The sequence below is a fragment of the Rhizobium sp. CB3090 genome, from assembly GCF_029714285.1.
Lineage (GTDB): Bacteria > Pseudomonadota > Alphaproteobacteria > Rhizobiales > Rhizobiaceae > Rhizobium.
In genome coordinates, this window is the sequence record NZ_CP121662.1 from 2101799 (window position 1) to 2157496 (window position 55698).

At 58.9% G+C, this 55698-nt stretch carries 59 protein-coding genes and 1 pseudogene (2 of these 60 only partly in view); 35 read left to right on the forward strand and 25 right to left on the reverse strand.

What is annotated here, in order from left to right; genetic code table 11:
- The 3 genes from carB to QA646_RS10200 form a co-directional block, all read left to right on the forward strand.
- Positions 1-680 carry the 3' portion of a carbamoyl-phosphate synthase large subunit gene (gene carB, locus QA646_RS10190; protein ID WP_283055352.1) on the forward strand. 2806 nt of this gene lie to the left of the window's left edge, so the window shows 680 of its 3486 coding nt (coding positions 2807-3486); the start codon falls outside the window, past its left edge; its stop codon occupies positions 678-680.
- Positions 681-1097: 417 nt separating this feature from the next.
- Complete coding sequence (gene greA, locus QA646_RS10195; RefSeq protein ID WP_107108622.1) at positions 1098-1574, forward strand: transcription elongation factor GreA; 477 nt, start codon at positions 1098-1100, stop codon at positions 1572-1574.
- Between the two features lie 6 nt (positions 1575-1580).
- Entirely contained in the window at positions 1581-2660 is a 1080-nt protein-coding gene (locus tag QA646_RS10200) for a glycosyltransferase family 4 protein (protein ID WP_283055353.1), read from the forward strand.
- Between the two features lie 9 nt (positions 2661-2669).
- On the opposite strand, the gene QA646_RS10205 is transcribed toward QA646_RS10200, so the two are convergent.
- The 3 genes from QA646_RS10205 to QA646_RS10215 are packed head-to-tail and all read right to left on the reverse strand — an operon-like array spanning position 2670 to position 4982.
- On the reverse strand, positions 2670-3584 hold the full coding sequence (locus QA646_RS10205) for a glycosyltransferase family 92 protein (protein ID WP_283055354.1): 915 nt from the start codon (positions 3582-3584) through the stop codon (positions 2670-2672).
- 18 nt (positions 3585-3602) lie between these two features.
- Positions 3603-4511 carry a glycosyl transferase gene (locus tag QA646_RS10210; protein ID WP_283055355.1) on the reverse strand — a complete coding sequence of 303 codons (909 nt, stop codon included), beginning with the start codon at positions 4509-4511 and terminating at the stop codon, positions 3603-3605.
- A 3-nt stretch (positions 4512-4514) separates the two neighbouring features.
- Positions 4515-4982, reverse strand: coding sequence for an Lrp/AsnC family transcriptional regulator (locus tag QA646_RS10215; protein ID WP_283055356.1), 468 nt, complete (start codon positions 4980-4982; stop codon positions 4515-4517).
- Positions 4983-5222: 240 nt separating this feature from the next.
- Here QA646_RS10215 and trxB point away from each other — a divergent pair, with 240 nt between their 5' ends.
- Positions 5223-6197, forward strand: a complete 975-nt coding sequence (gene trxB / locus QA646_RS10220; protein WP_283058829.1) for a thioredoxin-disulfide reductase — start codon at positions 5223-5225, stop codon at positions 6195-6197.
- A 23-nt stretch (positions 6198-6220) separates the two neighbouring features.
- A complete protein-coding gene (locus QA646_RS10225; RefSeq protein ID WP_283055357.1) occupies positions 6221-7117 on the forward strand; it encodes a LysR family transcriptional regulator VtlR in 897 nt (298 codons plus the stop codon).
- Between the two features lie 217 nt (positions 7118-7334).
- Here QA646_RS10225 and QA646_RS10230 read toward each other — a convergent pair whose 3' ends face one another.
- Positions 7335-7682 carry a hypothetical protein gene (locus tag QA646_RS10230; RefSeq protein WP_283055358.1) on the reverse strand — a complete coding sequence of 116 codons (348 nt, stop codon included), beginning with the start codon at positions 7680-7682 and terminating at the stop codon, positions 7335-7337.
- Between QA646_RS10230 and QA646_RS10235 the strand changes: the two genes are divergently transcribed.
- The 3 genes from QA646_RS10235 to QA646_RS10245 all read left to right on the forward strand — a co-directional run bounded on the left by QA646_RS10235 (position 7681) and on the right by QA646_RS10245 (position 10202).
- A complete protein-coding gene (locus QA646_RS10235; protein ID WP_107108841.1) occupies positions 7681-7974 on the forward strand; it encodes a metalloregulator ArsR/SmtB family transcription factor in 294 nt (97 codons plus the stop codon). The genes QA646_RS10230 and QA646_RS10235 overlap by 2 nt on opposite strands.
- A gap of 136 nt (positions 7975-8110) precedes the next feature.
- Positions 8111-9220 (forward strand): alkene reductase, encoded by a 1110-nt coding sequence (locus tag QA646_RS10240; RefSeq protein ID WP_283055359.1) that lies wholly within the window; start codon positions 8111-8113, stop codon positions 9218-9220.
- A 181-nt stretch (positions 9221-9401) separates the two neighbouring features.
- Entirely contained in the window at positions 9402-10202 is an 801-nt protein-coding gene (locus tag QA646_RS10245) for an aminoglycoside phosphotransferase family protein (RefSeq protein WP_283055360.1), read from the forward strand.
- Positions 10203-10211: 9 nt separating this feature from the next.
- On the opposite strand, the gene QA646_RS10250 is transcribed toward QA646_RS10245, so the two are convergent.
- On the reverse strand, positions 10212-11186 hold the full coding sequence (locus QA646_RS10250; protein WP_283055361.1) for an SDR family oxidoreductase: 975 nt from the start codon (positions 11184-11186) through the stop codon (positions 10212-10214).
- A 96-nt stretch (positions 11187-11282) separates the two neighbouring features.
- Between QA646_RS10250 and QA646_RS10255 the strand changes: the two genes are divergently transcribed.
- A complete protein-coding gene (locus QA646_RS10255; RefSeq protein WP_283058831.1) occupies positions 11283-12176 on the forward strand; it encodes a LysR family transcriptional regulator in 894 nt (297 codons plus the stop codon).
- A 65-nt stretch (positions 12177-12241) separates the two neighbouring features.
- Here the strand turns inward: QA646_RS10255 and QA646_RS10260 are convergent, their stop codons facing one another.
- The gene (locus tag QA646_RS10260; protein WP_028751637.1) at positions 12242-12523 is read right to left on the reverse strand and encodes a DUF2188 domain-containing protein; all 282 of its coding nucleotides are present in this window, start codon (positions 12521-12523) and stop codon (positions 12242-12244) included.
- A 231-nt stretch (positions 12524-12754) separates the two neighbouring features.
- Between QA646_RS10260 and QA646_RS10265 the strand changes: the two genes are divergently transcribed.
- Positions 12755-13852: a calcium:proton antiporter gene (locus QA646_RS10265; protein ID WP_283055362.1), complete on the forward strand. Its 1098-nt coding sequence runs from the start codon at positions 12755-12757 to the stop codon at positions 13850-13852.
- A gap of 80 nt (positions 13853-13932) precedes the next feature.
- Here the strand turns inward: QA646_RS10265 and QA646_RS10270 are convergent.
- The 3 genes and pseudogenes from QA646_RS10270 to QA646_RS10280 form a co-directional block, all read right to left on the reverse strand.
- Positions 13933-14270 (reverse strand): annotated as a pseudogene (locus QA646_RS10270) (type II toxin-antitoxin system VapC family toxin).
- A gap of 2 nt (positions 14271-14272) precedes the next feature.
- Positions 14273-14533, reverse strand: coding sequence for a type II toxin-antitoxin system prevent-host-death family antitoxin (locus QA646_RS10275; protein WP_283055363.1), 261 nt, complete (start codon positions 14531-14533; stop codon positions 14273-14275).
- 86 nt (positions 14534-14619) lie between these two features.
- A complete protein-coding gene (locus tag QA646_RS10280; protein WP_283055364.1) occupies positions 14620-15822 on the reverse strand; it encodes a pyridoxal phosphate-dependent aminotransferase in 1203 nt (400 codons plus the stop codon).
- A 318-nt stretch (positions 15823-16140) separates the two neighbouring features.
- Between QA646_RS10280 and QA646_RS10285 the strand changes: the two genes are divergently transcribed.
- From QA646_RS10285 to QA646_RS10300, 4 genes are all read left to right on the forward strand, one after another.
- Entirely contained in the window at positions 16141-17271 is a 1131-nt protein-coding gene (locus QA646_RS10285) for a PQQ-dependent sugar dehydrogenase (protein WP_283058833.1), read from the forward strand.
- 86 nt (positions 17272-17357) lie between these two features.
- Complete coding sequence (locus QA646_RS10290; protein ID WP_283055365.1) at positions 17358-18248, forward strand: DMT family transporter; 891 nt, start codon at positions 17358-17360, stop codon at positions 18246-18248.
- A gap of 499 nt (positions 18249-18747) precedes the next feature.
- On the forward strand, positions 18748-18963 hold the full coding sequence (locus QA646_RS10295) for a cold-shock protein (RefSeq protein ID WP_004116423.1): 216 nt from the start codon (positions 18748-18750) through the stop codon (positions 18961-18963).
- A 148-nt stretch (positions 18964-19111) separates the two neighbouring features.
- A complete protein-coding gene (locus QA646_RS10300) occupies positions 19112-19543 on the forward strand; it encodes a BA14K family protein (protein ID WP_283055366.1) in 432 nt (143 codons plus the stop codon).
- 163 nt (positions 19544-19706) lie between these two features.
- Here QA646_RS10300 and QA646_RS10305 read toward each other — a convergent pair whose 3' ends face one another.
- Complete coding sequence (locus QA646_RS10305; RefSeq protein WP_283058834.1) at positions 19707-20345, reverse strand: MBL fold metallo-hydrolase; 639 nt, start codon at positions 20343-20345, stop codon at positions 19707-19709.
- Between the two features lie 173 nt (positions 20346-20518).
- Here QA646_RS10305 and QA646_RS10310 point away from each other — a divergent pair, with 173 nt between their 5' ends.
- Positions 20519-21136, forward strand: a complete 618-nt coding sequence (locus tag QA646_RS10310) for a DUF1236 domain-containing protein (protein ID WP_283055367.1) — start codon at positions 20519-20521, stop codon at positions 21134-21136.
- 153 nt (positions 21137-21289) lie between these two features.
- Here QA646_RS10310 and QA646_RS10315 read toward each other — a convergent pair whose 3' ends face one another.
- Positions 21290-22180: a branched-chain amino acid aminotransferase gene (locus tag QA646_RS10315; RefSeq protein WP_283055368.1), complete on the reverse strand. Its 891-nt coding sequence runs from the start codon at positions 22178-22180 to the stop codon at positions 21290-21292.
- Positions 22181-22435: 255 nt separating this feature from the next.
- Here QA646_RS10315 and QA646_RS10320 point away from each other — a divergent pair, with 255 nt between their 5' ends.
- The 4 genes from QA646_RS10320 to QA646_RS10335 all read left to right on the forward strand — a co-directional run bounded on the left by QA646_RS10320 (position 22436) and on the right by QA646_RS10335 (position 25702).
- A complete protein-coding gene (locus tag QA646_RS10320) occupies positions 22436-22912 on the forward strand; it encodes a MarR family transcriptional regulator (protein WP_107108641.1) in 477 nt (158 codons plus the stop codon).
- 88 nt (positions 22913-23000) lie between these two features.
- The gene (locus tag QA646_RS10325; RefSeq protein ID WP_283055369.1) at positions 23001-23702 is read left to right on the forward strand and encodes a response regulator; all 702 of its coding nucleotides are present in this window, start codon (positions 23001-23003) and stop codon (positions 23700-23702) included.
- A gap of 25 nt (positions 23703-23727) precedes the next feature.
- Positions 23728-25107 carry an ATP-binding protein gene (locus QA646_RS10330; RefSeq protein ID WP_283055370.1) on the forward strand — a complete coding sequence of 460 codons (1380 nt, stop codon included), beginning with the start codon at positions 23728-23730 and terminating at the stop codon, positions 25105-25107.
- 13 nt (positions 25108-25120) lie between these two features.
- On the forward strand, positions 25121-25702 hold the full coding sequence (locus QA646_RS10335) for a DUF1349 domain-containing protein (RefSeq protein WP_283055371.1): 582 nt from the start codon (positions 25121-25123) through the stop codon (positions 25700-25702).
- A 191-nt stretch (positions 25703-25893) separates the two neighbouring features.
- Here QA646_RS10335 and QA646_RS10340 read toward each other — a convergent pair whose 3' ends face one another.
- From QA646_RS10340 to QA646_RS10355, 4 genes are all read right to left on the reverse strand, one after another.
- Positions 25894-26235 carry a tRNA-binding protein gene (locus QA646_RS10340; RefSeq protein WP_283055372.1) on the reverse strand — a complete coding sequence of 114 codons (342 nt, stop codon included), beginning with the start codon at positions 26233-26235 and terminating at the stop codon, positions 25894-25896.
- A gap of 26 nt (positions 26236-26261) precedes the next feature.
- Positions 26262-27101, reverse strand: a complete 840-nt coding sequence (gene proC, locus QA646_RS10345; RefSeq protein ID WP_283055373.1) for a pyrroline-5-carboxylate reductase — start codon at positions 27099-27101, stop codon at positions 26262-26264.
- A 1-nt stretch (position 27102) separates the two neighbouring features.
- Positions 27103-27603 (reverse strand): YbjN domain-containing protein, encoded by a 501-nt coding sequence (locus tag QA646_RS10350; protein WP_028751652.1) that lies wholly within the window; start codon positions 27601-27603, stop codon positions 27103-27105.
- Positions 27604-27993: 390 nt separating this feature from the next.
- A complete protein-coding gene (locus QA646_RS10355; protein ID WP_283055374.1) occupies positions 27994-28254 on the reverse strand; it encodes an accessory factor UbiK family protein in 261 nt (86 codons plus the stop codon).
- A gap of 264 nt (positions 28255-28518) precedes the next feature.
- Here QA646_RS10355 and lgt point away from each other — a divergent pair, with 264 nt between their 5' ends.
- From lgt to QA646_RS10385, 6 genes are all read left to right on the forward strand, one after another.
- The gene (gene lgt, locus QA646_RS10360) at positions 28519-29406 is read left to right on the forward strand and encodes a prolipoprotein diacylglyceryl transferase (protein ID WP_283055375.1); all 888 of its coding nucleotides are present in this window, start codon (positions 28519-28521) and stop codon (positions 29404-29406) included.
- A 78-nt stretch (positions 29407-29484) separates the two neighbouring features.
- On the forward strand, positions 29485-30582 hold the full coding sequence (locus QA646_RS10365) for a class I SAM-dependent methyltransferase (RefSeq protein WP_283055376.1): 1098 nt from the start codon (positions 29485-29487) through the stop codon (positions 30580-30582).
- Between the two features lie 127 nt (positions 30583-30709).
- On the forward strand, positions 30710-31492 hold the full coding sequence (pgeF, locus tag QA646_RS10370) for a peptidoglycan editing factor PgeF (protein ID WP_283055377.1): 783 nt from the start codon (positions 30710-30712) through the stop codon (positions 31490-31492).
- Position 31493: 1 nt separating this feature from the next.
- Complete coding sequence (locus QA646_RS10375) at positions 31494-32645, forward strand: Xaa-Pro peptidase family protein (protein ID WP_283055378.1); 1152 nt, start codon at positions 31494-31496, stop codon at positions 32643-32645.
- Positions 32646-32700: 55 nt separating this feature from the next.
- Positions 32701-33606, forward strand: a complete 906-nt coding sequence (locus QA646_RS10380; protein WP_283055379.1) for a hypothetical protein — start codon at positions 32701-32703, stop codon at positions 33604-33606.
- A gap of 105 nt (positions 33607-33711) precedes the next feature.
- Positions 33712-34644, forward strand: a complete 933-nt coding sequence (locus tag QA646_RS10385; protein ID WP_283055380.1) for a ribose-phosphate pyrophosphokinase — start codon at positions 33712-33714, stop codon at positions 34642-34644.
- Between the two features lie 17 nt (positions 34645-34661).
- Here the strand turns inward: QA646_RS10385 and QA646_RS10390 are convergent, their stop codons facing one another.
- The 3 genes from QA646_RS10390 to QA646_RS10400 form a co-directional block, all read right to left on the reverse strand.
- Positions 34662-35897 (reverse strand): MFS transporter, encoded by a 1236-nt coding sequence (locus QA646_RS10390; RefSeq protein WP_283055381.1) that lies wholly within the window; start codon positions 35895-35897, stop codon positions 34662-34664.
- Between the two features lie 25 nt (positions 35898-35922).
- Positions 35923-37377, reverse strand: a complete 1455-nt coding sequence (locus QA646_RS10395) for a hypothetical protein (protein WP_283055382.1) — start codon at positions 37375-37377, stop codon at positions 35923-35925.
- A 112-nt stretch (positions 37378-37489) separates the two neighbouring features.
- A complete protein-coding gene (locus tag QA646_RS10400) occupies positions 37490-38932 on the reverse strand; it encodes a hypothetical protein (protein ID WP_283055383.1) in 1443 nt (480 codons plus the stop codon).
- 294 nt (positions 38933-39226) lie between these two features.
- On the opposite strand from QA646_RS10400, the gene QA646_RS10405 reads away from it, so the two are divergent.
- The 5 genes from QA646_RS10405 (at position 39227) to QA646_RS10425 (ending at position 44473) form a co-directional block, all read left to right on the forward strand.
- Complete coding sequence (locus tag QA646_RS10405) at positions 39227-39841, forward strand: 50S ribosomal protein L25/general stress protein Ctc (protein WP_283055384.1); 615 nt, start codon at positions 39227-39229, stop codon at positions 39839-39841.
- 244 nt (positions 39842-40085) lie between these two features.
- Positions 40086-42452 (forward strand): EAL domain-containing protein, encoded by a 2367-nt coding sequence (locus tag QA646_RS10410; RefSeq protein ID WP_283055385.1) that lies wholly within the window; start codon positions 40086-40088, stop codon positions 42450-42452.
- A gap of 16 nt (positions 42453-42468) precedes the next feature.
- Positions 42469-43200 carry a transporter substrate-binding domain-containing protein gene (locus QA646_RS10415; protein WP_283055386.1) on the forward strand — a complete coding sequence of 244 codons (732 nt, stop codon included), beginning with the start codon at positions 42469-42471 and terminating at the stop codon, positions 43198-43200.
- A gap of 75 nt (positions 43201-43275) precedes the next feature.
- Positions 43276-43992, forward strand: coding sequence for an aminoacyl-tRNA hydrolase (gene pth / locus QA646_RS10420; RefSeq protein WP_283055387.1), 717 nt, complete (start codon positions 43276-43278; stop codon positions 43990-43992).
- 1 nt (position 43993) lies between these two features.
- Positions 43994-44473 carry a GNAT family N-acetyltransferase gene (locus tag QA646_RS10425; protein ID WP_283055388.1) on the forward strand — a complete coding sequence of 160 codons (480 nt, stop codon included), beginning with the start codon at positions 43994-43996 and terminating at the stop codon, positions 44471-44473.
- Positions 44474-44488: 15 nt separating this feature from the next.
- Here QA646_RS10425 and clpS read toward each other — a convergent pair whose 3' ends face one another.
- The gene (clpS, locus tag QA646_RS10430; RefSeq protein WP_283055389.1) at positions 44489-44800 is read right to left on the reverse strand and encodes an ATP-dependent Clp protease adapter ClpS; all 312 of its coding nucleotides are present in this window, start codon (positions 44798-44800) and stop codon (positions 44489-44491) included.
- 259 nt (positions 44801-45059) lie between these two features.
- Here clpS and ychF point away from each other — a divergent pair, with 259 nt between their 5' ends.
- Entirely contained in the window at positions 45060-46163 is a 1104-nt protein-coding gene (ychF, locus tag QA646_RS10435; protein WP_283055390.1) for a redox-regulated ATPase YchF, read from the forward strand.
- A gap of 114 nt (positions 46164-46277) precedes the next feature.
- On the opposite strand, the gene QA646_RS10440 is transcribed toward ychF, so the two are convergent.
- A complete protein-coding gene (locus QA646_RS10440; protein ID WP_283055391.1) occupies positions 46278-47390 on the reverse strand; it encodes a hypothetical protein in 1113 nt (370 codons plus the stop codon).
- A 183-nt stretch (positions 47391-47573) separates the two neighbouring features.
- Here QA646_RS10440 and QA646_RS10445 point away from each other — a divergent pair, with 183 nt between their 5' ends.
- Together QA646_RS10445 and QA646_RS10450 are read left to right on the forward strand one after the other, a co-directional pair.
- The gene (locus QA646_RS10445) at positions 47574-48038 is read left to right on the forward strand and encodes a MaoC family dehydratase (RefSeq protein WP_283055392.1); all 465 of its coding nucleotides are present in this window, start codon (positions 47574-47576) and stop codon (positions 48036-48038) included.
- Entirely contained in the window at positions 48035-48502 is a 468-nt protein-coding gene (locus QA646_RS10450) for a MaoC family dehydratase (protein ID WP_283055393.1), read from the forward strand. Before QA646_RS10445 ends, QA646_RS10450 begins: the two co-directional genes overlap by 4 nt.
- Before the next feature lie 36 nt (positions 48503-48538).
- On the opposite strand, the gene QA646_RS10455 is transcribed toward QA646_RS10450, so the two are convergent.
- From QA646_RS10455 to petA, 4 genes are all read right to left on the reverse strand, one after another.
- Positions 48539-49081, reverse strand: a complete 543-nt coding sequence (locus QA646_RS10455) for an adenine phosphoribosyltransferase (protein WP_283055394.1) — start codon at positions 49079-49081, stop codon at positions 48539-48541.
- A 120-nt stretch (positions 49082-49201) separates the two neighbouring features.
- Entirely contained in the window at positions 49202-50068 is an 867-nt protein-coding gene (locus tag QA646_RS10460; protein WP_283055395.1) for a cytochrome c1, read from the reverse strand.
- 25 nt (positions 50069-50093) lie between these two features.
- Complete coding sequence (locus QA646_RS10465; protein WP_283055396.1) at positions 50094-51368, reverse strand: cytochrome b N-terminal domain-containing protein; 1275 nt, start codon at positions 51366-51368, stop codon at positions 50094-50096.
- 13 nt (positions 51369-51381) lie between these two features.
- Complete coding sequence (gene petA, locus QA646_RS10470) at positions 51382-51960, reverse strand: ubiquinol-cytochrome c reductase iron-sulfur subunit (RefSeq protein ID WP_283055397.1); 579 nt, start codon at positions 51958-51960, stop codon at positions 51382-51384.
- A 468-nt stretch (positions 51961-52428) separates the two neighbouring features.
- On the opposite strand from petA, the gene QA646_RS10475 reads away from it, so the two are divergent.
- Positions 52429-53376: an endonuclease/exonuclease/phosphatase family protein gene (locus tag QA646_RS10475; RefSeq protein ID WP_283055398.1), complete on the forward strand. Its 948-nt coding sequence runs from the start codon at positions 52429-52431 to the stop codon at positions 53374-53376.
- Positions 53377-53429: 53 nt separating this feature from the next.
- On the opposite strand, the gene QA646_RS10480 is transcribed toward QA646_RS10475, so the two are convergent.
- A complete protein-coding gene (locus QA646_RS10480; RefSeq protein WP_283055399.1) occupies positions 53430-55292 on the reverse strand; it encodes an ABC transporter ATP-binding protein in 1863 nt (620 codons plus the stop codon).
- A gap of 70 nt (positions 55293-55362) precedes the next feature.
- On the opposite strand from QA646_RS10480, the gene QA646_RS10485 reads away from it, so the two are divergent.
- Positions 55363-55698: the 5' portion of a type II toxin-antitoxin system RelE/ParE family toxin gene (locus QA646_RS10485; protein ID WP_349254250.1), read on the forward strand. It continues 75 nt past the right edge of the window; the window shows 336 of its 411 coding nt (coding positions 1-336); its start codon is at positions 55363-55365; the stop codon falls past the right edge of the window.

Below are 55698 nucleotides of genomic sequence, written 5' to 3' on the forward strand. Positions count from 1 at the left end.
CCTTCGTCGCCAAGACCATTGGTGCGCCGATCGCCAAGATCGCCGCCCGCGTCATGGCCGGCGAAAAGCTGGACGCGACCTTCGCCGCCTACGGCGAAAAGCCCGATCCGCGCAAGCTGAAGCACATCGCCGTCAAGGAAGCCGTTTTCCCCTTCGCCCGTTTCCCCGGTGTCGACACCCTGCTCGGACCGGAAATGCGCTCGACCGGCGAAGTCATTGGCCTAGATACGGATTTCGCGCTGGCCTTCGCCAAGTCACAGCTCGGCGCCGGTGTCGAGCTGCCGCGTGACGGAACCGTCTTCGTCTCCGTGCGCGACGACGACAAGCCGCGCGTTCTGCCCGCCATCCGCATGTTGACCGAACAGGGCTTCAAGGTGCTCGCAACCGGCGGCACTCAGCGTTTCCTCGCCGAAAACGGCATCGAGGCAACGAAGATCAACAAGGTGCTGGAAGGCCGTCCGCATATCGAGGACGCGATCCGCAACCGCCAGGTCCAGCTCGTCATCAACACGACGGACAGCAACAAGGCGATCTCGGACTCGAAATCGCTGCGCCGCGCGACGCTGATGCAGAAGGTGCCCTACTACACCACCATGGCCGGCGCCGAAGCCGCCGCCATGGCGATCAAGGCATTGAGGGCCGGCAATCTCGAAGTCCAGCCTCTGCAGAGCTACTTCTGAGAGCTGTTTCAGAACGACGGAGCCTACTCGGGGCTTCGTCATCATCTGCGCCGATGTTCCGCTTCGCTCGTCTGAGCGGACGGGCATGCCACGACTATACCGGCAAGAAGGATTGCCGCGCCGACCCAGACGTTGGGGCAACCGCCTATTCTTCCAAACGATGCAGGGCAAATCCGCGGCGGCTGATATCGTCCGTCGCCGCCAACCTGCCGGTCGATGTGTGTATGGAAACACGCGTCAGAGAGGATCGGCCAAGATCAGCACGGTCATAAGTCACCGAATTTTCTGGAAATCGGCTGTCGCAATCTGCTATAGATGACAGAATAATGGCTCTGTATGGTTCCGAAGTACCGCTTCGGGACCTGTTTTCTTTTTGTGTCTGCGACAGAGCAACGCAGGGAGTGAAGGACAAGAAAAATGGTTGAAAAGGTACCGATGACGCAGAACGGGTTCGTCAAGCTGCAGGAAGAACTGCGCTGGCGTCAGCAGGAAGAGCGCCCGCGAATCATCGAGGCAATTTCGGAAGCACGTGCCCATGGCGATCTCTCCGAAAACGCCGAGTACCACGCCGCCAAGGAAGCCCAGAGCCACAATGAAGGCCGCATCACCGAGCTTGAAGATCTGACGGCGCGCGCCGAAGTCATCGACCTCTCGAAGATGTCCGGTTCGAAGATCAAGTTCGGCGCCAAGGTGAAGCTCGTCGACGAGGACACCGAGGAAGAGAAGATCTACCAGATCGTCGGCGACCAGGAAGCCGACGTGAAGGCAGGCCGCATCTCCATCTCTTCGCCGATCGCACGCGCTCTGATCGGCAAGGAAGTGGGCGATTCCATCGAGGTCAACGCGCCCGGCGGCGCGAAGGCCTATGAAATCCTCTCCGTCTCCTGGGGCTGATCGCCCGTGCGCGATCGTGACGTATCGCATGCAAGCGACCTCAGCGAAATCGAGGTCATCGCGACGAACTTCAAACGCCGGCTTTCCGGCGTTACGTCAACGATCGTGCAATTGATCCCGAAACAGCTCGAACTCGGCTGCCATATCGCCACGCTCGGTCCGGGCTTGCCGGAAGACCTGCCGAAGCTCGGCTGGGCGCGGCTGCCCGGTCTCTGGACGAAGCCACGCCGCCACCGTGTTCGTGTCTGGCATGCCCGCCGCAACAATGAAATGCTGGTCGGGCTGTTGCTGCGCTCCGTGCTGCGTATGCCGCTGAAGCTGGTCTTCACATCGGCTGCCCAGCGCCGCCACACCGCCTATACGCGTTGGCTGATCCGCCGCATGGACGCGGTGATCGCCACGAGCACGCGCTCCGGCAGCTTCCTGCAGGTGCCGCACACTGTCATCCAGCACGGCATCGACCTCAACATGTTTCATCCGCCGGAAGTGCCCAGCGATCGCATGGCCTCAACAGGCCTGCCCGGCACCTATCTGATCGGCTGCTTCGGCCGCGTCCGCCATCAGAAGGGGACGGATCTCTTCGTCAAGGCGATGATCGAGCTTCTGCCGCGCTATCCGGACTGGACCGCCGTCATCTGCGGCCGGGTAACCGCCGAGCATCGCGGCTTCGCGGACGAATTGGTAAAGATGGCGGCCGCGGCCGGCCTCACGGACCGCATCCGCTTTCTTGGAGAAGTCGACGATATCCGGCCTTGGTATCGTCGAGCGACCCTTTATGTCGCCCCTTCCCGCAATGAAGGTTTCGGACTGACGCCGCTGGAAGCCATGGCCTCGCGCACCGCCGTTGTCGCCTCCGACGCCGGCGCCTATGCCGAGCTGATTGTGCCTGGAGAAACCGGCGCGGTCGTACCCGCCGGCGATGGCGAGGCGCTGACGAAAGCGATTGCCTTCTATCTCGCCAATCCCGAAGAGGCGCTTAGCCAAGGTGAAAATGCGGTGCGACACGTACGCAGCGAATTCGCTTTGGAAAAAGAGGCGGCTGCGATCGGCGACATCTACCGGCAATTGCTCGGCGGCACCCGCTGAAACGACGGATTACTGACCAAGATCGATCCCGTTGCGCTCGATGAAATCGATCATCGCCCGATCCTCGACCAGATCCTCCTCGATGCTTTTGACGATCGACAGAACCTTGTCGCGGTACTTGGTCGGCGAGGCGTCGTAGGACCATCCGCGCGTCAGCTTGGTCATCAGCTCTTCGCGGGATTTGGTGTAGTAGTGATTGAGCTGCAAGAATCGGTTCGAATAAAAATCCGCCGATTTCCGCGCGCGACGCGTGAAACGCTTTCCGGCATCGTTCGCAGTCAGATCGCCAAATGCGCGCGTCTGAAACTGATGCACGGTGACCTCCGTCACTTCGCAGGGGTCAACGATGCATTTGAAATTGCTTACATTTTCCTTGCGCGTCATCGGATCGGCACCGCGCATCGTATAGTTTAGCGTCAATGGCCCATCGGGGCGCTTCTCGTGACCGCTTGTCGCGAACATGTGCCACGGCAGCGAGACATTTGGAAAATCGCCAACCGCCTCCAGCGCCTGTTCGACCGTTCTCCCCTGCTTCGGCAGCAGGAACTCGTCCACGTCGATGAAGGCCATCCAGCGATATGCGCCGCCGAAATTGAGGATGGCATGGGCGAAGACAATGACTTGACCGTTGAGCGTCGCCTCAGTGGCAGCGTCTTTCATCCGGCCGGCCCAGGGAATGATCGTCAGCGTGTCGGCATCGAGGAAATCCCGCAGGATGGCGAGGGTTTCGTCCGTCGAGCCATTGTCATAGATATAGAAGTGACGAATACCGACGGCCCGGTGAAACCGCACCCATTCCTCGATATAAGGCGCCTCATCCTTGACGCAGGCGGCGATCGCGATGCCGTGCCGGCCCTCCTGCGGCTTCGGCGGCTCGATCGCAAGCCGCTTCGCATCAGATACCTTGGGCTTCAGCCAACCCATGCGTCCATTCCCCGCAACTCAGATCATCGATACGGCGGCAAACCGCGCATCATAACCAAATCCATGCTTCAACAGCGCCGAAACCGGCGAATAATTGACGAACGTCACGCCTCGCTCCGAGGCGATTTCCTTTGCCAGAACGAAGTGTTCGAGGATGCGACCCTCGGCCTGAGCGATGCCGGAAAAGGCGGTCTCATCGCTGGTTTCGTAAAAGCGGGGCTCACCGGCGTTGGAAATGTCGATGCCCAGGAAGCCGATCGTTTTAGGCGAGCAATAAAGCGCGAACTGCAGTGCCGAGACCGCGACCGAGCCACCCTGGAAAACACCGCGATCCGGCGCGAAGGAAAAGCCGGCGGAACCCGTTGCATTGAGCCGTACGAAATCGAGCTTCCTGATATCATCCATGGAGCGTCGGCGCGCGCCGTAAGGCTTGCGGATATCGTCGATCAGAATGACGGTCTTGTCCGCCAGCCAGCGGCTGTCGAGTTCCGAGATCGCTCGGAGCACGGCGACCGAAAACAGGCAAATCGTATCGGACTTGATCCTGCGCCGCATCATCTCGGAATGCCGCCAGACGAAACGTTCGTCCTCCACGGCGATGGCAAGCGGTTCGGCAATCTGCTCGCCGATCAACCCGATAGCACCGTTCAGCAGGATGGCGCTGCCTTTCTCAAGCCCGGTCAGATCGCAGTCACGGATCGATGGGCCCGAGCCGACGATATGGATGACTTGGCCGGACTTTTCACGCAAACGATCGATGGAAGAAAGGGCCGTGACCTTAGTGCGATGGTGATATACCTCGCCTACGCCGTTCGCCCGCACGATGTTAAGTCCCGGAAACCAATCCTGCGCATGGGCCCGCGAACCGCCGAGCAGCAGGCGTGCGCCCGTTTTGATTAGAGATCGGTGCCAGGGGCGGTCCGCCATACCCTAGAGCTCCACCAGCCCGAGTTTCTTTACCTGCCGGATGGTCAGCATGGTGCGCACCGTATCGACATGCTCATTCGCAGTCAGCACCTCGATGACGAAATCCTGGAACCGGGTGAGGTTTTCAGCAACACAATGCAGCAGGAAATCGCTGTCGCCGGAAACCATCCATGCCTGGCGTACCAGCGGCCACTCCGCTGTTACGGCGGCGAAAGCTTTGAGATTGGCTTCCGACTGATGCTTGAGGCCGACCATGCAGAAAGCGACAAGATCGAAGCCGAGCTTCGGGCTGTTCAGCATCGCATGATAGCCCTCGATGACGCCGGCCTCCTCCAGCTTGCGCACCCGGCGCAGGCAGGGCGGCGCGGAGATGCCGACACGATCTGCGAGTTCGACATTGGTCATGCGCCCGTCGCGCTGGAGTTCCCGCAAGATCTTGATATCGATGGCGTCGAGGTCAGCCCGCAGCACTTTTCTTGCCTTTCTTTAATTCCCAACCGGCAGCTTCTATATAAAGCGGGAAAATACGCAAGAAAGTTTCCCACGCGTAACCGAATCTTACACAAAGCAGATTTGCTCTGTTAGTAATGCAAGGCTGCCCTTGAATAAATGCATGCGGCAATCATAAATGAGGCGGCGGATCGTGAAATCGCCTGCTTTTAACCGTTTGAAGCCGCGACTTCCGAAGCGCTTAGATTGAAAGGACTTCTTATGCCTGCCCGCCATACCAAGGTGCTCATCATCGGTTCCGGTCCTGCCGGCTATACGGCCGCCGTCTATGCCGCGCGCGCTATGCTGAAGCCGGTTCTGATCGCCGGCCTTGAACAGGGCGGCCAGCTCATGATCACCACGGATGTCGAAAACTATCCAGGCTTCGCCGATCCGATCCAGGGCCCTTGGCTGATGGAGCAGATGCTGCTGCAGGCCCAGCATGTCGGCGCGGAGATCGTCAACGACCTCGTGACTGAGGTTGATACCACGCAGCGCCCCTTTGTCGCGCGCACCGACAGCGGTCAGGTCTGGACTGCCGACACGCTGATTATCGCGACCGGCGCCAAGGCCAAATGGCTGGGCATCGAGAGTGAACAGCATTTCCAGGGCTTCGGCGTTTCCGCCTGCGCCACCTGCGACGGCTTCTTCTATCGCAACAAGGATGTGATCGTGGTCGGCGGCGGCAACAGCGCCGTCGAGGAAGCGCTCTATCTTTCCAATATCGCCAAGTCGGTGACCGTCGTGCATCGCCGCAATTCGTTCCGCGCCGAAAAGATCCTGCAGGAGCGCCTGTTCGCCAAGGCAAACGTCAAGGTTCTCTGGAATACCGAGGTTGCCGAAATCACCGGTGCGCCGGCCAAGCCGCCGATGCCGCCGTCGGTTTCCGGCGCACGCCTGCGCGACACCCTCACGGGCGTTGTCAGCGATGTGGCGATCGACGGCGTCTTTGTCGCCATCGGCCATGCACCGGCGATCGAGCTCTTCAAGGGCAAACTGAAGCTCAAGGACAATGGCTATCTCTGGACCGCGCCCGATTCGACGGCGACCAGCGTCGAAGGCATCTATGCCGCCGGCGACGTGACAGACGATACGTTCCGGCAGGCGATCACGGCAGCAGGGATGGGCTGCATGGCAGCGCTTGAAGCCGAACGTTATTTGACCGGGCATATGCCGGTCGCCGTGGCTGCGGAGTAATGCAGCCGATGAGGGGAAACGGCATGCCATTGGATTGGGATAAGCTGCGTATCTTTCACGCGGCTGCCGAAGCGGGCTCGTTCACGCACGCGGCGGATAAATTGCATCTGTCCCAATCCGCCATCAGCCGCCAGGTCAGCGCCCTCGAGCAGGATGTCGGCATCAAGCTGTTCCATCGTCACGCCCGCGGCTTGATCCTGACCGAGCAGGGCGAATTGCTTTATCGCACCGCGCATGACGTTCTCTTGAAGCTTGAAACGGTCAAGATGCAATTGACCGAGACAACTGACAAGCCGAGCGGCAAACTGCGCGTGACGACGACCGTCGGCCTCGGCCAGGGCTGGCTGACCGACAAGATCCAGGAATTCCTGCAGCTTTACCCTGATATGTCGATCCAGCTCATCCTCGACAATGAGGAGCTGGATGTGAACATGCGCCATGCGGATTGCGCCATCCGGCTGCGCCAGCCGCAGCAGTCGGACTTGATCCAGCGCAAGCTTTTCACTGTGCATATGCATGTCTACGCCGCCCCCTCCTACATCAACCGCTATGGCGAACCGCAGTCGCTGGAGGCTCTGGACGAGCATCGCATCATCAGCTTCGGCGAGCCGGCGCCGAACTACTTGCTCGACGTCAACTGGCTGGAGATTGCCGGCCGCTCGTCGGATAACAAGCGTGTTCCGCATCTGCAGATCAACAGCCAGACCTCCATCAAGCGAGCCTGCCTGCTCGGCATCGGCATCGCCGTTTTGCCGGACTATATCGTCGGCCGCGATCCGGGACTCATTCAGCTCGCTATCAATGCCGACGTACCGTCCTTCGACACCTATTTCTGCTACCCAGACGAAATGAAAAACGCCGCCAAGCTCAAGGTTTTTCGAGATTTTATCGTCGCCAAGGCGCGGAACTGGAACTTTTAGTTGACCTAAGGCTCTGCGCCACAAGCATTTTTTGCCGTTATAAATTTGTCACGCGTATGACGCATAGCTGATATGCGCAAATGAGAGTTGAAGCCTGCCCAATTAACTACCATATCGCACATAGCTGATGCATATGGTGGCTTTTCCTCCCAGTTCCACCGCATTGGCTGTTCCCCTCTGGAGGTTTTTAACCTTCATACCTATAGGGCCCTGGTTGTTACCGGTGGCCCTTTTTTTTGCCTTTTTGCGCCAAAGGTCGCAAATGCATAACTGCTATGCACAAAAAAGCATTGCGCACTGCACAAATTAGCATCATACCGCACTTAGCTGATGCATATGGTGGCTTTTCCTCCCAGTTCCACCGCAGCAGCTGTTCCCCTCTGGAGGTTTTGACCTTCACACCTATAGGGCCCCGGTTTTTCCGGCGGCCCTCTTTTTTTGCCCAAATTCTGAGCATGCTGTCGTAGTGAATTGCGTAAAATAATTTGCTGCGGCGCATCTTGATATATCGAAAATCAACGATACATAAATCGTCGGTTTTCGATATTCGCTTGGTGAGCATCATGGACAGAACTGAGATATTGAAGGCGTTGGCCCATCCGGCCAGGCTCGAAATCCTCAATCAGCTCAAAGATCCGCACACACATTTTCCGACCCAGGAACACCCGCTGGAACTGGGCGTATGCGCCAGTCAGTTCGAGCGTTGCGGCCTGTCGCAATCCACCGTTTCCGCCCATCTCGGCACATTGCATCGCGCTGGGCTTGTGACCACCAAGCGCCTCGGCCAATGGATTTTCTATAAGCGCAACGAGGAAACCATCGCCGAATTCCTTGCGACCCTGCAAAAGGAACTTTGACATGCCGCTTGCCGGTGTTGCCAAAGCGATCGTTGATCTAGCCGCCTTCGCGACCGCCGGAGCGAAAAGAGCAGCGCCGCCGCCTCCCAAGCCTCTCTCTCAGCACTTCACCTCACACGACAAGAAAGGAATTTCCATGAGCAAACTCTTTGAACCGACCAAGCTTGGCGATATCTCCCTCGCCAACCGGATCGTCATGGCACCGCTGACGCGCAATCGTTCTCCGAATGCTGTGCCGAACGACTTGAATGTCAAATATTATGCCCAGCGCGCCACCGCTGGCCTGATCATCACCGAAGCAACCGCCATCACCCATCAGGGCCAGGGCTATGCGGACGTGCCCGGTCTCTACACAAAAGAAGCCCTCGACGGCTGGAAGAAAGTGACCGATGCCGTGCATGCAAACGGCGGCAAGATCGTCGTGCAGATGTGGCATGTCGGCCGGATCTCCCACACCACGCTGCAGCCGAACGGCGGCAAACCTGTCTCCTCCACCTCCAGGCGCGCCAATGCCAAGACCTATCTGGTCAACGGCGACGGCAGCGGCGCTTTTGCCGATGTCTCGGAACCGCGCGCTCTTGAGGCATCCGAAATTCCGGGAATCATCGAAGATTACCGCAAGGCCGCCCGCGCCGCGATCGAAGCCGGTTTTGACGGCGTCGAAATCCATGGCGCCAACGGCTATCTCATCGACCAGTTCCTGCGCGCCGATGTCAACGATCGCACCGACCAGTATGGTGGTTCGATCGAAAACCGCGCCCGTTTCCTTTTCGAAGTAGTGGATGCTGTGACCAAGGAAGTCGGCGCCGGCCGCACCGCGATCCGCATCTCGCCGGTGACACCGTCGGGCGATGCCAGCGACCCCCACCCGCAGGCGCTCTTTACCTATGTCGTCGAAGGTCTGGCGAAGTATGGTCTCGCCTATATCCACGTCGTCGAAGGCCAGACTGGCGGCGCACGTGACTTCCTGCCCTTCGACTATGATGCCCTGCATGCTACCTATAAGGCTGCGGGCGGCAAGGCAGCCTGGATGCTCAACAATGGCTACAATCGCGAGATGGCCGTCGAGGCGGTCGAACGCGGCAAGGCCGACGTCGTTGCCTTCGGCAAGCCATTCATCGCCAATCCGGACCTCGTGCGCCGTCTGAAGGAAAACGCCCCCCTCGCTGCCCTCAACCAGGCAACGCTCTATGGCGGCGGCGCAAACGGCTATGCTGACTACCCGACTCTCGACGAAGTGGCTTAACTCCCGCCGCTCCGGTCATGACGGAAATCCCGCTGCAAGGCGGGATTTTCTTTTTGGTGGCAGCCAATAGAGCACTTCCAGGAAAAGTGCTCAGCGGTTTTCCGTCCGGAATGCGTAAAAACAAAGAGATAGAGCGGGAAAGCGATTCCATGAAACGCTGAACCGCTCTACAGTACCCCACATGTTTGATCCCTATCTGAAGCGCTGGTCGCTTACGCCGGATGGCGAGGCGATTATCACCCGTTCCAGCCATCTCCTGCCGGTCATCTGGCGCGGCGTGCCCGCCATGCTGAAGGTCGCACGGGATAATGACGAGAAGCTCGGCAGCCAGGTCTTGCGCTGGTGGAATGGCAACGGCGCCGCGCACGTCTACGAACATGACAGCGACGCAGCACTGCTGGAAAGAGCGACCGGACAAGACTCGCTGCTAACAATGGCGATGGAGGGCGATGATGACGAGGCAAGCCGGATCATCTGTCGCACGGTCGCAAAGCTCCACGCGCCGCGGGCAGCGCCGTTGCCCGATCTCGTCCCGCTCGATCGCTGGTTCCGCGAGCTGGAGCCTGCGGCGCGCGCCCATGGCGGCATCCTGACCTCCTGCGCCGAGATTGCCCGTCACCTGCTTTCGGATCAGCGCGACCTCACCGTGCTGCATGGCGATATCCACCACGAGAATATTATGGATTTTGGTCCTCGCGGCTGGCTCGCCATCGACCCGAAGCGCGTCTGTGGCGAACGCGGTTACGATTTCGCCAATACCTTCTGCAATCCGGAACTCCCCATCGTCACCATGCCCGGTCGCCTACAACGGCAATTGCCGATCGTCTGCACCGAAGCAAGATTGGAACCGAAGCGGATGCTGCAATGGATCGTCGCCTATGCCGGTCTCTCCGCCGCCTGGTTTCTCAACGACGGCGACACCAGGAATGCTGAGTCGGATTTTACCGTCGCTGGGATAGCGCTTGCCGAACTCCAGGCCTGACGGCGCTCCTCATCGTGCCGGCAAGCAGCCGAGTGACACTAGGCTCGTCTTCACCGCCTCGTCGATCGGCGTATGCGGCTCCTCGCCGAGCACAGCCACCAGCCTGTCATTTTTCATCTGCAGCGGCACCTTCCAGAGATAGCGCATTTCACGCAGCTCCTTCATCAACGGCACGAAAGGCGCGGCAAGCGGTAGTATCCACCAGGGAAAGGACTTCGCTTTCACTTTATGTCCGACCGCCCGCTCGATCGCACCAATCATCTGCAGGCCGTCTCCATCCCAGTGGCCGCGCATGTGGTAGACGGCAAAAGCGGGAAGCGCATCGCCTTTCTCGATCAGCCGGATCATTGTTTCCGCGACGTCGGGCAGATAGGCCCATTGATGACCGATACCTGTTCTGCCGGGATTGGTCACCGACGTTACCGGCTTGCCGGGTTTTACAACGCCTTGCGAGAACCAGCTATTGGTGGCGTACCCGCCGAAGAAATCCCCAGCGCGGAGGATGATGACCGACGTGCCGGCCTCTGCTGCCTCCTTCAGGCGCCGCTCCATTTCGACGCGGATCGCGCCCTTGCGTGTTTGCGGATGTTGCGGGCTGTCCTCGGTGACATCGGGAAGGACATCCGGCCCGAAATTGTAGACCGTGCCCGGCAGGACGATCCTCGCACCCACCGCTTTTGCTGCCGCGATCGTGCTGTCGAGCATCGGCAGCACCAGTTGCCCCCAGTTGCGATAGCCGGGCGGATTGACGGCATGCACGATAACCTCGGCGCCATCAGCCGCCTTCAATACGTCACTCGCCTGCATCGCATCGCCCTGCACCCAGTCGAAGCCAGGCTCGCGGCGCGCGGCCTCCGCCGCGTTGCGGTTCAGCGCCCGGATGCGCCAGCCACGGGCGGCGAGCCCACGGGCGACTGTGCCGCCGATACCGCCAGTGGCGCCTAGTATGAGAGCGGTCTTTCCAGTGTTCATCTGCTCAGTCATCGTTATCTCCATCGGTTGATGAGATGACTATGCCGCGCAGCCGCGATAAACGAAATTGCCAAAAAATCTGCACATGATATACAAAAATCTATGGCTATCGCATCCGAACCAAGCTGGGATTTCTACCGCACCTTCCTCGCCGTACTGCGTCACGGCTCGCTTTCGGCTGCCGCCCGAGAACTCGGCCTGACCCAGCCGACCATCGGCCGTCATATCGACGCGCTGGAAGAAACCGTCGGCGCCGAGCTTTTCACGCGCTCGCAACAAGGCCTTCTTCCGACGGACGCCGCCCTCGCCCTCAAACCCTATGCGGAAACGCTGGCCAGCACGACCGCCGCGCTGCTGCGCGTCGCCTCCGAGACACGTGATAGCGTCGGCGGCACCGTGCGCATTAGCGCCAGTGAGGTTATCGGCGTGGAGGTACTACCGCCCATCCTCGCCGGGCTGCAGGCCGCACACCCCGATCTTATCATCGAGCTCTCAGCCTCGGATGCGGTGGAAGATTTGTTGCAGCGGGAAGCGGATATCGCCGTGCGCATGGTCGCGCCCACACAGGATGCACTGCTTGCGCGCCGTATCGGCATCATCCCCCTCGGCTTGTTCGCGCATCGCAACTATCTGAAACGATGCGGCGAGCCCAAGAGCATCGGGGAGCTGCGCCACCACAAGCTGATCGGCTTCCACCGCCAGACCGCCTACATTCGCACCATGTTGAAGCGCTATCCCCTGCTCGACGGCATCTCCTTCGCCGTCAAGTCGGATCACAGCATCGCGTTGCACAACGCGTTGTGCGCTGGCATCGGCATCAGCTTCTATCAAGTGCCGCTTGCGAAAAAGAATGAAAATCTTGTCCGGCTGCTGCCCGAGATCGAACTCTCGCTCGACACCTGGGTCGCCATGCATGAGAACCTGAAGACCTCACCGCGCTGCCGCGTGACCTTCGATGCCCTGGTTGCCGGATTGCTGGACTACATCAAAGCTGGCGTATAGCGGGCCGTTGCGAAGCAACACTTCCTCGACGCGATGTCGATCAGGCATCACGTAGGCCGTAGCCTTCAGGCGCCGGGAGCCGTATCGACGGGCGGGAAGCGCACCTTGCCATCGACAACTTCCGTTTCCGGCCGGTCGCCGCCATCAGTGTATTCTTCGTGCCATTTTCCCCGCTCGTCCTGCCAACTGATCTCTGCCGAATCGCCGCCGACCTGCTGCTCGGCCGCCACGATCCTGGCTGCCTCGACTGCTTCGGAATGGGTCGGAAACGCCTCGGAATAGACTTCGCCGAAACGATAGGCCCATCCGCCGTCATGTGGCACAATTTCGTAAGTGACCTTGACCATTCACAGCCTCCTTCTCATCTGCCAAGACCTTAGGTTCCGGGTGCCACCCGGCAGGACCGCGGTCCATCTCAGACGATTTGCAAGGATGCCGCGATATTGGGTTGGGCAGACCGATCAAGGCAGTATTCCATTAAACGGCGCGGACTGCAAATCTTGTCATCTACGCGCATGCTTGATGTGGGAAATCACTGATTTAGACTGCAAAAGCGAATCCGTGCGAAAGGTAAGGACTTGGCAATATCGAGCTGGCCGAAGCAGGAAAAATTCCTGATCATCGCATTTGCAATCGCTGTGATCGCCTATTTCGGCGAGCATGCGGTGCTGGAGATGGGGCGGATAGCATCGCTGTTGGCTGCCGCCGCCTTGATTGCAACCATCGTGCTTGTTTCCATGCGCGTCGCCCATCACGCCGAGATTTTGGCTACGAAAGTCGGCGATCCCTATGGCACGATGATCCTGACTTTATCGGCCGTCGCCGTCGAAGTGATCATGCTGGCGATCCTGATGGGCGGAGAAAGCTCGCCGACGCTCGTGCGCGATACGATCTATTCCGCCGTCATGCTCGACATCAACGGTATCCTTGGCCTTGCCGCCCTCCTGGGTGGGCTGAAGCATGGCGAGCAGCCCTATAACGACGATTCCAGCAAGACCTATGGCGTGATGATCCTGACCGCCATGGCCATTTCGATGATCGTGCCGGAATTCATCCCCGATGTGAAATGGCACTACTACTCCGCCTTCACCATCCTCGCGATGATCGCGCTCTATGCATTGTTCCTGCGCATGCAGGTAGGCAAGCACAGCTATTTCTTCAGCTACAGCTATCCGCGCAGCGAGAAGAAACAGGGCGCTCACGTGGATCATCATGACGAAGGCCCCACCGCGATCTCCATCGTTACGATCCTGATCGGCGTCGTGCTGATCGGCGGGCTTGCCGAGTTCATGTCGGCCTTCATGGATGCCGGCCTCAGGGATAGCGGCGCGCCACCGGCGATCGCTGCCATCGTCGTTGCTGCCATTTCCGCCGCCCCCGAAATCCTGACGGCATTGCGCGCGGCACTCCGAAACCGCATGCAGGCGACTATCAATATCGCCATGGGCGCCTCGCTATCGACGGTCATCCTGACGGTGCCGGTCATGGAAGCGATCGCGCTCTATACGGGCCAGCCCTTCGTCATGGCCATGTCGCCGGTACAGACCGTGATGATCATGATCACTTTGATCGCCGCCGCGATCAATCTCAACGACGGCGAGACAAACGCCATCGAGGGCATGACGCATTTCATCCTCTTCGCCACGTTCATCATGCTGACGGCGCTTGGACTTTGAGTTTGATTTCAGAGAGTTAAGTCCAGGAGTGGAATCGAACTAAGAGGCACTTGAATCACTCTATAAACTGAAGGAAGCCGTCAAAAACGTAAAGCTACCGGATGCGTTATCAAGGCCCTATTGACCGTAACGAGTTGAAGTCCTTCGATGTGACATTGTGACAACAATAGCCGATCGAAGGGATCTCGAGTTTCCGGTTCGGGATCCGCGGCAATTATGACATGCGCGATATTTCGGCCACGGGCAGTCTTGGGGCTAATTTGTTGAGGCGTGTCTTGATCGCAATTTCCCAAAGGCTGGCCACACTGACGAAGCCCTCGGCACCATCAGCAAGTATCCGATGCACGGAAGGAAACCGCTCGGTTAAGTTTTCTTGAACGAGCGCTAAAATGATGTGCGTATCAAGAAGTAGCCGCATATTTAGGGTAACGGCCTGAGAAGAAAATCTTCCGGCAGCGGATCATCAAAATCGTCGGCGATAAATCCTGCCGTTCGAACGATCCCTTTGGCTCGAAGATAGGCTTCGCCCGCCTTAAGGTCCAAACCGCCATGCTTTTTGTGCGGCACCAGATCAGCAACCGGACGACCATTCCTGGTCACAACGATAACTTCGCCGCCCTCTACTTCGCGGACGAGCTCGGTTAGCTTATTCTTCATATCTCGGATGGCTACCGTCTTCATGCCTAAAAGGTAGCTACATGTAGCCACAAATCAAGAAGCCCGCCATCTCTGACGAGCTTCTATCAATTCGCTTGGCCTTGCCGCGTTTACTTGCAAGCCGCACAGAAGCGCTGGATGCGGCGGCAAGCTTCTTCGAGAAGCTCTTCCGAGGTCGCATAGGAGATGCGGAAGTTCGGGCCGAGACCGAAAGCGGAGCCGTGAACGACGGCTACGCCTTCCGATTCCAAGAGTTCCGATACGAAGTCTTCGTCCGTCTCCATGACCTTGCCGGTCGGCGCGGTCTTGCCGATCAGGCCGGCGCATGACGGATAGACGTAGAAGGCACCTTCCGGCACCGGGCAGGAAATGCCCTTTGCCTGGTTCAGCATCGACACGACGAGATCTCGGCGGCCTTCGAAGATCTTCTTGTTGCGCGGAATGAAATCCTGCGGACCGTTCAGCGCCTCAACAGCAGCCCATTGCGCGATGGAGGTCGCACCCGAGGTCTGCTGGCCCTGGATCATGTCCATCGCCTTGATGAGCTGCAGCGGGCCGGCAGCGTAGCCGATACGCCAGCCGGTCATGGCATAGGCCTTCGAGACGCCGTTCATCGTCAGCGTGCGATCATAGAGGCTCGGCTCGACTTCGACCGGTGTGGCGAATTTGAAGTCGCCATAGGTCAGGTGCTCGTACATGTCGTCGGTCAGGATCCAGACATGCGGATGCTTGACCAGCACGTCCGTCAGCGCCTTCAGCTCGCCATGCGTATAGGCAGCGCCCGACGGATTGGACGGCGAGTTGAACACGAACCACTTGGTCTTCGGCGTGATCGCCTTCTCAAGATCGGCAGGCCGCAGCTTGAAGCTGTTTTCCTGCGTCGTCGCGACGAAAACCGGCGTACCGCCACACAGCGCCACCATTTCCGGGTAGGAAACCCAGTAAGGCGTCGGGATGATAACTTCATCGCCGGCATTCAGCGTCGCCATGAAGGCGTTGAACAGTATCTGCTTGCCGCCGGTGCCGACGATCGTCTGCTCCCAAGTATAGTCGAGATTGTTCTCGCGCTTGAACTTGGCGGCGATCGCCTTGCGCAGTTCCGGAATGCCGGAGACTGGCGTGTACTTCGTCTCGCCGCGGTTGATCGCGTCGATGGCGGCCTTCTTGATATTATCAGGCGTATCGAAATCCGGCTCGCCGGCGCCGAGGCCGATCACGTCACGGCCTTTTGCTTTCAGCTCGCGCGCTTTCTGGGAAACGGCGATGGTGGCAGAAGGCTTTACACGGGAAAGAGCGTCGGCAAGAAAGGCCATGGTGATCGGTCCTAATCGGTTGGAAGTGGGCAGAAAGCCTGTGGACCAGATTTCTGCGCTAAGCTCTATGTCGAATGTAGGCCGCCGTTTCAAGCACAAAGGCGTCACAGTGACGTTATTTCGAGAAACGCTGCGTTATATCCTGGATGCCGAGTTGTTGGAAATCGCGACAAGCAGGTCACGCCACGCGAACCGACGGCTTCTGCGGACACAAAGACGTTACCCTCACAGTAAGGAGCCTTGAACAGCAGCGCGCCCACTCCACGTTGCATAAACAGTTCATGTAAGGGAGGAGACGGATTGAAGCGCTTTCGCAGAATGGGATATTGCGCGGTCCTTGCTACTTCCGCGCTGCTGACGGCGAATGCCGCTCTTGCTGCTCCGGTCAAGACGATCGAAACGCAGAAGGTCAAGGTCAAGATAGAGACGATCGCAAGTGGACTTAATCACCCCTGGGCCGTCGAAATACTGCCGGACGGCGCCTACCTCGTGACGGAGCGGCCGGGCCGCATGCGCATCATCCGTGACGGCAAGACGTCCGCTCCGATCACCGGCGTGCCGAATGTCTATGCTCACGGCCAAGGCGGCCTGCTCGACGTGGCCCTCGATCTAAAATTCGCCGGCAACCGCACCATCTATTTCACAGCTTCCGTTGCTGCAGGAGGCGGCAGCGGAACGGCAGTCTTTCGCGCGGTCCTGTCGCCGGACGAGCGGCGGCTGACCGATGTGAAGCGCATCTTTCTGATGAACAAGATGTCGCGCGGTGACTTGCAATATGGCTCGCGTATTGCAATCGCCAAGGACGGCAGCCTGTTCGTCAGCCTGGGTGACCGCTTCGAACAGGATCGCGCCCAGGATTTCCACGACGATGCCGGCTCGATCATCCATATCAGGGCCGACGGCAGCATTCCCGCCGACAATCCGTTCAAGGATGGCGTGAAGGCTTTGCCGGAAATCTGGTCCAAGGGACATCGCAATCCCGAAGGCATTACCTTCGATACCGCCGATGGTAGGCTTTATACAGCTGAACACGGCGCCAGAGGTGGCGATGAGATCAACACTCCGGAGGCGGGCAAAAATTACGGCTGGCCGGTCATTTCCTACGGACGCAACTATTCTGGCACCAAGATCGGCGTTGGTACGGCAAAAGCAGGCATGGAGCAGCCGCTCTTCTATTGGGACCCGTCGATCGCGCCCGGCGCCATTGCGGTCTATCGCGGCAAGATGTTTCCGGAATGGAAAGGCGATTTTCTCGTCGCCGCGCTGAAATTCGAGCTGCTGTCTCGTCTCGATCGCAATAGCAGCGGCAAGGTGACCGAACGCGAACGCATGTTCAAGGGTGATTTCGGCCGGCTGCGCGATGTCGTTGTCGCGCCGGACGGGGCATTGTTGCTCACGACGGACGAGGATGACGGCGCTCTGCTGCGTGTCTCCAGGGCAGCGGAATAGGGCCACCGCCCATCGGCCTTTTCGCCTTGCCCCAAGGAAAAGCAACTGCTAACGGTCAGGCTCTTTCCCCTTTCCGTAGGATGCAGATGACTCGCATACAGGCGAATTTGGTGTTGTTGCTGGCCGCCGCCATCTGGGGCGGAGGCTTCGTCGCGCAGTCTACCGCAATGAAGGCGATCGGACCGTTCTGGTTCATCGGCCTGCGCTTCGCCGTCGCCACCATCGTCATCCTGCCCTTCGTCTGGCTAGAAAACCGCAAGGCCGAGAAGCGCCTGACGCGCCGGAACTGGCTTTCCTTTTTCCTCGTCGGCGTCGCGCTCTTCGGCGGAGCGGCGACGCAGCAGATCGGGCTTTTGACGACGACCGTCACCAATTCCAGCTTCATCACCGGCCTCTACGTCGTCTTCGTGCCGCTGATCGCCATCGTTTTCCAGCGCCGGCCGCCGCATTGGATCGTCTGGCCGGCTGCGCTGATGGCGCTCGGCGGGATCTATCTATTGTCCGGCGGCTCCTTTTCGCGGCTGACGGTCGGCGATTTCCTGACCGTCGTCTGCGCGCTCTTCTGGGCAGCGCAGATCACCCTCGCGGGCTCTTCCGTCAGCGAAACCGGCCGGCCGCTCGGAATCTCCGCCATGCAATTTGCAGTCACCGCCGTCGCATCCCTGGGAGTCGCCGTGATAGCCGAGCCGATCAGCATCGCCGCGATACAAGGCGCGCTGGGCGAAATCCTCTATGTCGGCATCTTTTCATCCGGCCTTGCATTTGCGCTGCAGGTCATCGGCCAACGCTACACGACTGCGCCGCAGGCCGCGATCTTCCTCTCTTCGGAGGCTCTATTCGGTGCCTCGCTGGGCAGTTTGCTGCTCGGTGAAACCATGGGGCCGCTTGGCTACGCCGGCTGCGCGTTGATGTTCGTCGCCATGCTTGCCGTGGAATTGGTGCCGGAACTCGTCCGGCGGCGCAGCATCGTCGCGTAAAAATTGTTGAAAATACGCGTTATGGCTGTTCTGCGCTGCTCTTAATGAATTTTTTTCGAATGATCCGAAAGATGGATTTTGGCTATATCATTTGGGAAAATTTCGCCAAAATTATATCGCAAACGATACAAAAACCTTAGAAACTCATTCTCCGCGTGGGAAAATTTGCGATTCGCGCTAACACACTTGCATTACGGCGGTGTGCTCCCCGGAACACGTTAAAAAACTTTTGCTTGCCAATTCCCGATAAACACAGCACTCTCAGCGCTGTTCGGGCATTTTTAGAGCATGGGAAGTCCTTAATAAAGTTGCGCGCCGGAAACGCTAAATTATTCCGGTCAGCTTGGTTGAGAAACGATGCGCGAATTCGCTTCGAAACCACGCCGAGGTATAGGGGACCTTTTCCTTCAAATTGCGAGAACTGCCTGCAAGCGCCCGCAAGGGCAATACAGCAATGCTGCCCGTGTGGATGGTGGGCAGAGAGAAAAGGACCTGAGGCATGGCCGAGACTGGCACTGTAAAGTTTTTCAATACCGATAAGGGCTTCGGTTTCATCAAACCGGACAAGGGTGGCGCAGACATCTTTGTACACATTTCCGCAGTACAGGCTTCTGGTCTGGCAGGATTGTCGGAAAACCAGAAGGTGAGCTTCGACACGGAACCGGATCGCCGCGGCAAGGGACCGAAGGCTGTCAATCTTCAGATTGCCGGCTGAGAACGCCTTACGGCTTTCATTCGAGTTGAAGCCCGGCAGTGATGCCGGGTTTTGTCATTCAGTCTGCATTCAGCTTGGCGTGTCTAGTGTGCCCTCTATATAAGATTGGGAATTACGGTCTTCCCGGTTCCCCTTAGAGGACAGACTCATGAACATGCTCGGCAAATCCATCCTTATGTCCGCCATGGCTGCAGCCCTGACGCTGACATCCATTTCCACCGCTGCGGCCGATGACCGCTGGCACCATCACAATGGAGAGGGTTGGGCGATTGGCGCTGCCGGCCTCGCCACCGGCCTCATCGTCGGCTCGGCTATTGCCAGCCAACCGCGTTATGTCGAACCGGATCCAGTCTATGTCGATCCGGACTATGCGCCGCCCCCGCCCTACTATTATCGTGCCCCGCCGCGCCGCGTCTATGTCGAGCGTGACGTCAGCTATTATGCGCCGCAGCCCGTCGGCTTGCGTCCCTGGTCGTCCCAGTGGATGCGCTATTGCTACGATCGCTACAGCAGCTTTGACGGCCGCAGCGGCACCTATCTCGGCTATGATGGCATGCGCCACTTCTGCACAGCCGACTAATCCCTGCGCAAGCTGATGTCTTGAAAGGAAGCGCCGCCATCGAGCGGCGCTTTTGTTTGGGCTTCGGAGCGGCTCAGCGTTTTACGGAATCGCTTTCCCGCTCTATCCCTTTGCTTTACGCATTCCGGACGGAAAGCCGCTGCGCACTTTTCCCGGAATTGCTTCAAAGCCCACGCAGGAAAGGATTGGTGCGGCGCTCCTCGCCAATCTGGCCGCCAGGGCCATGGCCGCAGATGAAGCCGACATCATCGCCCAAGGGAAATACCTTGTCGCGGATCGAATCCAAAAGCTGCTGGTGATTGCCGCCCGGCAGGTCGGTGCGGCCGATCGAACCGTGAAACAACACGTCGCCGACATGGGCGAACTTCTGCTTTCTGTTGAAATAGATGACATGGCCCGGTGCGTGGCCGGGACAATGAAAGACTTCGAACTCATGCTCGCCGAAGGAAACCTTGTCACCGTCTTTCAGGAACCGATCCGGCAGCACGTTGCGAACGCCCTCGATGTTGAACATCTTGCTCTTCGCCTCGATATCCTGCAGCAGCGGGCGATCGTCCTCATGCGGGCCGATAACCTCCAGCCCCAGCGCCTCCCGAAGTTCGTCGGCTCCGCCGGCATGGTCGATGTGGCCGTGCGTCAGCCAGATCGCCTTCAGCACGATGCCATTTTCGCGCACCGTCTGCAGGATGACGTCCACATCGCCGCCGGGATCCACCACGACTCCTTCCTTCGTCTCCGGATCGAACAGGATGGTGCAGTTCTGTTCGAAGGGTGTCACCGGAATGATGCCGGCCTGGAGCATGCCCATGGGAAGCGCCTCGTCTGTTGAATGCATATCTCGCCGATATAATCGCAAACATCGGGCAAAACAGCCCCTCCTCCCGGAAAACGTCAAGACTGCCGGACGGCACGGCGGAACACTCCGTCTTTGCGGGCGTTTGCACAAGTAGGCTGCCAAAGCAGAGGAGAAAGCCAATGTTCGCAAAGAGAAACTTGCTGCTGATGGGCCTTGTGCTCCTGGGCAGTGCAGGGTTCGCGCAAGCGCAGATGTCCGCGACAACCGCGACCGATCTCGACGTCCGCACGGGCCCTGGTCCGCAGTACCCGAGTGTAGGCATGGCAACCCGCGGCTCTGAAGCGACCCTCGACGGCTGCATACAAGGCAGTAGCTGGTGCCGCATCGATGTCAATGGCATGCGCGGCTGGGTAGACGCCGAGGCTTTGAGCGTCGAACAGAACGGCACTCCGGTCGTCGTGGAAGAGCACTACAGTCAGCTCGGCGTGCCAACGATCACCTATAGCGAAACCGATCAGACGACGACGGGCAGCGTTTCCCCATCACCGGACGACGAACTGATCGGTCCGGTCAGTGAGGTCGACGCCGTCACCCCGCCGGCCGAAGTCCGCACCTACATCACCCAGAACCGGGTCAATACCGTGCGACTGCGCGGCAATGTCGTGGTCGGCGCCACCCTGCCGCAAAGCGTCGTCATTCACCGTATTCCGGATTATCAATACAGCTACGTGGAAGTTAACCGTCAGCCGGTGCTAGTCGATCCGAATACCCGCCGCATCGTCTACGTGTATCAATGATTCGTCACGTCCAAGCGGCAGTTCGTCGACTTTTCGGCGGCCAAAAGGCCGCGAGAGGTTGGCGCAGTTTTCAGCCGGAAAAGACGAAGCACGAACATAATTAAAGCCGGGCGCCAAAAAGCACCCGGCTTTTTTAGAGCATGCTGCGAAGCCTTATGCGGCAGCAGCCGCGGTCGGATAAACTTCCTTCATGTAGTCGTTCATCAGCGTTTCGCTGATCGATGCCGGCGTGAAACGGTAAGGTCCGATTTCCGAAACCGGCGTCACTTCCGCCGCCGATCCCGTCAGGAAGCATTCGTTGAAATCGGACAATTCTTCCGGCAGGATCGCCCGCTCGACAACCTGCAATCCGCGACGTTTGGCGAGTTCGATCACCGTCTGGCGCGTGATGCCGTTCAGGAAGCAATCCGGTGTCGGTGTATGGATGACATCGTCCTTGACGAAAAAGATATTGGCGCCCGTCGCTTCCGCGACCTGATCGCGGTAGTCGAGCATCATCGCATCGGCATAGCCCTTGGCTTCAGCCGCATGCTTTGAAATGGTGCAGATCATGTAGAGACCGGCGGCCTTCGCGGCACAAGGCGCGGTCTTCGGATCGGGACGACGATATTCCGCAATGTCGAGGCGGATGCCCTTCAGCTTTTCGGCCGGATTGAAATAGCTGCCCCATTGCCAGATCGCGATCGCTACATTGATGCGGTTGTTCTGGGCGGACACGCCCATCATCTCGCTGCCGCGCCAGGCGATCGGGCGCACATAGGCTTCGGAAAAGCCCTGACGCTTCAACATTTCGATCGTCGCCGCATCCAGCTCGGCAACGCTATAGGGAATTTTGAAACCGAGAATGTCGGCGGACTTATGAAGACGCTGATTATGCTCCGTCAGCTTGAAGACCCGGCCGCCATAGGCGCGCGCGCCCTCGAAGACTGCGCTCGCATAATGCAAACCATGGGTCAGCACATGAATCTTAGCGTCCTTCCAAGGAACGAATGCCCCGTTGAACCAGATCTCCCCATCCAGTTGATCAAAAGGAACCGATGCCATCTTGCTTCTCCTCCGGCGCCCGGACGCCATGACTGTTGATTGTTGTCCCCATTCCGCATTATCCACGATGGAAGTGGGGAAAATATGAGACGTGTTGGAGTTTTGCGCAGCCGGGCTTAGTTTCCAAATATGGCCATATCCGTCCGGGCGGCGCAAGATCGGCGAAAACTAGCAGCGGCGTAAAAATACGTCACCGAAGCTGACATATTTTGCGTAAGTTCCCGATTGCCCCAAAATAGGAAAGGAAATGCCAAGGTGCCACGACAGACGAGCCAAAAAGCAGCAAAACCGGAGCTGCTGGCGACGCCGATGGAGAATGCGGGGATCATCGATTTCGAGATCATCGAGCTGCTTTTCTTTGCCTATCGGGACTTCGTGTCCGATCCCGACCAGATTCTGGACAAGAGCGGGTTCGGTCGCGCCCATCACCGCGTCGTTCATTTCGTTAACCGCGAACCCGGCATGACGGTTGCGGACCTGTTGGAAACATTGAAGATCACGAAACAGAGTTTGGCGCGGGTTCTCAAACAATTGATCGATTCAGGGTATATTCATCAGGTGACCGGGCCCGAGGATCGTCGGCAGCGTAAGCTCTACCCCACACAAGCGGGTCGCGATTTGGCATTGGCACTGGCCGAGCCGCAATCGCGCCGTATTGAACGGGCATTCGAAGGCGCGTCCGATGCGACACGCGAAAGTGTCAAACGGTTCCTGAGGGGAATGCAGGACTGAGCTATGGTCTCGAACCGAAGAGCCGCAAAGCAGGTTTTTGGATAAGACCATCTCAATCGAACGGATAAACAAGATCGAGACGGATTGAATGACGACAAAGACAGCAATTTCGGACGATGCAGCGCACCTTCTGGTCGTGGATGACGACACGCGTATCCGCGCCCTTCTCAACCGCTATCTCATGGAAAAGGGATTCCGGGTGACGGCCGCCGCCGATGGCGCCGAGGCCCGCCGCAAGCTCGAAGGGCTGGATTTCGACCTGATCATCATGGACGTGATGATGCCCGGCGAATCCGGAATCTCGCTGACGGCAAGCCTCCGCGCCATCAAGAACATTCCGATCATCATGCTGACCGCCCTTGCCGAGTCCGAAGCCCGTATCGCCGGATTGGAAGCCGGCGCCGACGACTATCTGCCGAAGCCTTTCGACCCGCGCGAACTCGTACTGCGCATCAACAATATCCTGCGCCGCAACGCACCGGCCGATGCGCCGAAGATCGAACAGGTGATGTTCGGCCCCTATACCTTCTCGCTGACCCGCAAGGAGCTGAAGAAGGCCTCCGAGCTCATCCGACTGACCGACCGGGAGCAGGAAATCATGCTGCTCTTCGCCAAGCGCGCCGGTGACACGATTCCCCGCCACGAGCTGATCGGCACCGACGCCGAAGTCGGCGAGCGCACCATAGACGTGCAGATCAACCGCCTGCGCCGCAAGATCGAGGACGATCCGGCCAACCCTGTCTGGCTGCAGACGGTGCGCGGCATCGGCTATCGGCTGAGCATAGATTGATATCAATTCCCTGGGATCAGCGGCGATGGTGACATTCGACTCGATCAGGCGCGATCAGGAGCACACGCCCTCCAATGGCATGCGCTGGTTTTCGCGCTGGTGGCGGCGGCGACTGCCGACCGGGCTTTATGCACGCACGCTGCTAATCTTCATCCTGCCCATGATCATCCTGCAGGCGGTCGTAACCATCGTCTTCATGGAGCGTCACTGGCAGATGGTGACGCAACGCCTGTCGATGGCCACCACCCGCGACATCGCCGCCATCATCGACATCATCCAAACTTATCCGCAGGATCCCGACTATTCCACCATCACGCAGATGGCCCGGCAAAAGCTCGACCTCAGCATTTCGATCGAGCCGGGCGGCGAGCTGCCGCCGCCGCGCGAGAAGCCGTTCTTCTCGATTCTCGATGGCATCCTGAGCGACGAAATCCGCGACCAGATCAATCTCCCCTTCTGGGTCGATACGGTCGGCAATTCCAGCCTTGTCGAAATCCGCATCAAACTGCCGGACAAAGTACTGCGCGTCTTTGCAAAGCGCAGCCAGACCTACGCCTCCAACACGCATATCTTCATTCTTTGGATGGTCGGCACATCACTGGCACTGATCGGTATTGCCGTGCTGTTCCTGCGCGGCCAGATTCGGCCGATCCTGGCGCTGGCACAGGCTGCGGAGAGTTTCGGCAAGGGCCAGCGGCGGGACGATTATTCGCCCCGGGGCGCCGACGAAATCCGCCGTGCCGGCCTCGCCTTCATCCTGATGCGCGAGCGCATCGAACGGCAGATCGAGCAGCGCACCGCAATGCTCTCCGGCGTCAGCCACGACCTGCGCACCGTGCTCACACGCTTCAAACTGCAGCTCGCCCTCATCGGCGACAATCCCGATCTTGTCGGCCTCAACGAGGATGTCGAGGACATGCAGAGCATGCTGGAGGGCTATATGGCCTTCGCCCGAGGCGAGGCGGAAGAGGATGTCGGCACACTTCGGCTCAGCGATATCCTCGATAAGGTCGAACAGGACTTCTCGCTGCACGGCAAATCCATGAGCTTTTCCATCGACGGCGACAATGAAATCTCCGTCCGACCGAATGCCTTTACGCGACTGGTGACGAACCTCGCCTCCAATGCGCGCCGCTACGCGCACACGCTGCGTATCGAAGCCAAGCACAGTCCCAAATGGCTGACGATCAATTTCGACGATGACGGTCCCGGCATTCCGGTCAATGCGCGCGAGGATGTGTTCAAGCCGTTCTTCCGGCTGGACGAGGCGCGCAATCTCGACAATTCCGGCACGGGCCTCGGCCTTGCCATTGCCCGGGACATCGCCCGCAGCCACGGCGGCAACGTCACGCTTGGCGACAGCCCGCTGGGCGGCCTGCGTGCCACCATCCGCATTCCGGCTTAAGAAAGGAAATTGCATGCCGATCGACATCAACGACATGCACTGGCTCAATCTGCCGCCGGCCTGGGAAATGAACAACGGCCGGCTTACTGTCCGCTCCGGCGAAAAGACCGATTTCTGGCAGGGAACCTATTACGGCTTCCATCGCGACAACGGCCATTTCCTCGGCAGGCATCGCCGCGGCGACTTTACGGCCGAGATCACCTTCATCGGGCATTATCACGAACTCTACGACCAGGCCGGCCTGATGGTCCGCCATGACGCCACGCACTGGATGAAGTGCGGGATCGAATATACCGACGGCGCCAAACATTTCAGCGTCGTTATCACCAACGGCAACTCCGACTGGTCCGCCTTCCGGCTCGATCATGAGTTCGATGCCCTGTCGGTGCGGGTGACCCGCAACGGCGACGCGCTTTTCATCCAATACCGCACCGACAAGATGACCGAGTGGCGCATGGCTAGGCTCGCCTGGTTCGATCCGGCCCTCGAAGAAGTCTCCATCGGCCCCGTCTTCTGCTCACCCCAGCGCGACGGTTTCGAGGCGGAATTTCTGGATTTCAGCGTAACCGACCCCGTGTCGCGGGATATTCATTAATACCCTTCGCCCCAGCGGGGAGAAGGTGGGCTGGAGCGATTGAGCAAAGCGAAATCGCGACAGCTCGGATGAGGGGGCCGCGGAGCGAAGCGACGCGGGTCTTGAGCACAAGCGAAAGGCGGCTTTCCCCGTAACGCCCCCTCACCCGCGCATACGCGCGACCCTCTCACCGCCGGGGCGAGGGTAACACTTCACATCATCTTCTTGCCGTTCGGCACCGGCTGAGTCACCGCCGCAAGCACGATTGCGCCGGCTTCATCCTCGAAGCCGAGTGTCAGCACTTCGGAGCGGACAGGCCCGATTTGGCGCGGCGGAAAATTGACCACGCCGAGAATCTGGCGGCCGATGAGGGATTCCGGCGTGTAGTGCACGGTGATCTGCGCCGAAGAGCGCTTGATGCCGATCTCCGGTCCGAAATCGATCTTCAATTTGAAAGCTGGCTTGCGCGCTTCCGGAAAAGGCTCCGCCTCGATTATCGTGCCGACGCGGATGTCCACCCGCTCGAAATCGCCATAGGTGATCTCTTCCGCCATACGCACACCCTCATGATGCTAGGAAATTAACCGGCCAGCTCCTGTGCGCGCTTGCGCGCCGCCGCCAGCGCCTCATCAAACAGAGGCTGCATGCCATCCTCCGCCATCAGAACGGCAAGGGCTGCGGCAGTTGTTCCGCCGGGAGACGTCACATTCTGACGCAGGCGCGAAGCGTCATCGGGGGACTGATGCAGCAATTCACCAGCCCCCGCGACAGTTTCCCGTGCGAGGCGCATGGCGAGGTCCGCCTGCAGGCCGAGCTTCCGGCCCGCCTCCGCCATGCACTCGACGAGATAAAACACATAGGCCGGCCCGCTACCGGAAACGGCCGTTACGGCATCGATATCGGCCTCCGCCGGCACCCATTCGACCGGACCGGACACCTTCAGAAGATTTTGCACCAACTGCCGCTGGCGCTCGCCGACCTTGGCGTTGGCAAACGCGCCGGTGACGCCGCGGCCGACCATGGCCGGCGTGTTCGGCATGGCGCGCACCATCGCCGCTTCACCTAGGCTTTGTTCAAGGAAAGCAAGTGTCTTGCCGGCAGCGATCGACACCACCACCGTATTCGGTCCAATCGACGCCTTGAACGGCGGCAATACGGCTTCCATGACCTGCGGTTTGACGGCAATGAAGAGAACGCCGGCGATAACACCTTCGGGAACGCCGGTGACATGCTTCGCGCCGGCATCGGCGATCAACTTCAACATCGTCTCGGACGGCTGCGGATCAACGACGATCACCGAGGAGCCCGGCACGCCGCTTTTCAGCCAGCCTGTCAAAAGAGCGCCGCCCATATTCCCCGCCCCAATCAGAATGATGGGATCGGAGGATGCAAAAGCGCTCGATGATGCCTCTGTTGCCATATCAAGCTTCGCCCACGGTTTCGAAAAGCACGGCTTCCATGGCGCGATTTGCGTCAAGGCCGGACCATACTACAAATTGGAAAGCCTGATAATAAGCTTCACAGGTGTCAAGGGCATTGGACAGCAGCACTTCCACCTGCCTGTTGGTCGGCTCGGCGCCGCCGGAAAGCAGCAGCGACTGCCGGAAGATCACGATATCCTCCTGCCGCCACAGATCGAAATGCCCCATCAGCACCTGACCGTTGATGCAGGACAGCAGCTTGATGACCTCGTTGACACGCGGATCGGGCACTTTGATGTCGAAGGCGCAGGCAATATGCAGTGCCTCGAACTCCTCCATCCACGAGAAAGAGACATGATAATCGGTCCATCGACCTTCGACGGTCATGGCAATTTCATCCTCGCCGGACCGCTCGAACGACCAGTCATTATTGGCGGCCACGAATTCGATCATATCGACCGGATTCGATTGTCGTTCGACTTCCAATTCCATAAGGCTCATGCAGCACCTTTTTGACCGGAACGAATGCAGCTTCCCGTGCTCGAACACTGAAAGAACGCAAACAGTTTTACTCCGGAAACATCCTCGGGATGATGTTGAACGGCTGCCAGACTAACGCATCCACCCTGCCCGGAGCTTACCAAGTCCGTTTCGAATCATCATTTAAAATCAGTGTATAACGGCATGCCCGGCGTGCCAGCCCCTCATCGGAGATTTTGGCGAAGGGCGCTGTGGACAGCTCTTCCGATGTCTATTCAGAAGGGAGTCATAACCGACTCTGACGATTGGCTTTTTTGCCTGTGTCCACAGGTGGAAAAACTATCGAAAATTTTAGAGGAAAAATGCGCGGCAGACGCGTGCCGCGCCGATTTCTCGCAAAATGAATCGCGACTACTTGCTTTCGGAGGAAAGACGCGCTTCCAGCGCTTCGATTCTGGCAAGCAATGCTTCGTTTTCGTCGCGCGCCTTGATCGCCATTTCGCGAACGGCTTCGAACTCCTCGCGCTTGACAATATCAAGGCTGTTCAGCCAGCGCTCGGCCTGCGCATTGAATGCCGTTTCAATCTCGCGGCGCACGCCCTGGGCAGCACCGGCGGCATCGGTCATCAGCTTAGCGAAGTCATCCAAGATACGGTTCGGTCCAGTGCTCATAGCGATCTCCTTGCGGCCGTCGGCCCCGAAAATGGACGGCATCATATGAGGGGCCAGATAGCTCTGAGGTAAGATTTCCCGGGGTTCGATGCAAGTAAATTGAGATAGAGCGGGACAACCGGTCTCGGGGCGCAAGACACACGAATAATCGACTTGACCGTTTCACTAGCGAACGCCATGTTCCGCGCTCATTGGATTTAGCATGATCTTATCCAAAAACCGCACAGGGGTTTTGGGAATCATGCCGTAACGGACGCGAAAATCTTGCTGACATCAGCCAATCTTGCCGCCATCCTGCCGTTCCCGGATATCGATCCGATCGCCTTTTCGCTCGGCCCGCTGTCGGTCCATTGGTACGGCCTTGCTTATGTCGCGGGCATCCTGCTCGGCTGGTTCTATGCGAGGCGGCTCGTCGACAATGGCAAGCTCTGGCCGAACGACACAGCACCGTTGACGCGGGCACACCTGGACGACTTTATCCTGTGGGTCGCCTTCGGCATCGTGCTCGGCGGACGCATCGGCTATATCCTGTTTTACGATCTCGATCCGGTACTCGCCAATCCGATTCGCGCCATCGAGGTCTGGAATGGCGGCATGTCTTTCCACGGTGGATTGATTGGCACGACCATCGCCATGATTCTGTTCGCCAATCGCAACAAGATCCCAGCCTGGAGCCTGTTCGACATCGTCGCCGCCGTTGCCCCGATCGGCCTCTTCTTCGGCCGTATCGCCAATTTCATCAATGGCGAACTTTGGGGCCGGACCACCGACGTGCCTTGGGCGATGGTTTTCTGCAGCCCGCATATCCTGGCCTCTCATCAGGGCGTCTGCCCCGCCGGCCTCGATCCGCGCCACCCCAGCCAGCTCTATGAAGCCGGGATCGAGGGCATCGTGCTCTTCACCGTCCTCTTCATCCTTACGCGCTGGCTGTTGGCGCTGAAGAAGCCCGGCACCGTCAGCGGCGTCTTTGTCATCGGTTATGCCTGCTCGCGCATTTTCGTCGAATTCTTCCGTCAGCCTGACGAGCAGCTCGGCTATCTGCTTGGCACGAACTGGCTGACCATGGGCATGGTGCTGTCCCTGCCGATGGTTGCGATCGGCCTATGGGCCGTGATCCGCGCCCGCCACGTTGCAGCCAGACAGACGGCTTGAACTCTAGGTTTAATGTCGCATGATCCGCCCGAAAGCCGATTCATATTTCTCGGGACCATGCTTTAGCGAGACCAAACGATGACGACCGCGCTCGGGGACAAAATCAAGGCTATCATCCGCGCCAACGGGCCGATCAGCATCACCGACTTTTTCTCGCTCTGCCTCGCCGACCCGCAGCACGGCTACTACAAGACGCGCGAACCCTTCGGCCGTGTCGGCGATTTCGTCACGGCGCCCGAGATCAGCCAGCTTTTCGGCGAGATGATCGGCGTCTTCATGGTGCATGCCTGGCAGCGCCACGGCACGCCAACCAATATCCGCCTCGTCGAAATCGGCCCCGGCCGCGGCACGATGATGGCGGACATGCTGCGTGTCATCACCAAGCTCGCGCCGCCGCTCTATGACGCGATGACGGTGCATCTGGTCGAAACCAGCGAGCGGCTGCAGGGTTTTCAGCGCCAGACGCTTGAGGCGCATGGCGATAAGATTTCCTGGCATTCGGACTTCGATGAAGTGCCGGCGGGTTTCACGCTTCTTGCCGCCAACGAACTTTTCGACGCCATTCCCATTCGCCAGTTCGTCCGCACCGCAAACGGTTTTCGCGAGCGCACGGTGGGGCTCGACGTCAATGACGAACTAACCTTCACGGCCGGCATCGCGAGCCTCGACCCCACGCTTCTCCCGAACGGACCGCTTCCACCACTTGGCACGATCTTCGAGATCGCCCCTGCCCGTCAGGCGGTCATGACCACGATCTGCGACCGGATCGCCGCCCATGGCGGCACCGCGCTCGTCATAGATTACGGCCATATGGCAACAGGCTTCGGCGATACGCTGCAGGCCGTGCGCATGCATGAATACGATCCGCCGCTGGAGCATCCCGGCGAAGCGGACCTTACCAGCCACGTCGATTTCCAGCATCTGGCCGAAACCGCTGTCGCATCCGGTCTGCATATCAACGGATGCTGTCATCAAGGCGATTTCCTGATCGGCCTTGGGCTGCTGGAGCGGGCTGCAGCGCTTGGCCGCGACCAAGATGCCGCAATGCAAGAGACCATCCGTATCGCTGCCGAACGGCTCGCCGGCGCCGGCGAAGGCAAGATGGGCGAGCTTTTCAAGGTGCTGGCCGTTTCCAGTCCGACGATCGATCTTTTGCCCTTTCGTCCCGTCCGCTGATTCATCACTATTGACTTCCGCGGATTGACAGAACGCGCATGGCTGGGCCAACATCCCGCTCAAACCGAACCGCTTCGCCACGGAAGCGTTATTTCCAGCACGAAAGAACATATCAAGGGACGCAGCATTGCCGACTCCGATCGAAAGCACGCTGCTGAGCGCCGCCAAGAGCGCCGGCATCCGTCACGGCTATTTCACCCGTGACGGCGGCGTTTCAGAGGGCCTTTACCGCGGATTGAATGTCGGCATCGGCTCCAACGACAATCGGGAGCATGTCCAGGAAAATCGTCGTCGCGTCGCCGCCTGGTTCGGCCTGCCATTGGAACGACTCGCAACCGTGCACCAGATCCATTCGCCCGACGTGATAGCCGTCGACGCGAACTATGATGGCACTCGCCCGCAAGCCGACGCCATGGTGACGGCAACGCCGGGGATAGTACTCGGCGTGCTTGCCGCCGATTGCGGGCCAATCCTCTTCGCCGATCCAGAAAACCGGGTGATCGGTGCCGCCCATGCCGGCTGGAAGGGCGCACTGACCGGCGTCCTGGAAAACACCATCGAAGCCATGGTTGCGCTTGGCGCCAAGCCAGAGACGATCACCGCCTGCCTCGGCCCCTCGATCAGCCAGGCGAGCTACGAAGTCGGCCCGGAATTCGTGGATCGTTTCGTCACCTACGACCCAAGCTATGCCAAATACTTCATTCCGTCCGAGCGGACCGGTCATGCGATGTTCGACCTGCCGGGTCTGACGATCGACCGCCTGCGCAAGGCCGGCGTGACCGCTGAAAACCTCAATCTCTGTACCTATCCCGATCCCGACCGCTTCTTCTCCTATCGCCGCACCACGCATGCGAAGGAGCCGGATTACGGCCGGCAGATTTCCGCCATTGCCATCGAGGAGACGTTCTAAAATGGCCCTGCATTTCGAGCGCAGCGAATTCGACGCCCGCCTAGCCCGCCTCCTTGCAAAAATGCAGGAGGAAAAACTTGATGCCATGCTGCTCTTCGCGCAGGAGAGCATGTTCTGGCTGACCGGTTACGACACTTTCGGCTACTGCTTTTTCCAAACGCTGGTAGTGAAGGCTGACGGTACGATGGTGCTGCTCACCCGCTCGGCCGATCTTCGCCAGGCGCAGCTCACATCGGTCATTTCCGACATCCGTATCTGGGTCGATCGCGTCAACGCCGATCCGACGCTCGATCTCAAGGAATTGCTGGTGGAACTCGATCTCCTCGGCGGCCGCATCGGCGTCGAGTACGACACCCACGGCATGACCGGCCGCGTTGCGCGCCTGCTCGACAACCAGATATCCACCTTCGGGCAGATCATCGACGCCTCCTACCTTGTCAGCCGTCTGCGTCTCGTCAAAAGCTCGACGGAAATCGCCTATGTCGAGCGCGCCGCAGCACTCGCCGACGATGCGCTGGATGCAGCGCTTGCCTTGATCAAGCCCGGCGCCGACGAAGCCGACATTCTTGCCGCCATGCAGAGCGCGATCTTTTCCGGGGGCGGTGATTATCCCGCCAATGAATTCATCATCGGCTCCGGCGCCGAGGCCCTGCTCTGCCGCTACAAGGCCGGCCGCCGCAAGCTGGATGCCAACGACCAGTTGACCCTTGAATGGGCCGGCACCTATGCGCACTACCACGCCGCCATGATGCGCACGGTCGTCATCGGCGACCCCACGCACCGCCACCGCGAACTCTACAATGCCTGCCTCGAGACCATTCAGGCGATCGAAACCGTGCTGAAGCCCGGCCACACCTTCGGCGACGTCTTCGATATGCATGCCAAGATCATGGACGAGCGCGGCCTTGCCCGCCACAGGCTGAACGCCTGCGGCTACTCGCTCGGCGCCCGCTTCTCGCCTTCCTGGATGGAGCACCAGATGTTCCATGTCGGCAACCCGCAGGAGATCGAAGAAGGCATGTCGCTCTTCGTGCATATGATCATCATGGATTCCGACACCGGTACTGCGATGACGCTCGGCCAGACCTATCTGACGACGTCGCAGGCTCCAAAAGCTTTATCGCGTCACCAGCTCGAATTTCTTAACCGTTAGCAGCGTAAGATAGCGATCCTGAACGGGGTGACCGTCTAAGGAAGGGATCGCGCAAATGGGACTGGTCAGGACAACGTTTGTTTCCGTTGGCTTCTGCTTCGCGCTCGCCGCCTGCAACACGACGGATGCCCTGACCCCGCCCGAGGCCATCGGCGACGCAGGCTCCACCAGCCCCGTCACCCAACGCGACGTCGAGCGCATGGCCGCCGCGCCGCCGCGCCAGCAGAACTATGAGACCGCGCAAGACAGCTACAGCTATCAGCGGCAGGCCTATCAGCAGCAGGGTTATCAGCCGCAAAACTATGGCGGCGGTGGCTCGCTCGACGATCAGGCGGCCGCGCTGAGAAACGGCGGCCGCAATCCTTATGCCTCCCGCCCGCTCGACGGCTCGCAGACCGCTTCCATCCAGTCACAGGATCCGCAAGCATCGGACGCCGACGAGCAGCGCGAGGCCGACCGCCGCCTCTCCGACGATCCGCAGCCGCAGCCTCGGCGGCAACAAGCGGCTGAAGAGCAGCAGGACGATCAGCAGCAAGCAGAACAGCAGCAACCGGAACAACAGCAAGCCTCCCTTCCCCCTGCTGCAGCGAAGGATAGAAACAGCGTCCGCTTCCTGCCGATCATCGGCGCCCCGGTTCAGGCCGTGACACCGCTGTCGCGTCAGCTTGGCGCAGAGGCTCGTTCCCTCGGCCTGACGATCAAGAGCTCCAGCGATTCCAGCGCCGGTTACATTCTGAAGGGCTATCTCTCCGCCTTCGAAGACGGACCGCAGATTTCCGTGACCTATGTCTGGGATGTTCTCGACAACAGCGGTGCTCGCCTGCACCGAATCCAAGGATCGGAAAGCGCGCCGCTGAAGCGCGGCGATCCATGGGCCGCCGTTCCGCCCTCCGTCATGCAAAAAATCGCCACCGAAACCATGTCGGACTTCAATTCCTGGCGCGACTCTCGCGGTGGATAGCCACAAGCTTTTCAGAAATATGAAAGCTATCGTGCGTCTCCCCCTTGCATTCGAGAGCAAGGCGGTTAAAAGCGCGGCTATCAGGTTGGTAACAGGCGGGCCACAATGAAGGTTTTCGCAGGCAATTCGAACCGGCACCTCGCCGAAGCGATCTGCAATTATCTCAACGTTCCCTTGGGAAAGGCCAGTGTCCGGCGTTTCGCGGACCAGGAAATCTTCGTTGAAATCCAGGAAAACGTGCGCGGCGAGGACGTATTCGTCGTCCAGCCGACCTCGTTTCCGACCAACGATCATCTAATGGAACTGCTGATCATGATCGATGCGATGCGCCGCTCGTCGGCGCGGCGCATAACCGCAGTCATCCCCTATTTCGGCTATGCCCGCCAGGATCGCCGCGCCTCCGGGCGCACGCCGATCTCGGCCAAGCTGGTGGCCAATCTGATCACCGAGGCTGGCGCCGACCGCGTTCTCACGCTCGACCTGCACGCAGGCCAGATCCAGGGCTTCTTCGATATCCCAACCGATAATCTCTATGCGATTCCGGTGCTGACCCGTGACATCAAGGCCAATTACGACATTAGCAATGTTATGGTCGTCTCGCCTGACGTTGGCGGCGTGGTGCGCGCCCGTGCGCTCGCCAAACGCCTCGACTGTCTGTTGGCGATCGTGGACAAGCGCCGTGATCGGCCGGGCGAATCCGAAGTGATGAACATCATCGGCGAAGTGGCCGGAAAGGATTGCATCCTGATCGACGATATCGTCGATTCCGGCGGCACGCTATGCAACGCGGCCGATGCCCTGCTTGCACAAGGCGCGGCAAGCGTCACCGCCTATATCACCCATGGCGTTCTCTCCGGCGGCGCAGTGACCCGTGTTGTGAATTCGAAGCTGAAGGAATTGGTGATTACAGATTCCATTCAGCCGACGACTGCCGTGCAATCGGCACCCAATATCCGCGTCATCACGACGGCAAGCCTCATCGGCGAAGCCATCAATCGCACCAGCCAGGAAGAATCGGTTTCGAGCCTGTTCGACTGAAAACCAGCCATCTCTTCTCATGCGGGTTTCGCATCGACCGGATGGCTTTGTCTCCAGGCAAGCAATCCGATGCCGATAAGCCCGGCGACAAAGACCGCCGCACCGGCGCCCATGATCGATGGGCCGATGCCGAACCAGGCGAATAGGCTGGGCGACATGAGATAAGCCAGGAAAAGGCCGAGGAAAATCGCGCACATCAGCAAGCGATAGACTTGCGCCAGCCGATGCGGCTCGCTGCGCGTCTGCATCAAATGCAGCATGGCTAGGTTCTCGAATGGGCCGTTGATAGCGGCAAGGGATGCGACGACCATCAACCACACGCGATTATGCATCAGCGGCAGCAGAAAGACGCCGGCACCGAAAATCAGCTTTGCCGCGATGATCCAAACGACCGGACGGCGCGGCTTTATATTGCTGAGGATGAGATTGGTCGTCAGATTGCCGACGCCGTAAGCGGTCATCATCAGGCTGTAATCCGTCAACGGGTCGGCGCTGGTCTCGCGCAGGTGCAGGAGCATTCCGAGCAAAATGCCCATCGCCCAGGCGATATTCCCCATCAGGTTCGTGAACAGGCCATAGAGTATGGCGGCATGACCGCGCGCCATCCGCCATCCCCCCAACACGCCGTCGATCACCGCCGCTGTCCCTGAGAATTCGCGGCGCCGCGGTGCGGCAGGCAATTTGGCGACGGCCATCCACACGGCGAGCGCCGAGAGCAGGAAAGTCGCCGCCGTCACCGTGAAGAACTGCGATTTCGGCAGAAAGCCGTTGACCAGCGCGATCATGCTCGGTCCGAGGATACGGGCCATGCGCCTCGTGGCGTCGAACAATCCATTAGTGGCATGACGAATGTCGGGATCGACCGCGATGGTGGGGAGCGTTGCCTGCAGCGACGGATCGAAGGCGGCCGTCAGCAAAGCAATGCACCCGGCGAGCACCATCAACAACGGCAGGCTCATGAAATGCATGAGACCGGCGGCGGACAGCACCAGCAATAGAAGCGCGCGCAGGACATCGGCCGAGATCATCGTCATGCTGTGCCGCCAGCGATCCGTCAGAATGCCACCGAACAGGCTGCCGAAGAGAAGCGCCCCCGACTGCAGGGCGGAAACGTAACCTGCGTCACGCCCAATGAAATCCGCCGCAATCCAGACGACGGCGACCATATAGAACTCGGATCCGGTCGCCGCCAACACCTGACCGGCCCATAGAAGCGAAATCGAGCGTTGGGCCAGCGGCTTCAAGACAAACATGTTGGCATTCTGAAATTTGGAAGGCTTATTTGATGACTTGTCCGTTGATCGTCACGGACTCGTCGTCGGCGATGCTGACGTCCCAACGCGAGCGTCCGTCGGGATCGGTCTTTGCAAATCCCTTGGCCATCATCAGGCCGAAGGACAATTGGTTAAGGTCCGGCTCCGTCTTCGCCGCGTCTTGAACGGCAGAGATGGTCTTGTCGAGATCGCGCGCGAACACCGTCATCGTCATGGACACACGATCCTTCTCGTTCAACCAGCCGCGCATGCTGCCGGAAGCCTCGATATCATAGAGCCCGGAGACCGCGCTGATTTTCGGGAAATTGATGGTCATCGTTCCGTCCGGGAACATCGCCTGCTGCAACTTGTCGTCCATCGACGCTGTGCTTCCGGGATTATTGAAATCGGACTGCTGCAGAACATCCAACAGAGCGGAAAAATTCAGGTTGGGAAATTGCATCTGCAGTTCGGCGACGTCGGGAATGAAGGCGACATAATCCTGAGGCACCAGGCCGGAAGCCAGGGTCAGCTTTTCAGCGCGCATGCCGAAATCGGCATTCATCGCATTGGCCGGCCCCGCCACCTTGAACGAGTAACCCATCTGCTGCAGCCCACCGTTGCCGAGCGGAGTTGTCACCGAAATATCCTTGGCGGAAATAGACTCTTCAAGCGAACCAACGATCGGCATCGCGTTCCGCAGCAATGCCTTGAGCGCCGCGCTTTCGCTGTCAGACAGGGTCTTCGTGTCCTTGTGGTCGGAGACGAAACGCAAAATCTCGTTCAGCGCCTTCAGCGGCAACTTGGTCGCATTGGCCCTGAAATCGATCGCCCCAATTTTGAATTCGCCCAAAGTTGCGGCATCGGAAGAAATCTTATCGTTGAACGATTGCAATCCCCCGATCATCTGGAGGTCAAGCTTGTCCGGCTCGCCGCTGCTGGATGAGGAGAGCGCATAGTTGATACCATCGATGGTGATATCGTTTTTCTCCACACCGTTGTCCGTGGTCTTGGTGGAAAGCGTAATGCCGCTGCCCTTCACGTCCATCGAACGAACATAATGGATGGCAGGATCGAAGACGCCCGTGAAACTGGACGAAGCCAGCGCGTAACGGAACTCCGCATTCGGGCTGCTGCCGGGCTTCGAACGTGCCGTCACGTCGATCGCATTGTTGCCCTCGATGTTCCACAAGCCGCTATCCTGCGGCGTTGCAAGGGCCGTCAGCGGCTTGAGCCCCGTAACGTCGAAACCTGTGACGTTCAATTTGTCGAAGAGCTTCTGCAGGTCATAGATGATTTCATAGTGGCCGCCCGACGGCGTCACTGCAACAAAGCCGTTTTTGACCAGATCGTCCGGCAGGAAATGCGTCAGGTTGCCGAGCAGGTCTTTGGCCCCCTGCTCGTTGACGTCGGCCGCCTGCGAGGCGCCGGCCAGACCGACGGCAAAAGCCGCGGCGACGGCAACTGTTTTAAGACGCATAATTCACCCCCGTGATGCTAGGAAAAACAAGTTGAAAGCAGGAAAACCCTAAACGTGATTCTCAATTGAATGATGACGCCGCATGCATCAGCTTGCGAGCCAGGTGATGGCCTCAAAGCCCTTTCATCACCTGCCCGTTCACCGTGACGGTCCGATTTTCGTCCATCGTGACATCCCAGCGCAGGCGACCATCCTGATCCGTCTTGGCAAAGCCCTTGGCGGCAATCAGGCTGAAGGAAACGCCGTTCAGTTGCGGGTCTGTTTTTGCAGCATCCTGAACGGCTGCAACCGTTTTATCGAAATTGCGGGCAAGGATCGTCGCCTGCAGCGAATAGCTTGGATGATGCTTCGTGGAGCCTTTCAGCGCGCCGGAAACCTCAAGGTCATAGACACCGGAAGCCGCGCTGATCCTCGGGAATTCAAGCGTTCCGTAGCCGCTCGGGAACATGGTGCGCTTCAATGCTTCGCCGGAGACCGGCGTGGCACGGGTCGTCACCGCTTCCAGAACCGTGTCGATGATACCCTCGAAATTGACGTTGGGAATTCCGAGCTGCACATCGATGGTCTCCGGCAGGAAAGCTGCATAGGCCGGCGGAATAAGGCCCGCATCCGGTGTGAAATGTTCCGCCCGCAAGCCGAAGTTGATGTTGGACGCCTTTGTCAGACCATCCATCTTGAAACTGTACTCCAACGTCTTGAGACCGACCTTACCCTTATCGGTCGATACCAACGCGTTGTTCAGCGTCACCATCTCGTTAAGCGAACCGAACCCCGGCAAGGCGCGGCGCACCAGTTGCTCGAACTTTTCGCTGCCGCTTTCCGACAACTGTTTCGCTTTTACGTGCTGAACGAAGAAGCGGATGAGTTCACGCAATTCCTTTGCCGGTAAGCTCGTCGCGGTCACTTTGACATCGATGCTGTCAGCGCTCAGGTTGGCGGATGGAGCCCCGGGGGTCACAATTTGTTCGCTGAGATGCTGCAGTGTGCCCTGCGATTGCAGATCCACTTTGCCGGCTTCGCTGCTATCGGTCACGGTATGGGTCAAGGATGCGCTGTCGATGGTGGCATCCACCTTACGTCCGGCGTTCCTGCCGTTGCCGGTGCTAGAGAACTTGGCACCATTGCTCTTGACCTCCATCGAACGCATCATCTCGATCGTCGGGTCGAAAATGCCTTCAAAGGAGCTGGATGCAACCGAATAGGTGATGTCTGACGCAGGCGAATGAACCGAAGCATCCAGGCTGTTGTCGCCCCTCAGATGCCACCTGCCCTGATCAAGCGGCTGCGCGAACAGCGTAAGCGGCTTCAAGCCGGTAACCGAGAACGCGCTTGAGTTGATCTTGTCGAAAAATTTCGCGAGATCGTAGGTGATCTCATACTGATCGCCGGCCGGTTTGACAGCGACAAAACCGCTGCGGGCAAGGTCGCGTGAGAGCGAATGCGTCAGGATACCGCGCAGTTCCCTTGCGCCCTGCTCATTGACGTCAGCCGCCTGCGCAACGCCAGCGAGACCGATGGAAAAAACTGCGGCGGCGGCGATAGCCTTGGGGCGCATACCCGACCTCTTCCTTTGACGCTGATCGATTGGAGTCGACTGTTGAAGGGGCCAAGGGTATATGTCAAGCCATTGATAGAAATAGCATCGTCGGCTCTTTATCGTGAGTTGCAATGTCATCACAGATGCGCTTTCTCCGGAGATGCTTGCACCGCTGGCCTCTTTGTATTATACGCCACGCGTCCGCGTAGACACCCTTGGAGGCAACGCGGATGAGGCAGGGCTTGCCCTCCTCCAGTTCAACCGGCTCCGATGAACGGATGAACTCTCCAAATAACCTCGAAAGGAATAGCCATGAGCCACGATAGCTACGAGCTCAAGGCCGAGGCGCGCGAACGGGTTGGTAAGGGGTCCGCCCGTGAACTTCGCCGCAACGGTTTCATTCCCGCTGTCATCTATGGTGACAAGCAGGCCCCCATTTCGATCGCTCTCAGCACCAATGAGGTGACGAAGCGCATCCATGCCGGTGGTTTCCTCACCACGATCGCGACGATCGACGTCGACGGCAAGAAGATCAAGGTTCTGCCGAAGGACTACCAGCTCGATCCGGTCCGCGATTTCACGGTCCACGTCGATTTCCTGCGCGTCTCCGGCAATACCCAGGTGACCGTCGAAATCCCGGTTCACTTCGTCAACCACGAAAAGTCTCCGGGCCTCAAGGCTGGCGGCGTGCTGAACATCGTTCGCCACGAAGTCGAAGTCCACTGCCCGGCCGATGCGATCCCGGAATTCTTCACCGTTGATCTGTCCGGCCACAAGGGCGGCGCCAGCATCCACATTTCGGATATTACGCTGCCGAAGGGCGTGTCCCCGGTCATCACCGACCGCGACTTCACGATCGCAACGATCGTTGCTCCGGCCGCCGGTCTTGCCGAAGAGGAAAGCGGCGAAGAAGAAGCCAGCGCTTAATCGGCATCTTCATCCCGACGCATTCAAACCCGCCTCCCTCTGGGACGGCGGGTTTTTCATGTATAGATTCTAATAAAAGCAAAAATAAATCTAATCATTTTTGAAATTAATACTCGATTTAAATCCATTAACTCCCCGGTTTTTCAGCAACATTTAACAAATTCGTGAAAGTTTACGCGAAAGAGTTGTAGAGAACGGCCAACCCCAAGATCAGCCGGTCTACGACTGGGGAGCAAGCGGAACTATGAGTCATTCCGTCGAAAACAGGTTTTTCGCGATCGTCTGCGGCGCGCTGCTGGTTTTCGTTGCGCCGCTCTTCGTCTTGTTCCTCTTCCTTTCGTCCGAACGCGCCGAAAAGGAAATCAAAGATCATATCTCCGTTCTGCTCGTCGCCAATGCGCAGGCGCTGGCCAAGCCGCTATGGGACCTCGACGAAGACAGCGTCACCCAGATCAGCGCGACGACGGTCGCCGAGGGTGCGATCGTCAAGGTCAATGTTCGCGACCTCTCCGGTCAGCTCGATGTTACGCAATCGACCATCCCGAGGTCTTACAAGGGCCTGTTGGAGTCCATCGCCCGCCCGATCATCTACAACGGCGTGGACGGCCCGAAAAATCTCGGCACCATCACTGTCTTCTACCCGGCACTCGGCCTCTTCGACGGTTTGAAGAACGAGGAGATCGTCTTCATCTCGATCTTCATCTTCGCCGTGCTGACCGTTTTCGGCGCGGCCCTCATCGGCAACCGCATCTTCATCATCCAGCCGCTGATGCGGCTGACCCATGCCGTCGAAGCGACGCGGCGGCTCGGCTCGCGTCATCATGTGGACTGGCAGTCGAACGACGAGATGGGACGCCTCGCGAGTAGCTTCAACGACATGCAGAGCAAGTTGGAACGCGAGGAAACCGAGCTGAAGCTTGCTCACCGCCGCGCCACCGACACCTACAATCTGACGCCGGCCATGCTCTTTTCGCTCGATAAGGACGATTGCATCGCAGCCGTCAGCGATTATTGGCTCGCGGCCACCGGCTATGCCCGCTCCGAGGTGCTGGGGCGTAAATTCGCAAGCTTGGTCTTGCCGGAATCGCGCGAGAAATACACCGAACGCAAGCGCAGCCATTCGGACAGCGCCGCCCGGCTTGACGTTACGGTCAAATTCCTGTGCCGGGATGACCGGATCATGGACGTGCTGATCCTCGAAACGACGGCGATCCAGGATGGTCTTTCGCTCTCGGTCATGACCGACGTTACCGACCTCAAGCAGTCCGAGGACCGCAACCTGCGCCAGGCGATCACCGACCATCTGACGGGCCTCTTGAACCGTCAGGGTTTCGAGACGGCGCTCGATGCCAAGATCAACGAGGCGGATCTGCGCAAGCGCGAACTCGCCTGCCTCTTCGTCGATCTCGACCGCTTCAAATGGATCAACGACAATATGGGCCATGCCGCCGGTGACGCGGCGCTGCGCGAACTGGTTTCGCGCATGAAGGCGCGATTGGTCCCGGGCGATATCGCTGCGCGCCTCGGCGGCGACGAATTCGCCATCCTGCTGCTTGCCGAAGACGCCGAAAAAAGAGCATTCGACATGGCAGCCCGCATCGCCGAAGTCTTCGAGACGCCTTTCGGCGGCGATGCCCGCCTCAGCGCCAGCATCGGCATCGCCATCTACCCGCGCCATGCCGCGAACGCCGCCGAGCTACTGCTGAAATCCGACATAGCGATGTACGCAAAGAAGCGCGACGGCAAGAACGGCGCGCAGATCTTCGACAACAGCATGCTGGACGATTCCCGCCGCCGCGCGGAGCTGGAAAGCCATATCGAAAGCGGCTTGAGCGACGACTGGTTTGAGGCGCATCTGCAGCCGATCGTCAATATCGATGATCGCTCCATCGCCGGCTTCGAGGCGCTGATGCGGCTACACCACCCTCAGAAAGGCATCCTGCCGCCGGCACGGATCATCGACGTTGCCGAGGAGACCGGCTCGATCGTACGCATCGGCAATCGTATCATGGAGAAGGCGATCTCCCACTTCGCCCGCCTCTCGCGCCTCGACGGCATGCAGGACACTTATCTCGCTATCAATTTCTCGCCGCTGCAATTCGAATCCGGACTGCCGATGCGCATCGCGGCCCTGCTGTCCCGCCACGATGTCCGCCCCGAACGCATTGTCGTCGAAATCACCGAAGCAGTGCTGATGGACGACAATCCGGAGACGCGCACGGTCATCAACGAAATCTGCCGCTACGGCTGCCGCATCGCGCTCGACGACTTCGGCACGGGCTACTCATCGCTGAGCTATATCAACCGCTTCCCGGTCGACATCATCAAGATCGACCAATCCTTCATCCGCGCGATCAACGACAATGCCTCCGATGTCAGCCTCAAGAGCCGTATGCTGGTCGAAAGCATCACGACGTTGTCGCACAAGATGAACTGCACCGTGATTGCGGAAGGTATCGAGACTGAGGAAGAGTGCGCAACCCTGCGCACCATGGGGATCGACTACGGCCAGGGCTACTTGTTCCATCGGCCGCAACATCCGAACGATCTTATGAACGCGCTTGCGGTACCGCGAGCCGATTACCCCGCGTCTGTGGCGCAAGCATCATAGCGAAACGAGGAACTACATGCGAAAATTGCTGCTCCTGGTATTTTTCAGCTTGTCCTCTCTGAGCAGCCTCTCCACGGCGCGAGCAGAAACCATCAATTTCACTACGGAAGAATATCCGCCCTTCAACTATCGTGAAGGCAAGACCCCCGTCGGCGCGACCGTTGAACAGGTGGAGAAGATGATGGCAGATATCGGCATCGACTATACGATCGATGTGTTTCCCTGGGCGCGCGCCTACAACCAAGCTCTGACGGCGCCGATGACCTGTGTCTTTGCAACCGCTCACAACGACGCCCGCGACAAGCTGTTCACATGGGTTCAGCCGTTGCTGATCGATCGTAACATCCTGATCAAGCATACTGGGTCCAGCGTCACCGCCGACACGCTCGATGAAGCCAAGAGTTATCTCGTCGGCACGTGGCGGGGCGACTATACCGAGACGACGCTGCGGCAGGCCAACTTTGCACGGATCGATGTCGGCGCCGATTTCCGGGCGACGCTGAAAAAGCTGATGAGCGATCGTATCGACCTGATGCCGATCTCCGAACTCTATTTTGATAAGCTGAAAAAGGATGGCAATGCCATCGAAAAGGTCACCGTCCTCTCCGAACAGCCGATGGGCATCGCCTGCCAGAAGGATTTCCCCAAAGATCTTCTGACGAAGATGCAGGCTGCGCTCGACAAGCTGATCGCCGACGGCACGCAGAAGCAGATATTCCTGAAGTACGGCCTGAACGTCGGCAACTGACGCGGTTGCCGCCTTGACTTTGCCGCCAATTCGCTGTCGTGAAGGGCATCGGCATTTTCCAAGGGGTGAAGCGCAATGCTTCTTATCGCGGGTCTCGGCAATCCCGGCGCCAAATATCAGGGCAACCGTCACAATATCGGTTTCATGGCCGTGGATGCGATCTACCGTCACAATAGCTTTTCGCCCTGGTCGAAAAAATTCCGGGCTGAAATTGCGGAAGGCGAACTTGGCGGCCAGAAAGTTCTGCTGATCAAGCCGCAGACTTTCATGAATCTTTCCGGCGAATCCGTCGGCGAGGCCATGCGCTTCTACAAGCTGGAACCTTCCGACCTCGTTGTGATCTATGACGAGCTCGATCTGCCGGCCGGCAAGGCGCGGCTGAAGACCGGCGGCGGCCATGGCGGCCATAACGGCATCAAATCGATCGACGCCCATTGCGGGCGCGAATACCGCCGGCTGCGGCTCGGCATCGGTCATCCCGGCATCAAGGAACTGGTGCACAATCATGTGCTTGGCGATTTCGCCAAGGCGGACCGGAGCTGGCTGGAACCTCTATTCGATGCGCTCGCCGACAATGCCGACATGCTGGTGCGCGGCGAAGATTCGCAGCTCATGAACAAGATCGCCCTTGCCCTCGGCGGCAAGGCGGAAGACGAGGCGCCAAAGCCGGAAAAGAAGGCCGTGGCCAAGTCGCACATCCATCAGGCTCGCAGTCATAACCAGCCGCGGATGCCGGAAAGCGGCCCGATGGCCGAGATGCTGAAGAGAATGTTCGGCAAAAAGGACGATTGAAATGGCGGACTCGGCAAGCGACAAGACTGCGGATATTGTGATCCGCCCGGCCGCCGCCGGCGACCTGCCTACGCTGCTGGCGCTCTATCGCCATCTCAACCACGACGATCCGGACATGGATCCCCGGCTTGCGGAGGACCGCTTCACAACGATCCTGGCCCATCCGGGCATGACGATCTTCATCGCCTTCCAAGACGATCTCGCGGTTTCATCGGTCACACTGGTCATCGTCCCCAACCTGACGCGTTGCGGCGCTTCCTATGCGCTGATCGAAAACGTCGTCACGCACGCCCATTACCGCCAGCGCGGCCTTGCACGAGCGCTGATCGCAACGGCCGTCGCGACGGCCTGGGAGAAGAATTGCTATAAGGTGATGCTGCTGACCGGCTCAAAGAATCCGGCGACGCTGCGCTTCTACGCCAATTGCGGCTTTTCACAGGACAAGACAGGCTTCCAGATCCGGCGTCCTGCCGTAAACTGATAACTCTGCCCGAGCTTATTCTTCCGGTTCCGTGGTGAACATCAGCGGGAAACCTGCGCTTTTCGCCAGATCGACCGCTTCCTGCGCCTTGGTTTCGGCAATATCCCTGGCGCACACCATGACCACGCAGGTGCCGAGCTTGTGCGCAGTCATCATGACGCGATAGCCCGTCTCCTCGCTCATCCGGAAGACGGCCTTCAGCACCATGATGACGAATTCGCGTGGCGTGTAATCGTCGTTGACGAGAATGATCTTGTAAAGCTTCGGCCGATCGAGCTTTGGCTTCGTTGTGGTCTTCGGTTTTAGGACGACATCATTGTCACTCATCGGGCTCACCGTTGATGACAGGAAAAAAGGATTTGTGGCTGATAGTGAATTTATACCGCACTGCAACCGGCCATTCAAGGAAAACAACGTTTTCGGGAGGACCAGCAGATCAATCGACCGTGAGGAACAGCTCCATTTCGCCGTCTCGTCCGACTTCCTTCCCTACAGAAAAACGGCGCATCCGCCGTGTAAGGCTTGACCCGCAACGGCCCTTCGCCCATACGCACAGCAAAGTTTTTCAAGATATGGACAAGGTGCCATGGGTTTCAAATGCGGTATCGTCGGATTGCCGAATGTCGGCAAGTCCACTCTGTTCAATGCGCTGACCAAAACGGCGGCGGCGCAGGCGGCGAATTATCCCTTCTGCACAATCGAGCCGAACACGGGTGAAGTCGCGGTTCCTGATCCGCGCATGCGCAAGCTTGCCGACATTGCCAAGTCGAAGGAGTTGATCCCGACGCGCATCTCCTTCGTCGACATCGCCGGTCTCGTACGCGGCGCGTCGAAGGGCGAAGGCTTGGGCAACCAGTTCCTCGCCAATATCCGCGAAGTCGATGCCATCGTTCATGTGCTGCGCTGCTTCGAAGACAGCGACATCACCCATGTCGAAGGGCGCATCAATCCCGTCGCCGATGCCGAAACGATCGAGACCGAGCTGATGCTTGCAGACCTCGAGAGCCTGGAGCGCCGCACCGAGCAGACGCGCAAGCGCGCCACCGGCAAGGACAAGGAGTCCATGGCGATGCTGCCGATCATGGAAGCCTCGCTCCAACTGCTGAACGAAGGCAAGCCGGTCCGCACCCTCCTGTCGAAGCTCGACGCCGAAGAAACCCGCATTCTGAAGGGTCTGAACCTTCTGACTTCGCATCCCGTCCTCTATGTCTGCAATGTCGCAGAGGCCGATGCCGCGACGGGCAACGAGCACACGGCTGCCGTCGCCGCCATGGCGAAGGAGCAGAATTCCGAGGTGGTGATTATTTCCGCCGCCATCGAAGCGGAAGTGGCGCAACTGCCGGAAGACGAATCCACGGAGTTCCTCTCCGCTCTCGGCCTCGACGAAGCCGGTCTCGACCGGCTGATCCGCGCCGGCTACAAGCTGCTGCACCTCATCACCTATTTCACCGTCGGTCCCAAGGAAACGCGCGCCTGGACGATCGAAAAGGGCACCAAGGCTCCGCAGGCCGCCGGCGTCATCCATTCCGACTTTGAACGCGGCTTCATCCGCGCCAATACCATCGCCTATGACGATTACATCGCCTACAACGGCGAAACAGGCGCGAAGGAAGCCGGCAAGGCACGCGACGAAGGCAAGGAATACGTCGTCCAGGACGGCGACGTCATCCATTTCCGCTTCAACACCTAAAGCACTTCCAGGAAAAGTGCGCAGCGGTTTTCCGTCCGGAATGCGAAAAACGAAGGAATAGAGCGGGAAAGTGTTTCCGTGAGACGCTTTCCCGCTCAGACGTGATTGCCGGTCTCACCGGAGCGCCGGCAACCTCCCCTGGACAGATGCCGGCAACAGCCGGACAACAGCGCGGCGCAGATGCGGCCAGCCGACACCGATCACCAGCACGATCAGGCCAACAATCATCAGCACGATGAAGCTGACCTTGTCGAGACTGGCATTGTTCTGCCGCAGAATGACACCGATCGCGACGCCGAGTGACATCAGCCCTGCGGTCACGAAAGCACGCCTGTCGATGATCAAGCCGACCAGCATCATGATCACCACAATGGCGACGATCGTCAGCGCCTGCGCATAGCCGCCATTCTCGACGGTGGCAGATAGAAACGTGCCGTTGTTGCCGGCCTCAAGCTGAAATACCAGCAGGATCGCCGAGTAAAGCAGCGCCGGCGCCGTGACGAGATGCAGCCAGAAAGCCACATCCGAGCGACGCGTCCTGCGGCTGGGGTCGCTGAGATCGAAACGCATCGCCACTGCAAATGCCCCGAGTGCGGCCGCAAAGGCGATGCAGTACGACTGCAGCGGATAATTCAGCACGACATCCGATGTGCCGGTGGCAAGGCTGATCAGATAGAAAACGGCGGCGAGCAACAGCGTGAATAGCGAGAAGAGCAGCATCGCCAACGACAGCGGCACGCGATAGCGCCAATAATACAATGCAAGCAGCGGCGGGAACGGCAAGGCTATTCTGATCCAGGAGCTCATGAGGCCCGGACCGCCATCGAAATGCATCATGGCTACCCAGAGGGTCCAATGGACCAACGCAATCGTCAGCACGACGGCGGGAAGCGCCAGGCGTTGGCGACGAACTAGGATTTCGGCCAGGATTATGATGGCCGGCAGCGGCCCGTAATAGCCGGTGAGCCCCCACAAGCCGACAAGCAGGACGATGATGCCGATAGTGATCAGCACGTCATGAAAGCCGCGAATGAAACGCGGCGCTTCACTATCCTCCAGCGGATTCGCCACATCGTCTTCGCGGGGCTGCGAAAGATCGCTCCTGACGGGAGCCCCGTTTGTGCCGACATTTCGCTGAGCCAAATAGGGCAAAAGCCGGGTCGCCTGATCCGAGGAGATGATCCCCTCGCCGGCGGCGCCTTCCAGCGCGGTCTTGAGATCGCTCATGTCTGTTCCTGCCTGATGATATCGTTGCCAAGCCTCATCATATCGCCGGTGCACAATCAAGGGCTGCGAAGCTCGGTCACCATTCGCCGCGCCTGTTTTCCGATCGCTACCATGAAAATGCTTGCACCTTTGCCGCCTGACATGCGATTGCGCACGGACGGAATGAAGAGACCGGTAACGGATATGGCAAAATTGACATATGAGGACTTTCAGCCCGGACAAGTATTTCCGCTCGGCCCGAAACATGTGACGGCGGAAGAGATCATCGAGTTTGCGCGTGAGTTCGATCCGCAACCGATGCATCTCGACGAAGCTGCCGGCCGCGCCAGCATACTGGGCGGGCTTGCCGCTTCCGGCTGGCATACCTCGGCGATGTTCATGCGCATGATGACCGACAGCTATCTGCTCAATACCGAGGCCGAAGGCGCGCCGGGCATCGACTTCATGGACTGGAAAAAGCCGGTTTTGGCAGGCGATACGCTTTCGGGACGATCGATCGTGCTGGAGTCCCGTGCCATGCGTTCCCGCCCCGGCATTGGCATCGTCAGGTTCCGCCATGAGGTGGAAAACCAACGCGGCGAACTCGTTTGCCTCGGCGAAAATGCGACGATGATCCGCATGCGCCTGCCCGTGGAGACCTCCGCATGAGAATGACGGAACTTTACCCGATCGGCGAACGGGCCGAGATCGGCAGCCATACATTCACGGCCGAAAACATCATCCGTTTCGCCTCACGCTTCGATCCGCAGATTTTCCATATGGATGCAGAAGCGGCCAAGCACACATTGTTCGGCGGGCTCTGCGCATCCGGTTGGCACACCTGCGCAGTCTGGATGCGCACTTTCGTCGATTATTGGAAAATCGAAACTGCCCGCCTCCATGCTGGAGGCAGAAAACCGCCGAACCTCGGCCCGTCCGCCGGTTTCCAAAAGCTGCAATGGCTTCGGCCTGTCTTTGCCGGTGACACCGTCACCTACGGAGTGACCTTGCTTGCCAGCCGCCCGCTGGCGTCCCGCCCGGGCTGGACGCTCAACACCATCCTCTGCGACGGGATCAACCAGCACGGCACGGCAGTGTTACGGTTCGAGAGCACCGTGCTGGAATTCGAATAGACACCTTCGCCCCACCGGGAGAAGGTATGTTGTTCTTCAATGCCCGGAAAATTCCACCAGGGTATGAACCGGCACATCAAGCGCTTCCAGCTTCTTGCGGCCGCCCAAATCCGGAAGGTCGATGACAAAGCAGGCGGCAACGATCTCGGCGCCGATTTGACGCAGCAACTGGACGGCGCCGACAGCGGTGCCGCCGGTGGCGATGAGATCATCGACCAGGATCACCTTCTCGCCGGGATTTACCGCATCTCGGTGCATCTCCATCTCATCGACACCGTATTCGAGGCTGTAGGCGATGCGCACGATATCATGCGGCAGCTTGCCCTTCTTGCGGATCGGCACGAAACCGGACGACAACTGATGCGCTACGGCGCCGCCAAGAATGAAACCACGTGCCTCCATGCCGGCGACCTTGTCGATCTTGGTGCCGGCATAGGGGTGCACCAGCGCGTCGACTGCACGACGGAACGACCTGGCGTTGCCGAGCATCGTGGTGATGTCACGGAAGATGATGCCGGGTTTTGGATAATCCGGAATGGAGCGAATGCTGGCGGCGAGCTCCGAAGCGATAGTGTCCATATAAATATGTGCTCTCAGGCTATGACAGGGCGGGCCGCACACTATCAAGACACGTGTTCGATACCAACAAAAAAGGCGACCGATGACGGCCGCCTCTTTCTGATTTCATGGCTGGGCCGCTTAGTGGGCGCCAGCCTTGGCGTAAACTGACCGCTTGGTGAGATAGATCAGTACCGAGAAGATCAGCAGGAATACGATCACCATGAAGCCGAGCTGCTTGCGATCCTCAAGATGCGGCTCCGAGGCCCACATCAGGAACGAGGCGACGTCCTTTGCATATTGATCGACCGTCTGCGGCGAGCCGTCGTCATAGGTGACTTGGCCGTCGGAGAGCGGCTTTGGCATGGCAAAAGTCGCAGCCGCATCGAAATACGGATTATAGTGCGAGTTCTGCGGAACCTGGAAGCCGGCCGGCGGCTCTTCATAGCCCGTCAGCAGCGAGTAGATATAATCCGGCCCGCCCTCCTGATATTGTGTGAAGATATCGAAGATGAACTGCGGGAAACCGCGTTCGACCTCACGCGCCTTGGCAAGCAGCGACATATCCGGCGGCACCGCGCCATTGTTCGACGCCGCAGCCGCTTCGTCGTTCGGAAACGGCGACGGGAAGTGGTCGGATGGAAGCGCCTTGCGGGTAAACATCTCGCCCTGGGCGTTCGGGCCGTCCTGCACTTCATAATTCGCTGCGAAGGTTTTGACCTGCGCTTCCGAATAGCCGAGCTCTTCCAGCGTGCGGAAAGGAACCAGCTTCATCGAATGGCAGGCGGAGCAGACTTCCGTATAAACCTTCAGGCCACGCTGAAGCTGCGCTTTGTCGTAGTAGCCGAAGGGGCCGGAGAAAGTCCAGTGCTGCTCCCTCGGCTCCTTGAGCGGATAATGCGGCGTCGCGGCTTCGGCGGCAGGCTTGGTCTCTGCGGCAACGGCGGCAACCGTCGCAAAGCCACCGATGAGAGCGATCGACAAAAGGCCGGCAACAAGCTTTTTCATTGTTTTCTTCCTCTATCGTCGCCGGTTATGCTTCAACCGGAGCGGCTGTCTTGCCGCCCTGCTTTTCAAGAACCGCCTCCGTAATCGAATTCGGAATGCGTCTCGGTGTTTCGACCAGGCCGAGAACCGGCATGGCGACGAGGAAGAACAGGAAGTAGAACAGCGTCGCAAACTGCGAGATCACGACGAAGTTGCCTTCCGCCGGCTGTGAGCCGAGCCAGCCGAGCAGGATAGCATCGGCAACGAACAGCCAGAAGAACAGCTTGTACCAAGGACGATAGACCGCCGAACGAATCTTCGAGGTGTCGAGCCAGGGCAGGAAGAACAGCACGATGATCGCGCCGAACATCGTCAGGACGCCGCCGAGCTTGGAGTCGATCGGGCCGATGTTGAAGGTGATCGAACGCAGCATCGCATAGAACGGCAGGAAGTACCATTCCGGAACGATGTGAGCCGGCGTCTTCAGCGGATTGGCCTGAATGTAGTTGTCGGCATGGCCGAGGAAGTTCGGCAGGTAGAAGACGAAATAAGCGAACACCAGCAGGAAGATGGAAACGCCGAGCGCATCCTTCAGCGTTGCATAGGGCGTGAAGGCCACGGTATCGGTCTTCGACTTGACTTCGACGCCGGTCGGGTTCGTCTGACCGGTCACATGCAGCGCCCATATGTGCAGGACAACGACGCCCGCAATCATGAACGGCAGCAGGTAGTGCAGCGAGAAGAAGCGGTTGAGCGTCGGATTGTCGACAGCGAAGCCGCCGAGCAGGAAGGTCTGGATCCAATCGCCGACCCAGGGGAAGGCCGAGAAGAAGCCGGTGATGACGGTCGCGCCCCAGAAGGACATCTGACCCCAGGGCAGAACGTAGCCCATGAAGGCCGTCGCCATCATCAGGAGATAGATGATCACGCCGAGAATCCAGAGGATTTCGCGCGGCGCCTTATAGGAGCCATAATAGAGGCCGCGGGCGATGTGGAGATAGACCGCCACGAAGAAGAATGAGGCGCCGTTGGCGTGCATGTAGCGCAACAGCCAGCCGTGATTGACGTCACGGACGATCTTTTCGACCGAGTTGAAAGCTATCGTCGTATCGGCTGCATAGTGCATGGCGAGAACGACGCCGGTCAGGATTTGCAGAATGAGCATGACGGCCAGCATGGCGCCGAACGTATAAGCATAGTTCAGATTGCGCGGGACCGGATAGGCGACGAAACTGTCATAGACCATGCGCGGCAGCGGCAGCCGCGCGTCGATCCATTTTTCGAGCCCTGTGGATGGCTCGTAAGACGAATGACCACTCATGATTCAGTTCCCCTCAACCGACCTTGATCTTTTTTTCTGCGGTAAACGCATATACTGGAATGGCGAGGTTCTGCGGTGCAGGCCCATGGCGGATGCGACCCGCGGTATCGTAGACCGAACCGTGACAGGGACAGAACCAACCGCCATATTCCCCTGCCTGACCAAGCGGTATGCAGCCGAGATGCGTGCAGACGCCGATCATGACAAGCCAGTTCTCCTTCCCATCACCGGCTGAGCGCGCCACATCGGTGGCTTGCGCATCCGCCGGAAGGTTGGCATTGCGGGCGACAGGATCCTTCAGATCGGAAATCTGCGTACCCTTCGCATCGTCGATTTCCTTCTGCGTGCGGTTGCGGATGAAGACCGGTTTGCCGCGCCATTTTACCGTCATCGACATGCCCGGCTCCAGGCTCGATACGTCGACTTCGATGGAAGCAAGAGCGAGCGCCGAGGCATCCGGCCGCATCTGGTCGATAAACGGCCAGGCGACTGCGACGGCGCCCACTGCGCCAGCCATGCCCGTCGTCAGATAAAGGAAATCTCGGCGAGTCGGCTCGCCCGTAGTTTCACCTGTCGTAGTATGCTCGCTCAATGCCGGACCATCCTCTTCCGCAAAACCCGCAGCTAGGCGCTGCGGTACCCCCTTAACTAACGGCGAATCAACGCGACCATAATTCCGCCATAGATTCCTCCGTAACCCGCCGCGTTCTAAGCTTGATCGCAAATTATGTCCAGTCTTGGCAAGGGGTGGGGGCACAATGTCGCGGGAAAAGTGCACTAATTGGCCGCAGGCGCCGAGCTTAAAATGCACACCGTCAAGCAAGTGGGCGTAACCACATGAAATGGCGCAATATTCTTCCAATAGATTTTTGCGTTGCAAGGCAGAATAAGCAACAATTTCTATGCTGCATCGCAGCATGTCCGACTATGTCCCGGTAGCCAGTCGATACTAAGCTTGGCTTCCTACTCCTTAAATCCGAGTGGATTTCAGAAGCGACTTATGTGCCTTTATGGTGCCGCCGCTCTCAGACAACTGAAGAATAGGGCTGAGGACACGATTATGAGACACACGGTCTACTGCGTTCTATGCGTCCTTGCCACATTGGCGCTGGCCATCCTTGCGGTACGTTATGTCACCGATCTCTGGCTGCTCGCCTTCTTCGAAAGCCTGCAGACCCACATCAGCCTTTTCGGTATCGCGCTTGCTCTGCTCGCCCTTCTCTTCAAGCGGCATTGGTATGCGGTTTTCCTGCTCGCTGTCGGTGCCGGACTTGCCGTTCATTCGGTCGTGATGCTCCGCGAATATGCCGCCTCTCCGCCGCTGAACCCGCCGGCGGTGGCCGATGCGAGCAAGAACTTCACGCTGCTCTCCTTCAACATCGAAGACGGCAATTTCGAAAACGGCGCGCGTATCGCCGATCTCATCGTCAACTCGAAGGCCGACGTCGTGGAAATCTTCGAGGCCGGCCCGATCCAATCGGAGCTGAAGCGAATAACCAAAGTCTATCCCAACTATATCGGCTGCGGCCTCATGACCACCGATTGCGATTCCCTGTTGCTGTCGAAACGGCCGTTCCAGACGCAAGTCATGCGCAGTCTCGGCAGCCTCTGGGACAATCGTTTCATTCTCGCGACCATCGACATGGACGGTCAGCCGGTCAACTTCGCCTCCGCTCACCTCAGCAAACCCTATTTCGACGAGTTTCATGGAATAGAGTTGGATATTCTCGCCCCGATCCTGAAGGATGTTCAGGGGCCGCTGATCCTTGCCGGCGATTTCAACGCCTCGGTCATTGCGCCCGATATGCGGGACTTCCTCGATGGCACCGGTCTACGCCACACCTTTCCGGAGCCTGCTTCCTGGCCGATCATGGCCGGCGCCTATGGCATCGCCATCGACCATGTTTTCGCGCGAGCACCGCTGCGGCTGAAATCCGTCCAGCAGATACCGGACGCCATGGGATCGAACCATTTCGGCCTGATGACGGAATTCAGCGTTTCAAAATAACGCTATGATTTGCGTAAGCTTATCGAAAAGTCCGGGCACTTTTGTTGCGGAAGCTACTCGGCCTCGGCTGCTATGAAGCCGCCGGACTGGCGCGCCCATAGTTCCGAATAGAGGCCGCCGCTGGCAACCAACTCGTCATGGGTGCCGTCTTCGATGATCCTGCCCTTGTCGATGACGATCAAACGGTCGAGCTGGGCGATGGTCGACAGGCGATGAGCGATCGCGAGTACCGTCTTGCCTTCCATCAATGCTTTCAGATTGGACTGCAGTGCCGCCTCGACTTCGGAATCCAGCGCCGAAGTCGCCTCGTCCAGCACCAGGATCGGCGCATCCTTCAACATGACCCGCGCAATGGCGATGCGCTGGCGCTGGCCACCGGACAATTTGACGCCGCGCTCGCCCACATGGGCGGCATAGCCCTTGCGACCCTTCTGATCCTCCAGCGTCATGATGAACTCATCCGCCTCCGCCCGCCGCGTCGCCTGTGCCATCTGCTCCGCACTCGCCTCTGGACGGCCAAAGAGGATGTTGTCGCGGATGGAACGATTGAGCAGCGCGGTGTCCTGCGTCACCATGCCGATCTCGCCGCGTAGCGATTCCTGCCGGACCGCCGCGATATCCTGGCCGTCGATCAGGATGCGTCCGCCTTCGAGATCGTAGAAACGCAGCAGCAGATTGACGAGCGTCGTCTTGCCGGCACCGGAGCGACCGACGATGCCGACCTTCTCGCCGGCACGGATCGTCAACGAAAAATCGTCTATGACACCGCTGCCGCGACCGTAGTGGAAAGCCACATGCTCGAAGCGGATTTCCGGGCGGACGATCTGCAGATCCCTGGCGCCCGGCCGGTCGACCAAGCCGATCGGCTCGGAGATCATTTCGGCGGAATTCTGGATTGTGCCGAGATTGCGCATGATGGCGTTGAATTGCGCCATCATCCGGCCGAAGAGCATGTTGAGCCGCAGCACCATGCTCAGCGTAAAGGCAACGCCGCCTGTCGAAATCTCACCGGCGAGCCAGAGATGGATGGCAAGCGCCGCAATCGTCGTGATCATCACGCCGGACAGAAGCGCCAGCGACGAACGCACGCCCGTCAGAAGACGCGTGAACGGCATGACGGCGCCCTGGAAGCGGTCGAAGCCGTTACGAATATAATCGTCATTCTGCTCTTCGCGGCCAAAGAGTTTCAGCGTCTGGATATTGGCATAGGCGTCGACCATCCGGCCATTCAACATCGACGACGCCTCGGCGGCATTGCGCGCGTGGCGACGGATTCGTGGGACGAAATAACGGGCAAGTAGCGAAAAGATAACGATCCAGACCGCAATCACCATCGCAAGGCGCCAATCGAGCCCGCCCACCAGCGCTATGGTCGAAGCCGCATAGATGATGATGAACCAGACCACCTGCAGCAGCGACACGACGAGATCGCCAGTCGACTGCCCAGCCAACCAGACCTTGGTGACGATCCGGCCGGAAAAATCATTCTGGAAGAAACTCACCGACTGACGCGCGACATGCACATAGGCCTGCCAGCGCACGAGATTGAGGAAGCCGGGTACGACCACCTGCTCCTCGACCAGCGCCCCAAGGCTGACCACAACGAAACGGACGACAAGCACGACGAAGACCATGCCAAGCAGCGCACCACCATGGCCGGACAGCAACCCTGCCCATCCCGCCCCGGGCTGCACCTTGTCCAAGATGTCGACGAGATGCCCGACAAACCAGAATAGCGCCGCCTCCAGCACCGCCACCGCGCCGCCGAGCGCCGCCATAGCCAGAAACGGCCCCTTCGCCTGGCCGACATAGTACCAGATGAAAGCCCAAAGCGACCGCGGCGGACGCAGATCGCCGGTGCGGTAATAGGGATCAATCCAGGTTTCGAACAGGCGATAGACGGAACGGATCAGCATCCCAGCGATATAGGAGGTTTCGCCGGGGGTGCAAAGGAAAGTGAGCGGCTGAAAAGGTCATATTTTTGTTATGCTCCACAATTGCAGGCTGCGGTACAAACTCACCAACGAATCTGGATCACAATGTCTATTTCAGCTTGATACTCGTAGTTTTGTGATTTATATATTACGGACGCTCCATGCTTCGCATACTCCAGACGGTTACTTTTCAGCGCTGGAACGCCGGCTTCGGGATGAGCGCGCTCGGGCGGCGATTGCTGCACGACTTTCTCGTTTGGCATTTGGTCTTATGGGAGACATCAAACCGGTCGGCGACGGTGTGAATGAAATACGTATCCACTGCGGACCGGGCTACCGGGTCTATTTTGTTCAACGCGGCGGAGAGATCATTATCCTGTGTGGTGAC

Bases quoted from the DNA above. Each gene is read 5' to 3' on its own strand.
- greA (WP_107108622.1), top strand. From the start codon at position 1,098: ATGGTTGAAAAGGTACCGATGACGCAGAACGGGTTCGTCAAGCTGCAG.
- QA646_RS10205 (WP_283055354.1), bottom strand. From the start codon at position 3,584: ATGGGTTGGCTGAAGCCCAAGGTATCTGATGCGAAGCGGCTTGCGATC.
- QA646_RS10210 (WP_283055355.1), bottom strand. From the start codon at position 4,511: ATGGCGGACCGCCCCTGGCACCGATCTCTAATCAAAACGGGCGCACGC.
- trxB (WP_283058829.1), top strand. From the start codon at position 5,223: ATGCCTGCCCGCCATACCAAGGTGCTCATCATCGGTTCCGGTCCTGCC.
- QA646_RS10225 (WP_283055357.1), top strand. From the start codon at position 6,221: ATGCCATTGGATTGGGATAAGCTGCGTATCTTTCACGCGGCTGCCGAA.
- QA646_RS10235 (WP_107108841.1), top strand. From the start codon at position 7,681: ATGGACAGAACTGAGATATTGAAGGCGTTGGCCCATCCGGCCAGGCTC.
- QA646_RS10230 (WP_283055358.1), bottom strand. From the start codon at position 7,682: ATGATGCTCACCAAGCGAATATCGAAAACCGACGATTTATGTATCGTT.
- QA646_RS10240 (WP_283055359.1), top strand. From the start codon at position 8,111: ATGAGCAAACTCTTTGAACCGACCAAGCTTGGCGATATCTCCCTCGCC.
- QA646_RS10245 (WP_283055360.1), top strand. From the start codon at position 9,402: ATGTTTGATCCCTATCTGAAGCGCTGGTCGCTTACGCCGGATGGCGAG.
- QA646_RS10250 (WP_283055361.1), bottom strand. From the start codon at position 11,186: ATGACTGAGCAGATGAACACTGGAAAGACCGCTCTCATACTAGGCGCC.
- QA646_RS10260 (WP_028751637.1), bottom strand. From the start codon at position 12,523: ATGGTCAAGGTCACTTACGAAATTGTGCCACATGACGGCGGATGGGCC.
- QA646_RS10275 (WP_283055363.1), bottom strand. From the start codon at position 14,533: ATGAAGACGGTAGCCATCCGAGATATGAAGAATAAGCTAACCGAGCTC.
- QA646_RS10280 (WP_283055364.1), bottom strand. From the start codon at position 15,822: ATGGCCTTTCTTGCCGACGCTCTTTCCCGTGTAAAGCCTTCTGCCACC.
- QA646_RS10285 (WP_283058833.1), top strand. From the start codon at position 16,141: ATGGGATATTGCGCGGTCCTTGCTACTTCCGCGCTGCTGACGGCGAAT.
- QA646_RS10290 (WP_283055365.1), top strand. From the start codon at position 17,358: ATGACTCGCATACAGGCGAATTTGGTGTTGTTGCTGGCCGCCGCCATC.
- QA646_RS10295 (WP_004116423.1), top strand. From the start codon at position 18,748: ATGGCCGAGACTGGCACTGTAAAGTTTTTCAATACCGATAAGGGCTTC.
- QA646_RS10300 (WP_283055366.1), top strand. From the start codon at position 19,112: ATGAACATGCTCGGCAAATCCATCCTTATGTCCGCCATGGCTGCAGCC.
- QA646_RS10305 (WP_283058834.1), bottom strand. From the start codon at position 20,345: ATGCTCCAGGCCGGCATCATTCCGGTGACACCCTTCGAACAGAACTGC.
- QA646_RS10310 (WP_283055367.1), top strand. From the start codon at position 20,519: ATGTTCGCAAAGAGAAACTTGCTGCTGATGGGCCTTGTGCTCCTGGGC.
- QA646_RS10315 (WP_283055368.1), bottom strand. From the start codon at position 22,180: ATGGCATCGGTTCCTTTTGATCAACTGGATGGGGAGATCTGGTTCAAC.
- QA646_RS10325 (WP_283055369.1), top strand. From the start codon at position 23,001: ATGACGACAAAGACAGCAATTTCGGACGATGCAGCGCACCTTCTGGTC.
- QA646_RS10330 (WP_283055370.1), top strand. From the start codon at position 23,728: ATGGTGACATTCGACTCGATCAGGCGCGATCAGGAGCACACGCCCTCC.
- QA646_RS10335 (WP_283055371.1), top strand. From the start codon at position 25,121: ATGCCGATCGACATCAACGACATGCACTGGCTCAATCTGCCGCCGGCC.
- QA646_RS10340 (WP_283055372.1), bottom strand. From the start codon at position 26,235: ATGGCGGAAGAGATCACCTATGGCGATTTCGAGCGGGTGGACATCCGC.
- proC (WP_283055373.1), bottom strand. From the start codon at position 27,101: ATGGCAACAGAGGCATCATCGAGCGCTTTTGCATCCTCCGATCCCATC.
- QA646_RS10350 (WP_028751652.1), bottom strand. From the start codon at position 27,603: ATGAGCCTTATGGAATTGGAAGTCGAACGACAATCGAATCCGGTCGAT.
- QA646_RS10355 (WP_283055374.1), bottom strand. From the start codon at position 28,254: ATGAGCACTGGACCGAACCGTATCTTGGATGACTTCGCTAAGCTGATG.
- QA646_RS10365 (WP_283055376.1), top strand. From the start codon at position 29,485: ATGACGACCGCGCTCGGGGACAAAATCAAGGCTATCATCCGCGCCAAC.
- QA646_RS10375 (WP_283055378.1), top strand. From the start codon at position 31,494: ATGGCCCTGCATTTCGAGCGCAGCGAATTCGACGCCCGCCTAGCCCGC.
- QA646_RS10380 (WP_283055379.1), top strand. From the start codon at position 32,701: ATGGGACTGGTCAGGACAACGTTTGTTTCCGTTGGCTTCTGCTTCGCG.
- QA646_RS10385 (WP_283055380.1), top strand. From the start codon at position 33,712: ATGAAGGTTTTCGCAGGCAATTCGAACCGGCACCTCGCCGAAGCGATC.
- QA646_RS10390 (WP_283055381.1), bottom strand. From the start codon at position 35,897: ATGTTTGTCTTGAAGCCGCTGGCCCAACGCTCGATTTCGCTTCTATGG.
- QA646_RS10395 (WP_283055382.1), bottom strand. From the start codon at position 37,377: ATGCGTCTTAAAACAGTTGCCGTCGCCGCGGCTTTTGCCGTCGGTCTG.
- QA646_RS10400 (WP_283055383.1), bottom strand. From the start codon at position 38,932: ATGCGCCCCAAGGCTATCGCCGCCGCCGCAGTTTTTTCCATCGGTCTC.
- QA646_RS10405 (WP_283055384.1), top strand. From the start codon at position 39,227: ATGAGCCACGATAGCTACGAGCTCAAGGCCGAGGCGCGCGAACGGGTT.
- QA646_RS10410 (WP_283055385.1), top strand. From the start codon at position 40,086: ATGAGTCATTCCGTCGAAAACAGGTTTTTCGCGATCGTCTGCGGCGCG.
- QA646_RS10415 (WP_283055386.1), top strand. From the start codon at position 42,469: ATGCGAAAATTGCTGCTCCTGGTATTTTTCAGCTTGTCCTCTCTGAGC.
- pth (WP_283055387.1), top strand. From the start codon at position 43,276: ATGCTTCTTATCGCGGGTCTCGGCAATCCCGGCGCCAAATATCAGGGC.
- QA646_RS10425 (WP_283055388.1), top strand. From the start codon at position 43,994: ATGGCGGACTCGGCAAGCGACAAGACTGCGGATATTGTGATCCGCCCG.
- clpS (WP_283055389.1), bottom strand. From the start codon at position 44,800: ATGAGTGACAATGATGTCGTCCTAAAACCGAAGACCACAACGAAGCCA.
- ychF (WP_283055390.1), top strand. From the start codon at position 45,060: ATGGGTTTCAAATGCGGTATCGTCGGATTGCCGAATGTCGGCAAGTCC.
- QA646_RS10440 (WP_283055391.1), bottom strand. From the start codon at position 47,390: ATGAGCGATCTCAAGACCGCGCTGGAAGGCGCCGCCGGCGAGGGGATC.
- QA646_RS10445 (WP_283055392.1), top strand. From the start codon at position 47,574: ATGGCAAAATTGACATATGAGGACTTTCAGCCCGGACAAGTATTTCCG.
- QA646_RS10450 (WP_283055393.1), top strand. From the start codon at position 48,035: ATGAGAATGACGGAACTTTACCCGATCGGCGAACGGGCCGAGATCGGC.
- QA646_RS10455 (WP_283055394.1), bottom strand. From the start codon at position 49,081: ATGGACACTATCGCTTCGGAGCTCGCCGCCAGCATTCGCTCCATTCCG.
- QA646_RS10460 (WP_283055395.1), bottom strand. From the start codon at position 50,068: ATGAAAAAGCTTGTTGCCGGCCTTTTGTCGATCGCTCTCATCGGTGGC.
- QA646_RS10465 (WP_283055396.1), bottom strand. From the start codon at position 51,368: ATGAGTGGTCATTCGTCTTACGAGCCATCCACAGGGCTCGAAAAATGG.
- QA646_RS10475 (WP_283055398.1), top strand. From the start codon at position 52,429: ATGAGACACACGGTCTACTGCGTTCTATGCGTCCTTGCCACATTGGCG.
- QA646_RS10480 (WP_283055399.1), bottom strand. From the start codon at position 55,292: ATGCTGATCCGTTCCGTCTATCGCCTGTTCGAAACCTGGATTGATCCC.